Below are 57,671 nucleotides of genomic sequence, written 5' to 3'. Positions count from 1 at the left end.
CTTTCGGGGGGCTCCGCCGCAACCTCGGGGTTCCGAAGGAGGCGGCCATGCGCGTGCTCCAGCTCCAGGTCTTCCGGAGTCTGTGGTCCCGCAGGGCGGTCCGCTGGACCGTCGCGCTGAGCCTGGGCGTGCTGTGGTGGTGGGCCGCGCTGCGGCTCGCCGTACAGCCGGGCCGGACCGGGCCCGTCGAGAGCGTGCTGCTGGCGGGCGGCTGGGGGCTGGGCCTGATACCGCTGCACGCCGCCCCGCGGACCGCCGGGCGGACGAGTCGGTCCCGCCGGGCGGCCGCGCTACCAGGGCATGGCGACCCCGCCGTTGGGCCGGAGGATCTGGCCGGTGGTGAAGGCCGAGGCGTCCGAGGCGAGGAAGAGCACGGATCCCGCGACGTCCTCCGGGGTGCCGACGCGGCCCAGCGGCGCGATCCGCACGAGTGAGGCCTCGGCACGGGCCTGGGCGGGCTCGTCGAAGACTCCGTCGGCTCCCGTGCCGTAGTGCGAGGTCATCGGGGTGCGGATGAAACCGGGGGCGATGGCATTGGCGCGGATGCCGAGCGGGCCGAGTTCGGTCGCCAGGGTTTTGGTGAGTTGCACCACGGCTGCTTTGGAGACGCTGTAGCAGAGCAGGCCGCGGGCGCCGGTGTCGATCGCGCCGGAGGCCATCGTGATGATGCTGCCGGACCGCTGGGCGGTCATGACCCGGGCGGCCTCCTGGGCGCTGTGCAGCACCCCCTTGAAGTTGACGCCGAGGACGCGGTCCAGATCGGCGTCGTCGGTCTCCAGCACGCTGCTGCTGTGCATGATCCCCGCGATGGCCGCCAGGACGTCGAGCCGCCCGTGGTCGCGCACGGTCTCGGCGACCGTCTCGGCGATCTGGGCCCGGTCGGTGACGTCCAGCAGGCGGGCGCGGGCGGTGCCGCCCGCTTTCTCGATCAGTTCCGCGGTCTCCCGCACGCCGGGGCCGTCGATGTCCGCGCAGACAACAGTGGCGCCGGCTTCGGCGAGCAGAACGGCGGACGCGCGGCCGATCCCGCTCGCGGCGCCGGTGACCAGGGCGGTGCGTCCGGTGAGGTCGTACGCCTTCAGGGGCATGACGCGACGGTACGACCAAATCTGACGGTCCGTCAATTGCCGTTCGGCTGCGGGCCTCGCTGGCAGCGCGGGCACCAGTAGGCGACGCGGGCCCGTTCCGGCGGCCCCTGCTCCCCCTTGCGGATGGGGGTGCCGCAGCGCAGGCACGGCCGGTGTTCCCTGCCGTACGCCCAGTGGGTGCGGCCGCGCCGCAGATCGCCGGTGGTGATGTGCCCCGGACGGTTCTTGTTGGCCTCCAGCAGCTTCTTGGCGAGCGCGACCAGCTTCTCCGTGTCGGCGTCGCCGACCGGCGTCCAGGGGGTGATCCCGCGCAGGAAGCAGAGCTCCGACACATAGACGTTGCCGACGCCCGCCAGATTCCGCTGGTCCAGGAGCGCCTCGCCGATGGGCCGGGCGGGTTGGGCGCCCAATCGCACGACGGCTTCGGCCGGATCCCAGTCCGGGCCCAGCAGATCGGGGCCGAGATGGCCGACGACGCCGTCCTCCTCGGACGTGGGCAGCAGCTCCAGCACCGGCAGCCGGTAGCCGACCGCCACCCTGGCGGAGGTCTCCAGCACGGCGCGGACCTGGTGGAGGGGGCCGCCGTGCCAGCGCTCGCCCGGCCCGTACAGATGCCAGGAGCCGTCCATCCGCAGATGGGAGTGGAGCGTCAGGTCCCCTTCGAGGCGCGTCATCAGGTGCTTGCCGCGCGCGACCACCTCGAGGACGCGGCGGTCCGCGAGGTCGGTGGTGGCGAGCTGCGGCACGCGCAGGTCGGCGCGGACGAGGGTCTGGCCGGCCAGGGCCTCGTCGAGTCGGCGTACGGTCAGCCAGACCGTGTCTCCTTCGGGCACCTTTCCATCATGCATGCCGGGTCCGACAGACCCGGCAGATCCGTCCGGTTCCTCCGTCGGCCGCGTGGTGGTGCCCGTCAGGCCCGCAGGCGCAGGCCGCGCGGGGTCGCGTGGAAGCCCGCGGTCTCCAGGGCACGGCCCAACGGCGACGTCAGGGCCGACTCCCCGTTGGTGCGCTCCACGGTGAGCCGGCCGAGAGCGCCCTCCCGGACCGCCAGCGCGAGGGCGTCCGCGGCGGCTCCCAGCCGTTCCTCGTCGTCGGGCCAGGCCAGCAGCGTCTTCCCGCCGCGTTCCACGTACAGGGCCAGTTCGCCGTCGACGAGGACCACCAGGGCGCCCGCCTTGCGGCCGGGTTTGTGCGTGACGCCTTCGGGCTGCGTCGGCCAGGGGAGGGCGGCGCCGTACGCGTTGGCGGGATCGGCGGCGGCGAGGACGACGGCGCGCCCGCCGGCGCGGGTGCCTTCCTCACGGTCGCGGGCGGTGTTGATGGCGCGGAGCCGGTCCACCGCGCCGTCCATCGCGAACTGCGCGGCGCCGAGCCCTTCGACCACGTAGCCCCGTCGGGTCTGGCCGGTCTCCTCGAAGGCCGACAGCACCCGGTAGGCGGCGGAGAAACCGCCCTCGACGCCTTCGGCGGCGACCGCTCCGCGCGTGACGACTCCGTGCCGGTCCAACAGGCTGTGGACGAGGGCGTGCGCCCGCAGCGTCGGGTCGGTCTCCGGGGAGGGGACGAGCGACCAGCGGCCCGCCGTCGTCGGGGGACCGGTGCGGGACGCGGTCCCGCGCGACGCCCGGCCGGGGAGGGAGCCGTACCGCCCCCGGGGGGTCGAACGCGCGGCGCGGTGGGCGGTGGACCCGGCGGTGCGCCCGGAACCGAGCAGGGCGCGCAGCGGGGCCAGGGTGTCGTTGGTGAGCCGCCCGGACCACGCCAGGTCCCAGACGGCGTCCGCCAGTTCCAGGTCGGACGAGGCCGCGCCCGCGGCCCGCACCTGGTCGGAGATCTGCCGGAAGAACAGGCCGTAGCCGCCGGCGAGGGCGTCCAGGACGGCCTGGTGCAGCGGGGAGAGTTCGAGCGGGTGGGGGTCCTTGAGGAGCAGCGGCGCGGTGTCGGCGAGGTGGAGCGAGACCCAGCCGTCCTTGCCGGGCAGCGCCCCCGCGCCGGACCACAGGACCTCCCCGGAGGCGGTCAGCTCGTCCAGCATCGCCGGGGTGTAGCCCGAGACCCGAGACGGCAGCACCAGTTTCTCCAGCGCGGAGGCGGGCACCTCGGCGCCCTGCAACTGCTCGACGGCCCGGATCAGCCCGTCGGCACCGCGCAGGCTGTGGGTGCCGACGTGCTGCCACTGGGGAAGGAAGGTGGCGAGGGTGGCGGGCGGCACCGGTTCGACCTCGTGCCGCAGCGCGGCCAGCGAGCGGCGGCGCAGCCGGCGCAGCACCGCGGCGTCGCACCATTCGTGGCCTGCGCCGCCCGGCCGGAACTCGCCCTGGACGACGCGGCCCGCGGCGGCGAGGCGTTGCAGCACGCCGTCCGCCACGGCCGTGCCGAGTCCGAAGCGCCGTGCGGCCTCGACGGAGGTGAACGGGCCGTGGGTGCGGGCGAACCGGGCGAGCAGATCGCCGAGCGGGTCCTTGACCGGTTCCGTGAAAGCTTCGGGGACGCCGACGGGCAGCGCCGTACCCAGCGCGTCCCGCAGCCGTCCGGCGTCCTCGACCGCCGCCCAGTGCTCGGCGCCGGCGATCCGGACCCGGATGGCGCGGCGCGCCGACTCCAGCCCGGCCGCCCAGCCGGGCTCGGCGCCGCGCGCCGCCAACTCGGCCTCGGTGAGCGGTCCGAGGAGCCGCAGCAGGTCCGCGACGCCTTCGGCGTCCTTGACCCGGCGCTCCTCCGTCAGCCATCGCAGCTCCAGTTCCAGCTCGGCCAGGACATCGGCGTCCAGCAGCTCGCGCAGCTCGGCCTGGCCCAGCAGTTCGGCCAGCAGCCGGGAGTCCAGCGACAGGGCGGCGGCGCGGCGCTCGGCGAGCGGGGAGTCCCCCTCGTAGAGGAACTGGGCGACGTAGCCGAAGAGGAGCGAGCGGGCGAAGGGGGAGGGCTCGGGCGTGGTGACCTCCACCAGGCGCACCCGGCGTGCCTCGATGTCGCCCATCAGCTCGACGAGACCGGGGACGTCGAAGACGTCCTGCAGGCACTCACGGACGGCTTCGAGGACGATCGGGAAGGAGCCGAAGTCCGAGGCGACCTGGAGGAGCTGGGCGGCGCGCTGGCGCTGCTGCCACAGCGGGGTGCGCTTGCCGGGGGAGCGGCGGGGCAGCAGCAGGGCGCGGGCGGCGCACTCGCGGAAGCGGGAGGCGAACAGTGCGGATCCGCCGACCTGGTCGGTGACCAGCTGTTCGACCTCGCCCTTGTCGAAGGCGACGTCCGAGGCGCCGACCGGTGACCGGTCGCTGTCGAACGCGGCGCCCATGTGGTCGTTACCGGTGCTGGTACCGGCGCCGCTGCCCGTGCCCGTGTCCGCGTCGAGCAGGTCGAGGCCCATGAGGTCCGCGTCCGGCAGCCGCAGCACGATGCCGTCGTCGGCGTGCATCACCTGGGCGTCCAGCCCGTACCGCTCCATGAGGCGGGCGCCCAGCGCCAGCGCCCAGGGCGCGTGCACCTGCGCGCCGAAGGGGGAGTGGACCACCACCCGCCAGTCGCCCAGTTCGTCACGGAAGCGCTCCACGACGATGGTCCGGTCGTCGGGGATGTGGCCGCAGGCCTGCCGCTGCTCCGACAGGTACGCCAGCACGTTGTCCGTCGCCCAGGTGTCGAGTCCGGCCGCGGACAGCCGTTCGCGGGCCTCCCCGGGACCCAGCCGCCCGACTTCGCGAACGAAGGCGCCCACCGCCCGGCCGAGCTCCAGCGGGCGGCCCAGCTGGTCGCCCTTCCAGAAGGGGAGCCGCCCGGGGACACCGGGCGCGGGGGTGACGAGCACCCGGTCGCGGGTGATGTCCTCGATCCGCCAGGACGTGGTGCCCAGCGTGAAGACGTCGCCGACCCGCGACTCGTAGACCATCTCCTCGTCCAGCTCGCCGACCCGGCCCCCGCCCTTCTTCGGGTCGGAGCCGACCAGGAAGACACCGAACAGCCCGCGGTCCGGGATGGTGCCGCCGGAGGTCACGGCCAGCCGCTGCGCTCCGGGCCGGCCCGCGACCGTGTTCGCCACCCGGTCCCAGACGATGCGCGGCCGCAGCTCCGCGAAGGCGTCGGAGGGGTAGCGGCCGCCCAGCATGTCGAGGACCGCCGTGTACGCGGAGTGCGGGAGCGCCGCGAAGGGCGCCGCCCGGCGCACCAGGGCGAGCAGCTCGTCCACGTCCCAGGTGTCGAGCGCGGTCATGGCGACGATCTGCTGCGCCAGGACGTCCAGCGGATTCGCCGGCACGCGCAGGGATTCGATGGAGCCGGTCCGCATCCGCTCGGTGACGACCGCCGCCTGCACGAGGTCACCGCGGTACTTGGGGAAGACCACACCCGTCGAGACGGCGCCCACCTGGTGCCCGGCCCGGCCGACGCGCTGCAGCCCGGAGGCGACGGACGGCGGCGACTCCACCTGGATGACGAGATCGACCGCGCCCATGTCGATGCCCAGTTCCAGACTGGAGGTCGCGACCACGGCGGGCAGCCGCCCGGCCTTGAGCTCCTCCTCGACGATCGCGCGCTGCTCCTTGGACACCGACCCGTGGTGCGCGCGGGCCATCAGGGGCGGCGCGCCCTGCGCGGCGCCCGACTGGGCCATGATCTCGGCGGGCGGCGCGGTGTCGGGCAGCGGTTCGCCGGTGGCCCGCTCGTGGGCGATCTCGTTGAGTCGGTTGCACAGCCGCTCGGCCAGCCGCCGGGAGTTGGCGAACACGATCGTCGAGCGGTGCGCCTGCACCAGATCGGCGATCCGCTCCTCCACATGCGGCCAGATCGACGCCCGCTGCTCCGCCCCGGCCGCGGACCCGCTGTGCTCGGCGACGGGGGAGCCGCCCAGCTCGCCCAGGTCCTCGACGGGCACGACCACCGACAGGTCGAACTTCTTCTGCGACGCCGGCTGGACGATCGTCACCTTGCGCTGCGGCGACAGATAGCGGGCGATCTCCTCGACCGGCCGGACCGTCGCGGACAGCCCGATCCGCCGGGCGGGCCGGTCCAGCAGCTCGTCCAGCCGCTCCAGGGACAGGGCCAGATGCGCTCCGCGCTTCGTGCCGGCGACGGCGTGCACCTCGTCCAGAATCACCGTTTCCACCCCGCGCAGCGCCTCGCGGGCTGCCGACGTGAGCATCAGGAACAGCGACTCGGGGGTGGTGATCAGGATGTCCGGCGGGCGGGTGACCAGCGTGCGGCGTTCGGCGGCGGGGGTGTCCCCCGAACGGATGCCGACCCGGACCTCCGGCTCGGGCAGCCCGAGCCGGACGGACTCCTGGCGCAGGCCCGTGAGCGGGCTGCGCAGGTTGCGCTCCACGTCGACCGCGAGGGCCTTGAGCGGGGAGATGTAGAGCACCCGGCAGCGGCGCTGGGTCTCGGCGGGCGGCGGGATGCTCGCCAGCCGGTCCAGCGAGGCCAGGAAGGCGGCCAGCGTCTTGCCGGACCCGGTCGGCGCGACCACCAGGACGTCGGAGCCCTCGCCGATCGCCCGCCAGGCGCCGGCCTGGGCGGCGGTGGGCGCGTCGAAGGCTCCCGTGAACCACGCGCGGGTGGCCGGGGAGAACGCTTCCAGGGCGGCGGCCGGGTCCCCTTCCGGTTCCGGCTCTCCCTGACTGGTCCGTCGCGACATGTCCCCATCCTGCCCCGCCCCACTGACAACGGCCTCGGGACGTCCGTCGCGTCCGCCCGGCGCGGGGCCGCGGGGGCCCGGCGGCAGAATGGGTGCATGGCACGGCGCGAACCGGCACCTGAGCAGGCACGGCACTGGCGGCATCCGCAGCTGCCGGGCGTGGACCTGCTCCGCGCGCGGTACGTCAGCCACACGTTCTCCCGGCACTCCCACGACGGATACGTGATCGCGGCGGTAACCCAGGGTGTCGAGGGCATCGGCATGCCCGGCGGTGACCTGCGAGCGGGTGCGGGCGGAGTCGTCCTCATCAACCCCGAGACCCCGCACTCCGCGTACGCGGGGACCGAGGAGGGCTGGAGTTACCGCGTCCTCTACCCGAGCATCGGTGTGGTCGCGGCCGTCGCCGCCGAGACGGCGGGCCGGAGCGGCACCCCCGTGTTCACCGGCACCGTCCTCGACGACCCGGACTGCGCGCGGCTGATCGCGGACATCCACGCCGCCGCGGAACGCGACAACGCGCTCGCCGCCGATACCCTCCTGCGGGTCGCCGTCGCCCGGCTGCTGCGCCGCTACGGCGCGGATCCGGCCGCTCCGGGCGCGCTGCCCTCCGCCGGTGCGCTGGCTGCCGGGCGGGCCAGGGAAGTGCTCGTGGAGCGGATCGCGTGCCCGCCGACCCTGGACCAGCTGGCCGCGGAAGTGGGCACCAAGCCGTTCGCGCTGCTGCGCGCGTTCAAGAGCGCCTACGGGCTGCCGCCGCACGCCTGGCTGACCGGGGAACGGGTGCGGGCGGCCCGCCGGATGCTCGACGAGGGGACGCTGCCCGCCGAAGCGGCACTCGCGGTGGGGTTTACGGACCAGCCGCATCTGAACCGGCACTTCACACGGATCGTGGGCGTACCCCCGGGCGCCTATCGGCGCGAACGCGCAAGAACGTACAAGACAGGTGAGGACTTCGCTCCATAACGTTCGGTGAGTGACACGAGCAGCACGTATACACGGTGACGGCAGCGGACCGAACGGCACGGAGGACGAGGACCCGGCGGCGTGGGCGGCCGACGCGCCGGAGCCGTCCACGCGGCCGACGTCCGCCGTGGTCCGGGACGCGCTGGCCGTCGGGGTCGCCGTCGGTCTGTCCGGGTTCGCCTTCGGTGTGACCTCGGCCGGGGCCGGCCTGACCGTCGCGCAGACCTGCGCGCTCTCCCTCCTGGTCTTCAGCGGCGCCTCGCAGTTCGCCCTGGTCGGCGCGTTGGGCTCGGGCGGCAGCCCGTTCGCCGCGGCAGCCGGGGCGTTCTTCCTCGGCGCGCGCAACGCGTTCTACGGTCTGCGGCTGTCGCAACTGCTGCGCTTCCCCCGGGCGGTGCGCCCGTTCGCCGCCCAGTGGGTGATCGACGAGACCTCCGCGGTGACCCTCGCGCAGCCCGACCGGCGCAGCGCGCGGCTCGGCTTCACCGTCACCGGCGCCACCATCTACCTGCTATGGAACCTGACCACGCTGCTGGGCGCGCTCGGTGCCTCCGCGCTGGGCGACCCGGCGGCGTGGGGGCTGGACGCGGCAGGGCCCGCCGTCTTCCTCGCGCTGCTCGCGCCCATGCTGAAGGGCCGCCGCGAGCGCCTGGTGGCCGGGCTCGCCGTCGTCCTCGCCCTGGCCTGCCTGCCGCTGCTGCCCGCCGGGGTGCCGGTCCTCGTGGCGGCACTGGCCGCGCCGATCGTCCTGTTCGCCGCACGCCGCACCAGGGCAGGCGAGGACGCCGCGGATCCCGCCGGCACAACCGACACCGCACACCCGACGGAGAAGGACCGATGACCACCTGGATCGCCATCGGCGTGACCGCCTTCGGCTGCTACGCCGTGAAACTGCTCGGCCTCTCCGTGCCCGCCGGGATCCTGGAGCGGCCGCTGGTGAGGCGGCTCGCCGCCCTCGTCCCGCTCGCCCTGCTGGCCGCTCTCACCGCGCTGCAGACGTTCAGCACCAGCGAACTGGAACTCGTCGTCGACGCCCGCGCCGCCGGGCTCGCCGCCGCCGCGGTGGCGCTGCTGCTGCGCGCGCCGTTCCTGGTCGTCATCGGCGCGGCGGTCCTGGTGACCGCCGCCGTCCGGGCGCTGACCGGCTGACCGGTCGGTCGGCCGGGACGCGGCGGGTCAGATGATCGGGCGCCCGTAGGCGCGCAGCGTCCGCAGCGCCTCGATGGTGAGGATCGGCCGCCACTCCAGCCGGGTGCCCGGCGCCCACCCGCGCCAGCGCATCGGCCAGCCGCCGTCGTCGCCCTGCTCCGCCGCCAGGAAGTCCAGTGACCGTTCCAGCTCTTCGTCGCTGAACCACTGCCGGGCCAGCGACTCGGGGCCGCGCGCGTAGTCGTACGCGAAGTGGTACTCGCCCGGCGCGTATCCGGGGGGCAGCGGGCAGCCGTCCGCGCGGTCCGGATCCAGCACCACCAGCTGCTGGTCGCGCACCGCCTTCCCCAGGCGGTGGGCCGCGTCCCGCGCCCGTGCCCGGTCCGGGACGGCGTCCAGGAACGCCATCGCCGCCTGGACCTCGTACGGATGCGTCGCGTCCAGAGCCTCGATCGCGGCCCAGCAGAAGTCCGTGGCCCGGAACAGCCACGCGTGCCACACCTCGTTGGCGTGCAGGACGCCCACCACCGGGCCCGTCGCCAGCAAGGCGCCCTGCGGTGCCTCGGCCACCGGGATCCACGGTGCCGCCGGGTAGCCCCGCAGCGACGGATGCACGGCCGGCAGCGCCCCCTCCACGGTCGAGACCTCCGTCAGGTACCGGCACACCCGCTCCGCGCGCTGCCCCCCGCACCGCCCGATCCCGTCGAGCACGCGCAGCGCGTGCGCCGTGTGCAGCGGCTGGCTCACCGGGCCCCGCAGATCCGGCTCCAGGGCGTGCCCGAAGCCGCCGTCGTCATTGCGGTACGCGTTCAGCGCGGTCTCGACCGCCTCGACCGCCGCGTCCGAGTCGTCGAGGAAGTAGTACGTGAACCTGCGCTGTTCGAGCACGCGCGCGGTCAGCCACACGAAGTGCTCGGCGCGCGCGAGGGGAGTTCCTGGCATGCCCGCACAGTAGGGCGCCTTCCCCGCACTGCATACGCCTGTCACAAGGGAGCACCCGCCCGTGCGACACAGGGCCCCCGTGCGCGGGATTCCCGTGCCCCGAAGTTGACGGCACCACCTGACAAAGACCTACGGGGCCTTCGCGGGGCTGTGCTCCGTTCCGGCGGGCGCGTCCGCCGGGTTGCGGGGCCAGGCGGGCAGCAGTTCGGTGGTGACGAAGGCGACGACGGCCGCCAGGATCACGACGGGCATCATGGCGGAGCTGCCGAGGAGCAGGCTCACGAGGACCACACTGCTGACCGGCAGCCGCAGGGCGCTCGCCGCCGAGGCAGCCATCCCCGCCGCGAGGGCGGGCACGAACCCCAGGCCGGGAAGGGGTGAGAACAGGACGCCTGCGGCGGCACCCAGGAAGAGCGCGGGAAAGATGGGCCCGCCGCGCAGGCTGCCCAGGCACAGCGCGTACGCGGCGCCTTTGAACAGCAGGACGGCGACGAGCGCCCCGATCCCCCAGATGTGCGGATCGGTCGCCATCACGCTCAGCGTTTCCTGCCCCGACGAGGCGACCTCGTCGGGCGCGCGGCCGGTGAGGAGCGCGTACAGGCAGGCGCATCCCGCAGCGGCGAGCGCGCAGAGCACCGTCCGGGGGAGCACCCGTGCGGAGACGAACGCCGCGGTCAGCCGGCCCACGCCCAGCACCAGGTGCACGAAGACGCCGACGAGCACGGCCATGGGCAGCGACCAGAGGACGTCCGATGCGTCCAGCCGTGGGAAGGGGGTGGGCAGTTTCAGCGCCAGGCTGCCGGTCTCCAGCCCGGTCCACCGGCCGAATCCGGTGAACACCAGGGCCCCCACCCCGCTGGACAGCAGGGCGGGCAGCATCACGGCGAAAAGCTGCGGCCCCCCGACCCCCGCCACCTCGATGAGCAGCACGGCCGCGATCAGCGGGTTGCCGAAGATGGCGGCAATGGCCGCGGCCGCCCCGGCCGCCGCGATGAGGGCCGTGCTCTGCGGTGTCGCCGCGCCGCGGACGAGGCTCCGGAAGACCAGCGCCAGGCCGCTGCCGAGCGCGATCAGCGGCGCTTCGGGGCCCAGGACCGCGCCGAACGGCAGGCTCGCCGCGGCGGCGAGCAGCACACCGGGCAGCGCGCTGGGCGCGGCACCTCCGACGTGCAGGCCGGAGGCGGGGACGTGGCCGCCCGCACCGGGCAGATGCCTGGCGATCAGGCCGACGCAGACGCCGGCGATGGCGAGGAGGGGCAGCGGCCACCACCACGGTGGGGTGTCCCAGCCCCAGTGATGCGGGATGTCGGCCCACAGCACATGGCCCAGCTGGTGCATCCCGACGAGGAACCAGAACGCGGCAAGGGAGACCGGGATGCCGATGAGCGCACACAGGATGAGCATCCTGAGGTAGCCCGGCGTCAGGAGCATGGCCCGTAGCAGGTCCGGCTCCTCCAGCTGCGTACCGCCGTCCGCGGATCCGTCCGGCCGGGGTTCCGCTTCCGTCATGGGCCGTCCTCCGGGAGTTCCGTCAGGGGATCCGCTGCCGTGTCCCGCCGTCGCCGCCCGATCCGGACCGCGCCGAAGAGGACCTTCGCGATCACGCCCACCAGGATCAGGTCGGCGATCATCTGCAGCGTGGTCAGCACCCGGCCGAGCCGGCTGACGGGCACGATGTCCCCGAACCCCACGGTCGCGAACACCGTGACGGTGAAGTAGAGCGCGTCGGTCCGGGTCAGTGGTTCCGAGAACGAGGACGGCCGGTCCCTGGCGATCAGGAAGTACGCCGAGGAGAACAGCAGCAGGAACAGCGGCACGGCGGTGGCCAGCACCTCGATGGCGCGCAGCCCCGGATACGCCGCATGGGTGACGGCGGTGACCTGGCGGGCGACCAGGCAGCCGAAGGCGACCAGGGCCAGGACGAGCAGAGCCGCGGTGGTGGCGCCGAGTTCGCGGTCGAGCGGGACCAGGTAGTACAGCCAGGTGAGGAGCGCGGCCGAGGCCGCCGAGCGGAGCAGACACCCCGCCAGGACCCGCCGGCGCTGCCGCGTGCTGGGCATCTCGCCCATCACCTCTCCTCCAACGAGCCTCGGCGCCCCCGCGGCCATTGCAGCACCCCCACAGGCCCCCCGCACCTCGCCCCGACCCACCCGGACCACTTCGCGCCACGCGCGTCGCGGGATACTGGGCGCATGAAGTTGACGGTGTTCTGGGAGCGGATGCGGGCGCAGTTCGGGGAGGGGTACGCGGACTCGTTCGCCCGGGATCATGTGATGGCGGAGCTGGGCGGGCGCACGGTGTGGGAGGCGCTGGACTCGGGGTGGGAGGCCAGGGACGTGTGGCGGGCGGTCTGTACGGCGATGGATGTGCCGGCCGGACGGAGATGAGCCCGCGGAGGGTTGGTCCCGGACTTTTCGGTCCGCGCGTCCAGACTGGGGTTCGTGTCAGGAACCGGCGAAAGCACCGTCCAGGAAGAGGGACCGTCGGCTCCACGTGAGCGGATGCCGGCGTGGCTGCCACGCGCTTTGACGCTCGCGCTGGTGCTGGTGGGCTGCTTCCAGCTGGCAGGCTGGGCGTTCCACCAGGTCACCGGGCTGCTGATCAACATCCTGATCGCGTTCTTCGGCGCGCTGGCCATCGAGCCGGCGGTGGACTGGATGGCGGCGCGCGGGGTGCGGCGCGGGGTGGCCACCGGCCTGGTCCTGCTGGGGGCGTGCGTTGCGGTCGGGGTATTCGTGGTGGCGCTCGGCTCGCTGCTGGTGGACCAGATCACCATGATCGGCCAGAACTTCCCGCAGTACGTGGACGACGTTGTGGTGTGGATCAACCGGACGTTCCACACGAAGCTGGACGTCGGGACGCTGCAGGACAACGTCCTGCACTCCGATTGGGTGCGCAACTACCTGCAGAACAGCGCGGGCAATGTGTGGGGGCTCTCGGCCACGGTCCTCGGGATCGTCTTCCAGCTCTTCACCGTGGTGCTGTTCGCGTTCTACTTCGCGGCCGACGGCCCGCGGCTGCGCCGGGGGCTGTGCTCGGTGCTGCCGCCGGCGCGGCAGGCCGAGGTGCTGCGGGCCTGGGAGATCGCGGTCGCCAAGACGGGCGGGTACATCTACTCGCGGGCGCTGATGGCGCTGGTGTCGGGTGTCGCGCACTACGTCCTGCTGCAGGTACTGGGTGTGCCGTACGCGCCGGCGCTGGCGGTGTGGGTGGGGGTGGTGTCGCAGTTCGTGCCCACGGTCGGGACGTATCTCGCGGGCGCGCTGCCGATGCTCATCGCGTTCACCGAGGATCCGTGGGACGCGGTGTGGGTGCTGGGCTTCGTCGTGGTCTACCAGCAGTTCGAGAACTACGTGCTGCAGCCGCGGATCACGGCGAAGACCGTGGACATCCACCCGGCCGTCGCCTTCGGGTCGGTCATCGCCGGCACCGCGCTGCTGGGGGCGGTGGGCGCGCTGGTCGCCATCCCGGTGACGGCGACGCTGCAGGGGTTCTTCGGGGCGTACGTGAAGCGGTACGCGGTGACGGATCCCCGGGCACACGGCCCGCGGCGGCGGCCCTGGCTGCGGAGACGGCACCGCACGTGACGGAGAAGACAGTGCCCCGCAGGCTCCGCGTGTCGCTTGACACGCAAATCGAACATCCATTCTCATGGGTGGTCCGGGCCGGTTGTCCACGGAGGTTTTCCACAGCTCGGAGCGACGTCCAGGCACATTGTCAGTGGCAGGGACTAGCGTCATGGACGTGAAGCGATCGACTCAAACATCCCGGGTGGAGCCCATGGCAGGTAACGACCGCGAGAAGGCGCTGGACGCCGCGCTCGCACAGATTGAACGGCAGTTCGGCAAGGGCGCGGTCATGCGCCTCGGCGACAAGCCGAACGAACCCATCGATGTCATCCCCACCGGGTCGACCGCCCTGGACGTGGCCCTCGGTGTCGGCGGCATCCCGCGCGGCCGCGTGGTGGAGGTGTACGGGCCGGAGTCCTCCGGCAAGACGACCCTCACGCTGCACGCGGTCGCCAACGCGCAGAAGGCCGGCGGCACGGTGGCGTTCGTCGACGCCGAGCACGCGCTGGACCCCGAGTACGCCAAGGCGCTCGGTGTCGACACGGACAACCTGCTGCTCTCCCAGCCGGACACCGGCGAGCAGGCGCTGGAGATCGTGGACATGCTGATCCGCTCCGGCGCGATCGACCTCATCGTGATCGACTCCGTGGCCGCCCTCGTGCCGCGGGCCGAGATCGAGGGCGAGATGGGCGACTCGCACGTGGGTCTGCAGGCCCGGCTCATGAGCCAGGCGCTGCGCAAGATCACGGGTGCGCTGCACCAGTCCAACACCACGGCGATCTTCATCAACCAGCTCCGCGAGAAGATCGGTGTGATGTTCGGCTCGCCGGAGACCACCACCGGTGGTCGCGCGCTGAAGTTCTACGCATCCGTGCGGCTCGACATCCGCCGTATCGAGACGCTGAAGGACGGTACGGACGCGGTCGGCAACAGGACCCGCGTCAAGGTCGTCAAGAACAAGGTCGCGCCGCCCTTCAAGCAGGCGGAGTTCGACATCCTCTACGGCCACGGCATCAGCAAGGAGGGTGGCCTGATCGACATGGGTGTCGAGCACGGCTTCGTCCGCAAGGCCGGTGCCTGGTACACGTACGAGGGCGACCAGCTCGGCCAGGGCAAGGAGAACGCCCGCAACTTCCTCAAGGACAACCCGGATCTCGCCGACGAGATCGAGAAGAAGATCAAGGACAAGCTCGGCATCGGTGTCCGGGCCGTAGCCCCCGCGGAGCCCGGAGCGGACGCGGCGGGCACGGCGGCCGACGCCGCCACCGCCAAGGCCGAGGTTCCGGCGCCCAAGACGGTGAAGGCGACCAAGGCCACCGCGGCCAAGGCCTGAGGCCATGGCGAGTCGGTACCCCGATCGCGGCGGCTCTTCCGAGTCGAGGGCCTCGAAAGAGCCGCCGCTCAGCCCGGAGGAGCAGGCACGGGCGCTGTGCCTGCGCCTGCTCACCGGGAACCCCCGCACGCGCAAGCAGCTCGCCGACGCGATGCGCAAGCGGGAGATCCCGGACGACGTGGCGGAGCAGTTGCTGGAGCGGTTCCAGGAAGCCGGCCTGATCGACGACCAGGCGTTCGCCAACGCCTGGGTGGAGTCCCGGCACCGCGGGCGGGGCCTCGCCCGGCGGGCGCTGGCGAGGGAGCTCCAGACCCGCGGGGTGGACGCGGAGCTGGTCACCGAGGCGGTGGCCCAGCTCGACTCCGACCAGGAGGAGGAGCGGGCCCGCGAGCTGGTGGACCGCAAACTGCGGACCACCCGCGGGCTGGAACGCGACAAGCGGCTGCGCCGTCTCGCGGGCATGCTCGCCCGCAAGGGCTACCCGGAGGGCCTGGCCATCCGGGTGGTCCGAAGGGCCCTGGAGGAAGAGGGCCAGGAGGAACCGGACGTCCTGGAGTACCACCCGCTGGGGTGACGGCCCTCCCGGAGGACGCCGTGGGTCCCGCAGGGCCCGGCCGCTGCCCTCCGCCCGGGGACGGGCGGCCGCCGCAGCGAAACGTCAGGGCGTCCGGCCGCTGACCGGGTCCTCCTGCGGTGCGGTCCGGTGCGGGGGGCCGCCGCGGGCCAGGTCCGCGTACGAGTACAGCTCGGCGGGGCGGCAGCCGACCATGGCCGTCACCAGATGACCGTCCGGGCGGATCAGCAGCACGCTGTGCGCCGTCGCGCCGGGGTAGCCCTCGGCGACCAGCAGCTCGGCGCGCATCGGAAGTGCGGCGACCGCCGACGCGAGCCGCGGCATCAGACCGGCCGTCAGCCAGTGCCGGCTGTCCCACACACCGGTACCCGGGGCGATCAGTATCACCAGCAGGTTCTGGCCCAGCCGGTCCCGCAGCCGGCCGACCGTGCCGTCCAGCGCCGTCACCGGCACGTCGACGACCCGCCCGCCCGGGGGAGTGGCGCAGGTGGCGACCAGCGGGGATCCGACGGTCTTGCCGCCGCCGCTGCCGCCCCCGCCCGGCCGCGGCGCGGGCAGCGCCAGCGGCGAGCGGCCGTAGACCGGTGGGGACGCGGCGGGTCCCCGGCCGAGGTGGCTGTCGGTCAGCAGCTCGGCGTACCCGCGGGCGGATCCGGAGAGCAGCGAGTGGCGGACCGTGCTCCAGGTACCGCCGGCGCGAACCAGCGGCAGGGCCTGGTCGGTGGCGCGCAGCCGGGCCCCGACCGCTTCGCGCCGCTCGGCCTGATAGCTGTCGAGCAAGGTGTCGGACGCGCCGTCGTGCCAGGCGAGCGCGAGCTTCCAGGAGAGGTTCTCGGCGTCCCGCAGGCCCTCTTCCACACTCTGGGCGCCCAGGGCGCCCATCAGGTGGGCGGCGTCACCGGCGAGGAACGTCCGGCCCACCCGCCAGCGGCGGGCGAGCCGCTGGTGCACCGGGTACTCGGCCGAGCCGACCAGCTCGTACGGCACGACGCTGCCGCACCACGTGGTCAGTATCGCGCGGACCCGGATCACCAGTTCGTCGGAGGTCAGCACCTCACCCCGGCCGGGCAGCAGCCAGTCGAACCGCCACAGGCCGTCGGGCAGCGGGCGGCCCGTCACTTCCTGCCCGGCACCGAGGCCGGGGGGATCGCGGTGCAGCAGGGCCACGCCGGGTTCCGGGAGGTCGACGCGGAGCGCCGCGACGGCGTGCCGGTCGACGGCCGTCTTCCCGGGGAAGCGCACCGCGAGCAGCTTGCGGACGGTGGAGCGCGGCCCGTCGCAGCCCACCAGATAGCTGCCGCGCCACCAGGTGCGGTCGGCGCCCCGGGTGTGGACGGTGACGCCGGTGGCGTCCTCGTCGACCGCGTCGACGCGGGAGCCGGTCACGATCCGGACGAGGCCGTGGCCGTGCAGCGCCTCGCGCAGACCGCGTTCCAGCCGGTGCTGGGCGATGTGCACGGGGGACGGTTCCGGGGGTTCCCCGTCGGTTCCCGGGCCGAAGTCGACGCGCAGCACCTCCTGCCGCCGGCGCAGGGTGCGCCAGCCGGCCCAGGCGGTGCCGTCCGCGTACAACCGCGGGTAGCCGAGCCGTTCCAGCAGTGCCGCGGTGTCGGCGCTCAGGACGGTGGTCCGTGGATGGCGCAGGTCGTCGCGGGCGTCGGCCGGCCCCTCGGCTTCGTCGAGGACGATGGTCGGGACACCGCGTTTGGCCAGAGCGAGCGCGAGGGCGAGGCCCGTGGGGCCCGCCCCCGCGACGATCACCGGGTCCACAGGGCGGTCCCCGGAAGATGTGCAGTCACGATACGTATGCAATCCACTGCGAGTGCGTGCGTCAAGTGACGGCGGAACGTCGGCGCGGTGCGAACCGACGCACCGTCACTCCGCGAGCCGACGTACCGTCACTTCAGTGACCGGTGGTTCTCCCGTGACCCACCGGGAAACCACCGACGCACCGTCAATTCAAGCGCGCGGGAACCCGGATGGCGCGGAGGGGGGCACGCCCGCGCCCCCTCCCGCGCCGCTGTCACTCCGCGGTGGCGACCAGGGCCTCGGCCTCGGGTGTGGGGGGCGGCGCGCCCTTCGGGCTGCGCCGGGCACGCTTCTCGACCCACGTGGCCACGGCGGACAGCGCCATGCACATCGCGATGTAGATCGCGCCGATGACGAGCAGCACCTGGAAGTACGGATAGTTTCCGGGGGTCGGAGTGTTGCCCGCCAGGATGCGGCCGACGTACAGCAGTTCGGTGTAGGCGATGAGGTACCCGAGCGAGGTGTCCTTCAGCGTCACCACGAGCTGGCTGATGATGCTGGGCAGCATGGCCCGTACGGCCTGCGGGACCAGGATGGTCAGCATGACCTGGGTCTTGCGCATGCCCAGCGCGTAGGCGGCCTCGCTCTGACCCTTCGGCACGGAGTTGATGCCGGCGCGGAAGATCTCCGCCTGGACCGAGCCGTTGTAGAGGGTCAGGCCGATGACCAGGGCCCAGAAGGGCTCGAAGACGGTCGCCCACAGCAGGTAGATCATGATGATCAGCGGCAGTGCGCGGAAGAACTCCACGGCCGACGAGGCGACGATCCGGACCGGAGCGTGGTCCGAGAGCCGCCCGGCGGCGAACACGGTGGCCAGCAGGAGCGAGAAGACCGCCGCCAGCGCGAACGCCTTGAGGGTGGCGACCACGCCGTCCGTGATCTGCTGCTGGACCCCGGCGTACTGGAACAGGTCCCACATGTAGGACTTGAACTCGCCCTTGGACTCGAGCCGCAGGGCAATGTAGACCAGCAGTCCGGCCAGCGCGAGGCTGCCGATGACCGTGTAGAGGCGGTTGCGCAGCCGGGTCCGGGGTCCCGGGGCGTCGTACAGGACACTCGCCGTCATCGGGCCACCGCCAGCCGGTTCTCGAGCAGCCGGAACAGGCCGCTGATCGCAAAGGTGATGATCAGGTACGCGAAGGCGATCCAGACGAAGATCACCGTCAGGTTGAGGCCCTGGTCGCTCAGGAGCTTCTGCGTGGAGAACAGCTCGGTGACGCTGAACGCGCCGGCGATCGCCGAGTTCTTGGTCAGCGCGATCATGAGGCTGCCGACCGGCGCGATGACCGTACGGGCCGCCTGCGGAAGGATGATCAGCCGCAGGATCTGGGTGAACGTCATACCGATGCTGCGCGCCGCCTCGGCCTGCCCGAGCGGCACGGTGTTGACTCCGGAGCGGACCGCCTCGCAGACGAACGCCGAGGTGTAGAAGCCGAGCGCGAGCACTGCCAGCTGGTACGAGCTGAGGCCCGTCGCGACGACCTCGGGCACGATGAAGGTGGCCACGAGGAACAGCAGGGTCAGCGGGGTGTTGCGCAGCAGCGTCACCCACAGCGTGCCGAAGGCCCGCAGCGGAGGAACCGGCGAGACCCGGAAGGCGGCGATGAGCACCCCGAGCAGCAGGGCGAGCACCGCGCTGGCGCCGGTGAGCGACAGCGTCCCGAAGAACCCCTGGCGGAACAGGGCGAAATTGTCGAACAGAACGTTCATCGTGGCTCACCTCGCCGGTTCGCCGGCAGCTGGCAGGAAGGCATCGTCGGTCCAGGGCGTGCGGGGGGTACGACGGGTCGCGCCCCGGCGGGAAGCAGCATCGAGGTAGGCCTCACGAGGGCGTTGCGGCCCGCGGGCCGGCCGCGGGGCAACCGTCGTCGTCTCACGGAGACGACGGTGCCCCGGTGGCCGGCCGGCGGGCCGGCGGATCAGTAGCGGTCGAGGGCCGGCGGCGCGGTGTACGGCGAGCCGGACAGGCCCAGCGTCGCGTCGTAGGCCTTCTTGTAGTCGCCGTTGTCCTGGTGCGCCTTCAGGGCGTCGCTGATCGCGTCGCGCAGCACCTTGTCGTCGTGCGCGAGGCCGATGCCGTAGGGCTCCTGCGAGAACGCCTTGCCGACGACCTTGAACTTGCCGGGCGCCTGAGCGGCGTAACCCTTCAGGATCGCGTCGTCCGTGGTGACCGCTTCGACCTGGCCGGTCTGGAGCTGCTGCACGCAGTCCGAGTACTTGCCGAGCGCGATGACGGTGGCACCGTACTTCGCGTCCTTGATCCGCTCGAGCGGCGTGGAGCCGGTGATGCTGCAGACCTTCTTGCCCTTGAGGGTCTCCGGGCCGGTGATGTCGGTGTTGGACTTGGCCACCAGCAGCGACTGGCCGGCGAGGTAGTACGGGCCGGCGAAGGAGATGTCCTTCTTGCGGGCGTCGTTGATCGTGAAGGTGCCGACGTAGTAGTCCGCGTCACCCTTCTTGATCGCCGGCACGCGCAGGCTGGAGTCGAAGGTCTTCCACTCGATCTTGTCGGGACCGAAGCCGAGGTCGGCGGCGACCATCTTGGCGATCTCGATGTCGAAGCCGTTGCGGTCGTTGGTGCCGGGCGGCTGGAAGCCCAGGAACGGCTGGTCGGACTTGACGCCGATGACCAGCTTGCCGCGCTGCTGTGCCTTCTTCAGCACGGCGGAGTCGAGCGTGACGCCCGTCTTCGGCGCGTACGTCGGCAGCTTGGGGGCGTCGGCGCCGGTGGTGGCCTTGGCGCCGGGCGCGTCCGGCGTGCCCTCCTTGCCGCCACAGGCGGTCGCGGATGCGGTCAGCGCCAGGACGACGAGCCCGGCGGCGGCGGATTTACGGATATTCATGGGGACATCCCTTGCGTCGTCAGTCGTCAGTGCATCGTCAAGCGTCGAGCGTCGGTCGTCGAGCGTTGACCGTGAAGCGTCGGTTTCAGCCATCGGGCAACGTCAGTGGTGGAGGATCTTCGAGAGGAAGTCCTTGGCGCGGTCGCTGCGCGGATTGCTGAAGAACTGCTCCGGCGTCGCTTCCTCGACGATCCGTCCGTCGGCCATGAAGACGACCCGGTTGGCGGCGGAGCGGGCGAAGCCCATCTCGTGCGTGACCACGATCATCGTCATGCCGTCCCGGGCGAGCTGCTGCATGACCTCCAGCACCTCGTTGATCATCTCCGGGTCGAGCGCGGAGGTCGGCTCGTCGAAGAGCATGACCTTGGGGTCCATCGCGAGCGCGCGGGCGATCGCCACCCGCTGCTGCTGGCCGCCGGAGAGCTGCGCCGGGTACTTGTCCGCCTGCACCCCTACGCCGACCCGGTCGAGCAGCTGCCGGGCCCGGTCCTCCGCGGCCTTCTTGTCGGTCTTGCGGACCTTGACCTGTCCGAGCATCACGTTCTGCAGAACGGTCTTGTGCGCGAAGAGGTTGAAGGACTGGAAGACCATGCCCACATCGGCACGGAGCCGGGCCAGTTCACGGCCCTCCTGCGGCAGCGGCTTCCCGTCCACCGTGATGGAGCCCGAATCGATCGTCTCCAGCCGGTTGATGGTGCGGCACAGCGTGGACTTGCCGGATCCCGAAGGACCGATGACGACCACGACCTCACCGCGGGTGATCGTCAGGTCGATGTCCTGGAGCACGTGCAGGGCGCCGAAGTGCTTGTTCACACCACCCAGTACGACCAGGTCATCGGTCGCCGGCGCGGCGTCCTTGGTCACTGAGACTTCGGTCATCGGCCTGTGCTCCATCCTCGTCGGTTCGGCAGACCCTAGTGATGCATGATGACGAGCGTCATTACATCTGAGCTGAACTTGAGCATCACGATTCGGATACTCTCCGCCACGGGCGGTGCGCCCTGCGTTGCCGTGCGTACCGGCTGGATAACAGTCCGCGGCAGGTACCGGTACCCCCTTGACGCGCCCCTCGCCGGTCGGCCTGTATTCCGGGTAGGTACCGGACGCCGGCCGACGGCGGGTGTCCGGCCGGTGACGAAACGATCGCTGATGTGGGAAAGGAGGGTGAACCGATGAGATTGCTGCTGGTGGAGGACGACGACCGGGTCGCCGCCGCACTGTCGGCCGTGCTCGCGAAGCACGGTTTCGACGTCACCCATGCCCGCAGCGGCGAGGAGGCCCTGCGCGCGCTGCTGCCCGCCCAGGGCCCGTCGTACGGGTGTGTGCTGCTCGACCTGGGCCTGCCCGACCAGGACGGCTTCGAGGTGTGCAGCCGGATCCGCCGGCGCACCTCGACCCCCGTCATCATGGTCACCGCCCGCGCTGACGTGCGATCCCGTATCCACGGCCTCAACCTCGGCGCCGACGACTACGTCGTCAAGCCCTACGACACCGGCGAGCTGCTCGCCCGGATCCACGCGGTCGGCCGGCGTCCTCCGCTGCGACCCGCGGAGTCCGCCCCCGGACCGGCGGGCGGTGCTGGCGAGGGTGCCGGTGAGCCGGCGCCGTCCGGCAGTCTGCGGCTCGGCCCGGTCGACATCGAACTGCCCACCCGCCGCGTTATGGTGAGCGGCGAGCCGATCGCGCTCACCCGCAAGGAGTTCGACCTGCTGGCCCTGCTCGCGCAGCGGCCCGGGGTGGTCTTCCGCCGCGAGCAGATCATCAGCGAGGTGTGGCGCACCAGCTGGGAGGGGACGGGGCGCACCCTGGAGGTGCACGTCGCCTCCCTGCGCTCCAAGCTGCGGATGCCGTCCATGATCGAGACGGTGCGCGGGGTCGGTTACCGGCTCGTCGTTCCAGCCGTCTGAGACCCAGGACCCCGCCGTTGAGCTCGCGTCTTCTCCCCCTGCTGCTCGCGCTGATGGCGGGCGTCCTGCTGGCCCTGGGCTTTCCGCTGGCCGCCAGCATGGCCGCCGCGCAGCAGCAGCGGGTGGTCGTCGACCGCATCGACGACACCGCTCGTTTCGCGTCCCTCGCGCAGTTCGTCACCGCCCGGACGCCGCAGTCCGCGAGCGCCGTGGGCGACGACGAACGGCTGCAGGCGCTGCGCTCGGAACTCCGCCGGTACGAGGAGCTGTACGGCATCCGCGTCGGGGTGTTCTACCGCGACGGCACCGCGATGGGCGTGGCGCCCGCGGAGTGGAGGCTCCCCGAGGCGGGCGAGGCGAACGCCGCCTACAGCGCGGCGCTGGCCGGCCGCCGCAGTCATGACCCGCGGCAGGTGTGGCCCTGGCAGCGCCGCACTCTGGCCGTCGCCTCACCCATCATCCGCGACGGGGACGTCGTCGCCGTCGTGCTCACCGAATCGCCCACCGGGGCGCTGCGTTCGCGCATCCTGCACGGCTGGCTGCTGCTCGGCGCCGGTGAACTGGCCGCGATGGCCATCGCCGTGCTGTTCGCGTTCCGGCTCACCGGCTGGGTGCTGCGGCCGGTCGCGATCCTCGACCGCGTCACGCACGACATCGCCACCGGCCGGATGAAGTCCCGGGTCGCGGCGGCCGGCGGGCCGCCGGAACTGCGCCGGCTGTCCCGCTCGTTCAACGAGATGGCCGACAACGTCGAGCAGGTGCTCGAACAGCAGCGGGCCTTCGTCGCCGACGCCTCCCACCAGCTGCGGAACCCGCTGGCCGCGCTCATGCTGCGGATCGAGCTGCTCGGCTTCGAACTGCCCGAGGGCAACCAGGAGGTGGCCTCCGTCCAGGACGAGGGCAGGCGGCTCGCCCAGGTGCTGGACGACCTGCTCGGCCTGGCGCTGGCGGAGCACGCGGACGCCGACCTCGCCCTCACCGACATCGCCGCGCTCGTCGGCGAGCGCCTCGGCGCGTGGCGGCCGGTCGGCGCGCGCGAGGGCGTCGCCCTGGAGTACGCGGGCAAGACCGCGGTCACCGGCTGGTCCGACCCGATCGCGCTGTCCAGCGCGCTGGACGCCGTCATCGACAACGCCCTGAAGTTCACGCCGCGCGGCGGACAGGTGCAGGTGTTGGTCGCGGGGGAGGACGACGAGGTGACCGTCACCGTCTCCGACGGAGGCCCCGGGCTGACCGAGGAGGAGCTGGCGCGGATCGGCGACCGCTTCTGGCGCAGCCCCCGCCACCAGAACATCGACGGCTCCGGGCTGGGTCTGTCCATCGCCCGCGTCCTGCTGGCCCGGAGCGGCGGCCGGCTCTCCTTCGCGGCGAACGAGCCCACCGGGCTCGCGGTGACCCTTACGGTGCCGCGCTCGGCGCCTTAGCCGCACGTAGTTGCGCCTCCCGCACCTCCTACCCGCCTTACCCGCACTCCGTCTGGTCGGGGGGCAGCTGGTCCGCCAGCTCCTTCGGGGCGAGCGGCTTGAGGTACGTGGTGTACGAGGACTTCCAGTGGCCCGAGCTGATCTCCTCTCTTATGGCGTCGCACACCGCCCCGCGCAGCGCCGGTTCGCCCCGGCGCAGGCCCACGCCGTACTGCTCGCTGCCGAACGGGGCGCCGAGCAGTCGCAGTTCGGCGGGGTGCTGGGCCCGGTAGCCCGCCAGGATCACGTCGTCGGTGGAGACCGCGTCCACCCGGCCGGCCAGCAGGTCGGTGACGCACAACCCGTACGAGGCACGCGGTTCCAGCAGTATCCGCGGGTACCCGGTGCGCAGCCGCGCCTCCGGTGTGGAGCCCTGCACGGTGCAGACCCGGTGGCCGTCCAGGTCCGCGACGCCGTTCACGCCGGTCGACCGGGCCGGCACCAGGAAGTCCTGTCCCGCCACGTAGTAAGGGCCGGCGAAGTCCACCGACTCCTTGCGCTCCTGGGTGATCGAGTAGCTGGCCACTATCAGGTCGACCTGCCCGGTGCTGAGCCGGTACTCGCGGCTCTGGGTGTTGACCACCTCGAACCGCACCGTGTCGAAGCCCAGGTGCTTGGCCACCGCCCGCGCGATGTCGATGTCGAAGCCGCGGAAGCCGCCGGGGGCTTGCGCCGACCGCTCGCTGAGCCCCGGCTGGTCGCCCTTCACCCCGACCAGCAGGTAGCCGCGTTCCCGGGCCGCCCGCAGGGTCTCGGAGCTTGTGAGGGAGGGGCCGGCGGACGCGGTGAAGCGGTCGACGGTGAACCAGCCGGCCGTCACCAGCACCACCAGCGCGACCGCGGCGGCCGCCCACGCGCGCGGGCCGCGGAGGCGGACGGCGAGGCCGAGGGGCGGGGCGGGCGCGTCGGCGTCGGCCGCACCGGAAGCGTCCGGCGCGGCGGTCGAAGCGGTCGGAGTCGGGGGCTCCGGCGGCGCCAACGGGCCCGTGTCGGCGCCACCCGCGACGCTGTCGCCGTCCGTCCACGGGTACTCCGCGACCGGCGACCGGCCGTCCTCCGGATAGAAGGACGTCGCGTACTGCGGGGTCTCCTGCGCCACGTGCTGCAGCAACTGCTCGGCCCGCTGCGCCGTCAGCCGCGCCAGCGGGTCCTTCACCAACAGGCCGTCGATGAGGGGCCGCAGCGGCCCGCAGTACGTCATCGGCGGCGGCTCGTCCTCGCGCACCGACTCCAGGACCTCGTACGGTGTCGGCCCGCGGAAGGGCGCGCGTCCCTCGACCGTCTCGTACAGGGTCACGCCGAGCGACCACAGGTCGGCCGCGGGCGTCGCCTCGCGCGGCGACCGGCCGTGCGGGGTGCACAGTTCGGGTGCCAGGTACCGCGGGGTGCCGACGAGTTCGTGCAGCCGGGTCACCTGGGCCGCGCCCTCGAAGGTCGCGATGCCGAAGTCCATCAGCACCGCGCGCCCGTCCCGGCGGAACAGGATGTTGTGCGGCTTCACGTCCCGGTGCAGCACCCCCGCCGCGTGCACCGCCCGCAGCCCGCGCAGCACCTCGAGGCCGATCCTGGCCGTCTGCAGCGCGGCCAGCCGGCCGCGTTCCTGCAACTGGTCGGCGAGCGAGCGCGGATTGACCTGCTCCATCACGATCCAGACCTGGCCGTCGGCCTCGATCACGTCGTGCACCGCCACCACGTGCTCGTGCCCGATCCGGGCGATGGCGCGGGCCTCCCGGCGCGCCCGCTCCACCCACTGGGCCTGGGTGTCGGGGTCCACCGCGCCCCGGAACAGCAGCTCCTTCACGGCGACCTGGCGCCCCAGCCGGTTGTCGTACGCCTCCCACACCACACCCATACCGCCACGGCCCAGCGGGCGCTGCAGCTGGTACCGGCCGTCGACGAGAGTGTGGGGCCCGCCGTCTGGTGTACCCCCATTGCGCATGCGTAGAGATTAGGGCCTCAGCATGTGCGCGCCAGGAACTGGCCTACGGTTTCACCGACCGGTAGTAGCGCCGGGCGCCTTCGTGCAGCGGAAGCGGGTCGGTGAAGACGGCGGTGCGCAGGTCCACCAGCTGTGCGGCGTGGACCTTGTTGCCGATCTCGTCGCGGCTGTCGATGACCGCGCGGGTGAGCCGTTCGACGAGTCCGGTGTCCGCCCGGTCGGTGGTCACCAGCAGGTTGGCGACGGCTATGGTCGTGACGGCCGTGCCGTGCTGCATCGTCGGATAGGCGTCGGCGGGCATCACCGCCTGCCGGTAGTAGCCCGTCGGGTCGCCCTTGGAGTGCAGCCTGTCGACCAGGTCGCCCAGCTGGACGAGCTTGACGTTGCTGGTGGCCGCCAGATTGGTCACGGTGTTGGTCGGCAGGCCGCCGGACCAGAAGAACGCGTCCAGTTTGCCCGCCGTGAGCATCCCGGGCGCCGTGTCGATACCGACCGGCACCGCGGTGAGGTCCTTGGCGGGGTCCAGTCCGGCCGCGTCGAGCAGCCGGCGGGTTATGAGGTTCACGCCGGAGGCCGCCTGGCCCACGCCGACGCGCTTGCCGCGCAGATCGCGGGCGGAGCCGATCGCCGAGTCCCTGGGGACGATGAGCTGCATGTAGTCGTCGTACAGCCGCGCGCAGGCGCGCAGCCGGTCCTTGCCGGGGCCCTGGTAGTCGGCGACCGCGTCGGCGGCGGCGATCGTGAAATCGGCCTGCCCCGAGGCGACGCGCCGCACGTTGTCGACCGAGCCCTGGGACTGCAGGAGGTTCACCGGCACCCCGGGCAGCTCGTCCCGCAGGTCGGTCTTGAGCATCTTCCCGTAGGTCTCGTACACCCCGGCGGCCACGCCGGTGGAGAACGAGACCGGATCCTTCGGATACGAGGGACCGCGGGACGGCAGCAGCCACCACAGGAGCAGCGCGAGTGCGGCGGCGGCCGCGAGGACCGACTGCAGCGTGCGGCGTCTGCCGATGTGGGGGACGTTCATGGTCCGGATCCTGCCAGGCGTGCGCCGTCGTGGGTAGGGCCGCCCCCGCCGGCCCGTGCCGCGGGGCGCCTCCCCGGTGTGGCACGGGGGGCGGGCGGGGCCGGAGGGGCGGGGGCCGCCCGCGGCTCCCGGTACCCCTGAGCCCCCCGTACCCTGGTCGGGTGAGCGGTGAGGTGGCTGGTTTGAGGACATACGAGGTCCGCACCTACGGGTGCCAGATGAACGTGCACGATTCGGAACGGCTGTCCGGCCTGCTGGAGGGCGCGGGCTATGTCCGTGCGCCCAAGGGGGCGGACGGGGCGGATGTCGTGGTCTTCAACACCTGCGCGGTGCGGGAGAACGCTGACAACCGGCTCTACGGCAACCTCGGCCAGCTCGCCCCGCAGAAGGCGGCCCGGCCGGGCATGCAGATCGCGGTCGGCGGATGCCTCGCGCAGAAGGACCGCGACACCATCGTGAAGCGGGCCCCCTGGGTCGACGTGGTCTTCGGCACCCACAACATCGGCCGGCTGCCGGTGCTGCTGGAGCGGGCCAGGATCGCCGAAGAGGCGCAGGTCGAGATCGCAGAGTCGCTGGAGGCGTTCCCCTCCACGCTGCCGTCCCGCCGCGAGTCCGCCTACGCCGCGTGGGTCTCGGTCTCGGTGGGCTGCAACAACTCCTGCACGTTCTGCATCGTGCCCGCGCTGCGCGGCAAGGAGGAGGACCGGCGGCCCGGCGACATCCTCGCCGAGGTGGAGGCGCTGGTCGCCGAGGGTGTCGTCGAGATCACCCTCCTCGGGCAGAACGTGAACGCGTACGGCTCGGGCATGGGCGACCGCGAGGCGTTCTCCAAGCTGCTGCGGGCCACCGGACAGATCGAGGGCCTGGAGCGGGTGCGCTTCACCTCCCCGCACCCGCGTGACTTCACCGATGACGTGATCGCCGCCATGGCCGAGACGCCGAACGTGATGCACCAGCTGCACATGCCGCTGCAGTCCGGTTCCGACACCGTCCTCAAGGCGATGCGCCGCTCGTACCGGCAGGACCGCTACCTCGGCATCATCGAGAAGGTGCGCGCGGCCATGCCGGACGCGGCCATCTCCACGGACGTCATCGTGGGCTTCCCGGGCGAGACCGAGGCGGACTTCGAGCAGACGATGCACGTGGTGCGCGAGGCGCGCTTCGCGCAGGCGTTCACCTTCCAGTACTCCAAGCGCCCCGGGACCCCTGCCGCCGACATGGACGGGCAGATCCCCAAGGAGGTCGTCCAGGAGCGCTACATGCGGCTGTCCGCCCTCCAGGAGCAGATCTCCTGGGAGGAGAACAAGAAGCAGATCGGCCGCACGCTGGAAGTCCTGGTCGCCGAGGGTGAGGGCCGCAAGGACAAGGCCACGCACCGGCTGTCCGGCCGTGCGCCCGACAGCCGCCTGGTGCACTTCGAGAAGCCGGCGGGCACCGACCCGCGCCCCGGTGACATGGCCACGGTGGAGATCACCTACGCGGCCCCGCACCACCTGCTCGCCGAGCGCCCCGCGCTCTCGGTGCGGCGCACCCGGGCCGGCGACGCGTGGGAACTGCGCAACGCCGCGCCCCAGGTGCCGGCCGGCGTGATGCTCGGACTGCCGACGATCGGCGCGCCGGCGCCGCTGCCCGTGGTGGAGAGCGGCTGCGGGCTCTGACGGCGGCGGCCTCTGACGCGGCGCGGGGCCGTGCCGGACGCCCGGCCCGGTCCTGCGGAACCATGATCGGCGCGGTTAGGCTGCGGACATGCTCGTAGCCGCCGCAGTCTGCCCGTCCGCCCCGCTCCTCGTACCCGAGGTCGCGGCCGGTGCCGCCTTCGAGCTGGACACGCTGCGCGCCGCGTGCGCCGACGCGATCGGGGTGCTCGCGGCGTCCCGCCCCGACCGGCTGGTGGTGATCGGCCCGGCGGAACATCCCGGCCGCGGGCGGCACCACGAGGGCGCGCGGGGCTCGTTCCGCGAGTTCGGCGTGGACCTGGACGTGCGCCTCGGCTCAGGACCCGCTCCCGCCGCCTCGGCGGAGGACACCGGGGCCGACCGTCCGCTGCCGCCCTCGCTGGCCGTCGCGGCCTGGCTGCTGCGCGGCTGGGCCGCCGCTCCGCTGGAGGGCCTGGGCGTGGGCGAGTCGCTCGAACAGGACCGCTGCGCCGCCACCGGCGCCATGATCGCGACGACGGCGGACCGGGTCGCGCTGCTGGTGATGGGCGACGGCAGCGCCTGCCGCACCCTCAAGGCCCCCGGCTATCTCGACGAGCGCGCGGAACCCTTCGACGCCTCGGTCGGCGCCGCACTGGCCGCCGCCGACACCGGGGCACTGGCCGCGCTGGACACGGAACTGGCGCAGGAGCTCCAGGCGGCCGGACGCGCCACCTGGCAGGTCCTCGCGGGCGCCGCGCAGGGCGCGGGCCTGGCCGGGCAGCTGCTCCACGAGGACGCCCCGTACGGCGTCGGCTACTTCGTCGCCACGTGGACCTAGTCCCCGTCGGCCGGGGACGGTCGCCGGAAGGCCGAGGGGCCGGAGCGCCCGCGGCCTTCCCGCACACTCCCAGCCCCTAGGCGCGGGCGCCCTCTCCGGCCTCGCTGTCGGCGGCGTCCGCCGTGGACTGCTGCTTGGGGATGCCGACGGGCTCCGCCGCGCCGGCGGCCGCCGGCTCCGCGTCCGGTTCCACGACCCCGTCCGCCCGCGCGTCCCGTTCCGCTGCGACGGGCTCAGCTACCGCCTCGGCGTCCTCCGACTCCGCCGTCCGGGTGACGGACTCCACCGGCTCGGTTGACGGATCGGCCGCCTGACGTCGAAACCATCCGAAAACGCCCATTTTTACTCCAGCCCATACTCGTGAGGTCGAAATCCCGCGTTGCCCGGGGCACGTCGTTGCGCCGCACGGGTCCGGCCGGTCCGAGGAACCTGGATCCGGCCTGCGGAATCTCTCCAGAGGCAACGAGTGCGGCGGCGCCGCGTCACGTCCCTCGATCGTGAGGGGGTCCGGAGGTTTGGGAGACTGGACCCGTGCTGCACTCTCCCGGGGAGCGACCCCCCGTACTTCCGAGCAAAGATCTCGTCATCGCCGTCGTCGGCCCCACCGCGGCCGGCAAGTCCGATCTGGGCGTGGCCCTCGCCCAGGCCCTGGACGGCGAGGTCGTCAACGCCGACTCCATGCAGCTCTACCGGGGCATGGACATCGGCACCGCCAAGCTGGCCACCGACGAGCGCCGCGGCGTGCCGCACCACCTGCTGGACATCTGGGACGTCACCGAGGCCGCGAGCGTCGCCGAGTACCAGCGGCTGGCCCGCGCCGAGATCGACCGGCTGCACGCGGCCGGGCGGACTCCGGTGCTGGTCGGCGGCTCCGGGCTGTATGTGCGCGGCGCCATCGATGCGCTGGAGTTCCCGGGCACCGACGCCGCCGTCCGGGCCCGCCTGGAGGCGGAGCTCGCCGAGCGGGGCGCGGCGGCGCTGCACGCCCGGCTGGCCGCGGTCGACCCCGAGGCGGGCCGGGCGATCCTGCCCAGCAACGGCCGGCGGATCGTCCGGGCGCTGGAAGTGGTGGAGATCACGGGCAAGCCGTTCACGGCCAATCTGCCGGGCCCGGACTCCATCTACGGCACCGTCCAGATCGGTGTCGACGTGCCGCGGCCCGAGCTCGACGAGCGCATCGCGCTGCGCGTCGACCGGATGTGGGACGCGGGGCTCGTGGACGAGGTGCGGGAGCTGGAGGAGGTCGGGCTGCGGGAGGGCCGCACCGCCTCACGCGCGCTGGGCTACCAGCAGGTACTCGCCGCGCTCGTGGGGGAGTGCACCGACGAGGAGGCGCGCGCCGAGACCGTCCGGGCCACCAAGCGCTTCGCCCGGCGGCAGGACTCCTGGTTCCGCCGCGACCAGCGGGTGCACTGGCTCTCCGCGCGCGGCCCGGAACTCACCGATCAGGCGCTGACGTTGGTCGAAGCTGCGGTTACAGCCTGATCACGTGATGGCATCGGGACGCCTCAGCGTGATGAGACGGCCACGCGGGCGTGCCATCATCGAGCATCGAGTTACCGGCGTCGGAGATGGGGGAGGGCGCGTGGCGATGGAAGCCGGTCCCCAGAACTCCTCACCCGACCACTCCACCGAGATGGAGTCACGGCTCGGGACGGACGCGCTGATCGAACCCGGGACGCTGATCGACCCGGAGGGCCTGATCGAGCCGGAACTCGTTCCGGTGGAGCTGCGGCCGCAGCGGCGGCTGCGCATCTGGCAGCTCGCCCCGATAGTCGCCCTCGGTGTCGGCGGCTCCCTGATGTTCGCCTTCCCGCTCGCCTTCGAGTTCGGTGACGGCGGCGCGGTCGTGGCCATGCTCGGCCTGCTGCTGAGCTCGTGCTCCGCGGGCTGGGCCATCATGGCCGCCCGCCGGGTCGGCTACACCTGGCCGGGACTGCCGGCCCGCGGCTCCGGCCGCCGCGCCGACTGGCGCTACGTCGTCGCGTACACGCTGATCAGCGCTCTGCTGGTGGTCCTCGCCGTCTGGCGCGTCGCCCGCCTGCGCTGAGCCCCGGCCGGACGGGCGTCCTCCAGCGGTGGCCTTAGGCTTGTCCTTGTGACCACCACGCAGCAGGGCCTGTCCTTCCTCAAGGGCCATGGCACCGAGAACGATTTCGTGATCGTCCCCGACGCGGACGGCAGCGTCGAGCTGTCCGCGTCGGCCGTCGCGCGGCTGTGCGACCGCCGGGCGGGCATCGGCGGCGACGGGCTGCTGCGGGTCGTGCGCTCCGCTGCCCACCCGGAGGCCGCCGCCATGGCCGGCGAGGCCGAGTGGTTCATGGACTACCGCAACAGTGACGGCAGCATCGCCGAGATGTGCGGCAACGGCGTCCGGGTCTTCGCCCGGTACCTGCAGCGCGCCGGGCTGACCGGCGCCGGCGACCTGGCCGTCGCCACCCGGGCGGGCGTCCGCCGGGTGCACATCGCCAAGACGGACCCGGACGGCACCCTGGGCGAGATCACCGTCGGCATGGGCCGCGCCGCCCTGCCCGAGGGGCAGGTGACCGTCGCCGTGGACGGCCGAAGCTGGCCCGCGCGCAACATCAACATGGGCAATCCGCACGCCGTCGCCTTCGTCGACAGCCTGGACGACGCGGGAAACCTGTACGCGGCGCCCGCCGTCACCCCCGCCGCCGCGTACCCGACGGGCGTGAACGCGGAATTCGTCGTCGACCGCGGTGAGCGCCACGTGGCGATGCGCGTCCACGAGCGCGGCTCCGGCGAGACCCGCTCCTGCGGCACCGGCGCCTGCGCCGTCATGGTCGCCGCCGCCCGCCGCGACGGCGCCGACCCGGCCGTCACCGGACGGCCCGTCACCTACACGGTGGACGTCCCCGGCGGCCGTCTGGTGATCACCGAGCGCGCCGACGGCGAGATCGAGATGACCGGACCAGCCGTCATCGTCGCCGAGGGAGTCGTCGACGGGGCGTGGCTTGACGCCCCGTCTGCCTGACGGTCCGCCAGCATCCGAAACCCTGACGGGAATCGGACTCCTGAGCGACCTTTCCGAACTGGCCTCCCGTACTGTTTTCCCGCACTTGTTCCCTCGAACGGGTGATGGCGATCACTCTGGACGAGAGCACGGCTGCCGCACGTGGTGGGCTCGGTAGCATCAAGCACCGGCGCGGCCCCCATTCTCCGTGGAGGCGCCCGCCGCCGGGTGACGCTGCCGGAGGTGCCCGATGAGCGCGGACAACGCAGTGGATGCCGCCCCCGCCCCCGACGACGAGGGCCGCAGGCGCGGACTGCGCCGCATCGACCTGCGCAGGCTCGGGCGGGCGGCGCTGCTCGGCCCGGGCGGCCGGGAATGGGGCCTGCCCGCCGGCGGCCGGGGCCAGCGGGTGCCGGGCGCCATCGAGCACCTCGCCAAGGTGCACCGGCTGCGCCATCCCGGCGTCGGTGCGGCCGGCATCGAGACGCTGCGCCGCGCGTATCTGCTCGCCGAGTCCTCGCACCGCGGCCAGATGCGCAAGAGCGGCGAGCCGTACATCACGCATCCGCTCGCGGTGACGCTGATCCTGGCCGAACTCGGCGCCGAGACAACGACCCTGACGGCCTCTCTGCTGCACGACACCGTCGAGGACACGGAAGTGACACTCGATCAGGTGCGGGAGGAGTTCGGCGAGGAGGTCTGCTACCTCGTCGACGGCGTCACCAAGCTCGAACGCGTCGACTACGGCGCCGCCGCCGAGCCCGAGACCTTCCGCAAGATGCTCGTCGCCACCGGCAGCGACGTACGCGTCATGTCGATCAAACTCGCCGACCGGCTGCACAACATGCGCACCCTCGGGGTGATGCGCCCCGAGAAACAGGCGCGCATCGCCAACGTCACCCGGGACGTGCTCATCCCGCTCGCCGAACGGCTGGGGGTGCAGGCCCTCAAGAGCGAGCTGGAGGACCTGGTCTTCGCCATCCTCCACCCCGAGGAGCACGCCCGCACCCGCGCGATGATCCTCGCCAACGCCGCCCGCCCCGACCCGCTGGCGGCCGTCGCCGACGCCGTGCGGGCCGTGCTGCGCGAGGCCGGGATCGCCGCCGAGGTCGCCATCCGGCCGCGGCACGCCGTCTCCGTGCACCGGGTGCTGCTCAAGCGCGGCGCGGACGAACTGGGCGGCTGCGAGTTCGGACGGCTGCTGGTGCTCGTCGGGGAGGACGCCGACTGCTACGCCGTCCTCGGTGAGCTGCACACCTGCTTCATCCCGGTGATCGCGGAGTTCAAGGATTTCATCGCGGCCCCCAAGTTCAACCTGTACCAGTCGCTGCACACCGCTGTCGCCGACGAGGAGGGCCGGATCGCCGAAGTCCTGGTCCGCACGCGGCGGATGCACCGGGTCGCCGAGGCCGGCGTCATCGCGCTGGGCAATCCGCACACCGTCGACGAGCCCCCGCAGGCCGCCGACGGCGAACGCGTCGACCCCACCCAGCCGGGCTGGCTGTCGCGCCTGCTCGAATGGCAGCGCGACGCCCCCGACCCCGACACCTTCTGGACCGCGCTGCGCGCCGACCTCGCCCAGGACCGCGAGGTCACCGTCTTCTCCGCGCACGGCGGGGACACCACCGGCACCATCCGGCTGCCCGCCGGGGCCAGCTGCGTGGACGCCGCCTACGCGCTGCACGGCGAGGCCGGCCACTCCTGCGTCGGCGCCCGCGTCAACGGCCGCCTCGCGCCGCTGCGCAGCAAGCTGCGGGACGGCGACATCGTGCAGATCCTGCTGGACGAGTCCGGCGCCTCGGGGCCGTCCGCCGACTGGCTGGAGCACGTCCGCACGCCGGCGGCCCGCATCGCCGTCACCCGCTGGCTGGAACTCCATCCGGTGCCGCCCGCCGACGAGGAGCCCGCCGCGCGCGCGGAGCGCCCCGCGCACACCGCGGACACCGCGGCCGACGACGAGCCGGTCGCCGTCACCGACCTGGCGGGCGCCGCCGTCCGCCTGGCGCGCTGTTGTACGCCGGTGCCGCCCGACGAGGTGACCGGCTTCGTCATCCGCGGCGGCACGGTCGCCGTGCACCGCGAGGAGTGTCCGACGGCGTTCCGGATGACCGGTTCCGGACGGGAGCCGGTCCCCGTGCGGTGGCGGGGCGGCCGCCCCGCCGGGGCCGGGTTCCGCGCCACCCTGCTCGCCGAGGCGCTCGGCCGGCCGCGGCTGCTCGCCGATCTCACCGAGGCCATCGCGGGCGAGGGCGTGGGCATCGTCTCCGCGTCCGTCGAACCCCCGCAGGAGCACCGGGTGCGCCACACGTACACCGTCGAACTGCCCGACGCGGAGGCCCTGCCGGCGCTGATGCGCGCCATGCGGTCGGTGGCCGGCGTGTACGACGTCTACCGGGCCCAGCGGGTGATCGCCGCCGCCCGGCGATGACCGGCAGGGGACGACGGTCCGGTCCTTCCCGGTCCGATCCGGGCATTCCCGGTCCGGTACGGTCGGGTTCCGCCCGGCCGGCGCGGCGGACCAGGGCCGATCGGGTGCACTGCTGCGCGTCGCGCGTTCCGGGGCGCCGCCCCCTGATAGCGGTAGCGCATGATCCCCATCACGCCGCGCAGCGGCGCCGTGCTGGCGGCCTTCGCCGCCGTACTGACCCTGACCGCGGCGGACCTGCCCGGCGACCCCGTCGTATCGGTGTCAGGACTCGGTGACCGGCTCTATCCCGATCTCGGCAACCCCGGCTACGACGTGGCCGCCTACGACCTCTCCTTCGACTACCACGGCCGGGACCGGCCGCTGGACGCCGTCACCCGCATCAGGGCCCGCGCGCTGGCGCCGCTGACCGGGTTCCACCTGGACTTCGCCGCGGGAACGGTCTCATCGGTGCAGGTCAACGGGGTTCCGGCGAGCTACCGCCGGGAGCGCGAGGAGCTGATCGTCACCCCCGAGGAGCCGGTGCCGGCAGGCGGCGAGCTGCGGATCACCGTCGCGCACACCAGCGATCCGCGCACGGCGGACTCCGGCTGGGTGCGGACCGCCGACGGGCTGGCGATGGCCAACCAGGCCGACGCCGCGCACCGCGTCTTCCCCTGCAACGACCATCCCTCGGACAAGGCCGCCTTCACCTTCCACGTCACGGCCCCCAAGGACCTCACCGTGGTCACCAACGGCGTCCCCGACGTCGTCCCGGCGCCGGCGCCCGCCTCCGCTCTCACCTGGACGTACCGTCCCGCCGACCCGATGGCCACCGAGCTGGCCCAGGTCTCCGTCGGCCGCTCGGCCGTACTGCACCGCGCCGGCCCGCACGGGCTGGTGCTGCGCGACGTCGTCGGGGCCGCCGACCGCGACCGGCTGGAGGCCCGGCTCGCGATGACCCCCGGGCAGATCGAGTGGATGGAGGGACAGGTCGGCCCCTACCCGTTCGAGACGTACGGGATCCTCAGTGCCGACACCACCACCGGCTTCGAGCTGGAGACGCAGACCCTCTCGCTCTTCGAGCGCCGCGTCCTGCTCGCCCCCGAGGCGGCGGCCGCCCCGCTGATGCTGCACGAGCTCGCCCACCAGTGGTTCGGCGACAGCGTCACCCCCGCGGCCTGGTCGGACCTCTGGCTCAACGAGGGGCACGCCACCTGGTACCAGGCGCTGTACGCCGAGCAGAAGTACGGCGTCGGTCTCGACGAACAGGTCCGTACCGCCTACGAGGGCGACACGCAGATCCGCGCGGCGGACGGCCCGCCCGCCGCCCCGAAGGTGCCCAAGCCGGGCAAGCTGGGGATCTTCCGGACCAACGTCTACGCCGGCGGCGCGCTCGTCCTGTACGCCCTGCGCCAGGAGATCGGCGCCCCCGCGTTCCAGCGCCTGGAGCGTGCCTGGGTGGCCCGCCACCGCAACGGGAACGCCTCGACGGCCGACTTCACCGCCCTCGCCTCCGAGGTCGCGGAACGGGACCTGGGCGGCTTCCTGCACCCCTGGCTGTACGGCGCCGTCACCCCGCCGATGCCCGGCCACCGCGACTGGGTGGCCGGCTCCGCCGGCGCCCGTACGGCGGCGGTCGTGAAACCCGCGTGACCGGCGGCGGCGGGCGTGCGACCATCGTAGGGACGGACAACACGCCCGTCCCCTTCCCAGCCGATCGACCAAAGGATCCAATGACCTCCTCTTCCTCCTCTTCGGACGACCGCCAGCGCCTCCCCGAGAGCCTTCGGGCCGACGCCCTGATGGAAGAGGACGTCGCCTGGAGCCACGAGATCGACGAAGAGCGGGACGGTGCTCAGCTCGAACGTTCCGAGCGCGCCTCGCTGCGCCGTGTCGTGGGCCTCTCCACCGAGCTGGAGGACGTCACCGAGGTCGAGTACCGGCAGCTCCGTCTGGAGCGCGTCGTACTCGTCGGTGTCTGGACCTCCGGGACGGTGCACGACGCGGAGAACTCCCTCGCGGAGCTCGCCGCCCTCGCGGAGACCGCCGGCGCCCTGGTCCTCGACGGCGTGATCCAGCGCCGCGACAAGCCGGACCCGGCCACGTACATCGGCTCGGGCAAGGCCAAGGAGCTGCGGGACATCGTCCACGAGACGGGCGCCGACACGGTCGTCTGCGACGGTGAGCTCAGCCCCGGCCAGCTCATCCAGCTCGAGGACGTCGTCAAGGTCAAGGTGGTCGACCGCACCGCCCTGATCCTCGACATCTTCGCCCAGCACGCCAAGTCCCGTGAGGGCAAGGCCCAGGTCTCGCTCGCGCAGATGCAGTACATGCTGCCGCGCCTGCGCGGCTGGGGTGCCTCGCTCTCCCGCCAGATGGGCGGCGGCGGGTCCAGCGGCGGCGGGGCCGGCGGTGGTGGCGGCATGGCCACCCGCGGTCCCGGTGAGACCAAGATCGAGACCGACCGGCGCCGCATCCGCGAGAAGATGGCGAAGATGCGCCGGGAGATCGCGGAGATGAAAACCGGCCGCGACCTCAAGCGGCAGGAACGCAAGCGCAACAAGGTGCCGTCCGTCGCGATCGCCGGATACACCAACGCGGGCAAGTCCTCGCTGCTCAACCGGCTCACCGGCGCGGGAGTGCTGGTGGAGAACACCCTGTTCGCCACCCTCGACCCGACCGTGCGCCGGGCCGAGACGCCGGGCGGTCGGCTCTACACGCTGACCGACACCGTCGGGTTCGTCCGGCACCTGCCGCACCACCTCGTCGAGGCGTTCCGCTCCACCATGGAGGAGGTCGCGGAAGCCGACCTCATCCTGCACGTGGTGGACGGCTCGCACCCGGTCCCGGAGGAGCAGCTCGCCGCCGTGCGGGACGTCTTCCGCGAGGTCGAGGCGCTCAAGGTGCGCGAGATCGTGGTGATCAACAAGGCGGACCTGGCCGACCCGCTCGTCCTGCAGCGCATGCTGCGGAACGAGAAGCACGCCATCGCGGTGTCCGCCCGCACCGGCCAGGGCTTCGACGAGCTGCTCGCGCTGCTCGACGAGGAACTGCCGCGGCCCGAGGTCGAGATCGACGTCCTCGTGCCGTACAGCCAGGGCGCGCTGATCGCCCGGGCGCACGCCGACGGCGAGGTGCTCTCCGAGGAGCACACCGGCGAGGGCACGCTGCTCAAGGCGCGGGTGCACGAGGACCTGGCCGCCGAGTTCGAGTCCTTCGCGCTCGTCACCAAGCCCTGAGCTCGCCCGAGCACCGACCGGTTCGCCGGAGCGCATGAGGAAGGGCCCGCCCCCCCCAGGGGGCGGGCCCTTCCTTCGGTTGCCCTACTTGAATTGCTTGCTCACCTTGTCGTACACGGCCTTCGCCTCGGCGCCCAGGTGCGGGCCCGCCAGCCAGGTCGCCGTGACCGGGCCGATCGAGGTGTTGCTGATCAGCGCCACCTCACCGTTCGGCTGCTTGGCGTACCAGCCGCCGCCGGACGAACCGCCGGTCATCGTGCAGCCGAGCCGGTACTCGGTCGGCTGGTCGGCGAAGATCGACAGCCGCCCCGCCTTGCCCGTGCAGTTGTACAGCCGCTGGCCGTCGAAGGGCGGCGCGGCCGGGTAGCCCCAGGCGCCGATGTTGCCGATCTTCGTCACGGAGGGGGCGTTGAACCACACCGGAAGGGCGGAACCGACCTTCTCCTCCAGCGACTTGGTGCCGCTCGCCTTGTCCGGGGCCACGTGCAGCACCGCGAAGTCGTACGGGGAACCCTTGCCCCCGGTCTCCGCGCCGTTGGCGATCCACTGGTCGGAGGTGGCGGCGCCGTCCGCCCAGAACACGCCCAGGGGCGCGAGCTGGTCGCGCTTGGCGCCCTTCAGCTGCGCCGCGGTCTTCCCCGCGTCGTTGTAGGACGGGACGAAGATGACGTTGCGGTACCAGCCGCCCGCGCCACCCGCGTGCACGCAGTGGCCCGCGGTCCACACCAGGTTGGACTTGCCCGGGTGGGCGGGGTCCTTCACCACGGTGCCGGAGCAGACCATCGAGCCCTTGGGGCCGTCGAAGAAGATCTTCCCGTCGCCGGGCCCGTTCTCGTGGTACGGCGCCTCGACGGCCTTGGCCTTGTTGACGGCGGGCACCGGGTCGGTCTTGCCCTTGTCGGCCGCGACGTCGTCGGGCACCTTCTTGTCGTTCTGCTCCGCGCCCTTCATCCGGTCGTCGTCCCACAGACCGTCGATGACCGGGTTGATGAACTCGGAGGCCTTGCGCAGCCACTGGTCCTTGTCCCAGTTCTTCCAGGCCCCGTCCCGGTACGCCTTCTTCCACTTCTCGAGGTCCCCGAGGCTGGTGGGCAGGGCGGAAGGGAGCTTCGGGCCGTCCGTACTCGGGACCGAGGCGCTCGGCTGGGGATCCGCCTTGTCGTCGGACGGCCCGCAGGCGGTGGCCGACACCGCGAGCAGGGCCGCGACCGCGGCGGCGGCCAGTGGCCGGCTTATGGATGGCATGGGCTGTGTCCCCCTGGTGGTGGTACGGCAATTCGGCCCCGGCGACGGGGCGGGTCCCCACTATGCCGGGTGCTGTGGGGGACGGTGTGCGGCGGGTCCGCGGTTCCGGCGCGAAAGATCTGCCGGCCGACCGTGATCGGACCAGGGGCGCGTCGTTAGTGCGGACAGGGACGTCAAGCGGAGGAGTGAGCACGTGGCCGCCATCCAGAGCCTGCCGGGCCAACTGACGGCTTCGGCGGACGACTTCGCGCCGGGGGAGGGAATCCTGCGGCGGCAGTCGCAGCGCGAGTCCGCGGCCCGCACCTACGCCCGCTCGCTGCCGGTCGTCCCGGTCAGGGCCCGCGGGATGACGGTCGAGGGCGCCGACGGCCGCCGCTATCTGGACTGCCTGTCCGGCGCGGGGACGCTGGCGCTCGGGCACAACCACCCCGTCGTCCTGGAGGCGATCCGCGCGGTCCTGGACTCCGGCGCCCCGCTGCACGTCCTCGATCTGGCGACGCCGGTGAAGGACGCCTTCACCACCGCCCTGTTCGAGACGCTGCCGCCGGAACTGGCCGCCCACGGGCGGGTGCAGTTCTGCGGACCCGCCGGCACGGACGCGGTCGAGGCGGCCATCAAGCTCGTGCGCAACGCCACCGGCCACGGCGGGCTGCTGGCCTTCACCGGTGCCTACCACGGCATGACCGCCGCCGCGCTGGCCGCGACCGGGGACACGGCGGCGCGCGCCACGGTCGGCGAGGCCGACGCGCGGGTGACCCGGCTCCCGTACCCGTACGACTACCGCTGCCCGTTCGGCACCGGCGGCGACCGCGGGGCGGAGCTGTCCGCCCGGTGGACGGCCAGCCTGCTGGACGACCCCAAGGGCGGCGTCCAGCCGCCCGCCGGAATGCTGCTCGAAGTGGTGCAGGGCGAAGGCGGCGTGATCCCCGCGCCCGAGGCGTGGCTGCGCCGGATGCGGGAGATCACCGCCCGGCGCGGGATCCCGCTGATCGTCGACGAGGTGCAGACGGGCGTCGGCCGCACCGGCACCTTCTGGGCCGTCGAGCAGAGCGGGATCGTGCCCGACGTGATGGTGCTCTCGAAGGCGATCGGCGGCAGCCTCCCGCTCGCCGTCATCGTCTACCGGGAGGAGCTGGACACCTGGCGGCCCGGCGCCCACGCGGGCACCTTCCGGGGCAACCAGCTCGCCATGGCGGCGGGCACCGTCACCCTGCGGTACGTCCGCGACAACGGCCTGGACGTGCGGGCCGGCGCCCTGGGCGACCGGATGACGGCCCGGCTGCGCGGACTGGCCGCGCACCATCCGTGCGTCGGCGACGTGCGGGGCCGGGGGCTGATGATCGGCCTCGAACTCGTCGACACCGAGGCGGAGCCCGACGAGTACGGGTCGCTGCCCGCCGCGCCGCGGCTCGCCGCCGCCGTGCGGCAGGAGGCGCTGCGGCGCGGGCTCATCATCGAACTCGGCGGCCGGCACGGCAGCGTCGTCCGGCTGCTCCCGCCGCTCACCATCACCGACGAGCAGGCCGAGGCGGTGCTCGACCGGCTCGCCGACGCCATCGCGGCGGCCGAGCGGGCGGTGGCCGGAAACGGCGGGGCCCCCGGCGCGCCCGTCACCCCTGGGGTCTCCGGTGTGTCCACCGGCGCCGCAGAGGTGGAGGATCGCACATGACGAGCTCCTCGGGCCACGGCTGATGTACCCCCAGACCTCCGGGCCGACGGGCCCACCGACCCACGGAGTACCGGCATGACCGTATGCCCCGGCACGAACGCCGATCCCGGCGCCGACAGCACAGCGGGTGCGGCAGGCGCCGTCCCCCAGGACGCGCCGACCGTCCCCGTCCTGGTCGGCACGGCCGTCCAGGACGGCCCGTCCCACGTGCCTCCGCAGTCGCGGCGGTCGCTGCCGTCGCCGGCCGGGCCCGATCCCCTCGAAGCGGCCGACGCCCACGCGGCGGCCGACGCGGCGTCGATCGAGAGCCTGCTGCGCTGCTGGGTGCGCGAGACCGCGCTCCGATCCGGCACTGGTCCGCGACCGGGCACCACCGGTTCGGCCACGTACGGCTCGCCCTCGCCGACCAGGCGCCGCTGACCGCCGTCTGCCTGGCGGCCCTGCTGGCGCGCGAGGCCGGCACGGACCCGGCCGAGGGCACGGACCTCGTCGGCAGGGTCGCCGACTCGGCCCGCTGCACGGCCCGGTTCATCACCGACCGGCGGGAGCGTCCCGCGGCGCCCGCCACCACGGACCCGTTCCTCGAAACCGAGCAGTCACTCCTCCTGGGCCACCCCCTGCATCCCACGCCCAAGGGCCGGGAGGGGCTCTCCGAGGCGGAGGCCCGCGCCTACTCTCCCGAACTGCGCGGCTCCTTCCCGCTCCACTGGTTCGCCGTCGACCGCTCCCTCGTTGCCACCGACTCCGCCTGGACCGAACGCGGCCGCACCGTCCCCGCCGAGCAGCTCCTCACCGCCCTCGCGGGGCCCGGCCTCGAACTCCCGGACGGCGCCGCCGCCCTGCCGCTGCACCCCTGGCAGGCCCGCGAGGTGCGGCACCGGCCCGGGGTGCGGGAACTGCTCGCTTCCGGACGGCTGCGCGACCTCGGCCCGCTCGGCGACCCCTGGCACCCGACGTCCTCCGTGCGGACGGTCTACCGGTCCGGCGCCCCGGCCATGCTGAAGCTCTCGCTGGCGCTGCGCATCACCAACTCCCGCCGCGAGAACCTCCGCAAGGAGCTGCGACGGGGCACCGAGGTCCACCGGCTGCTGCGCAGCGGACTCGCCGAGCAGTGGCGCGCCGCGCACCCCGGCTTCGACATCGTCCGCGACCCGGCGTGGCTCGCGGTGAACGCGCCCGACGGGGAGCCGCTGCAGGGCCTGGACGTGGTGCTGCGGCACAACCCGTTCGGCCCCGCCGACCGGGCCCACTGCCTGGCCGGCCTCACGTCGCCGCGCCCCTGGCCGGGGCTGCCCGCGCCCGCTCTGCGCTCGCGGCTGGCCGATCTGATCGGCCGGCTCGCGGCCCGGACCGGGCGTCCGGCCGCCGCCGTGGCCACCGAGTGGTTCCTGCGCTACCTGGACACCGTCGTCCGTCCCGTCCTGTGGCTCGACGGAGAGGCCGGGGTCGCCCTGGAGGCCCACCAGCAGAACACCCTCGTGCTGCTCGACCCGGACGGCTGGCCCTCCGGCGGCCGCTACCGGGACAACCAGGGTTACTACTTCCGCGAGTCGCACCGGGCCGCGCTGGAGCGGCGGCTGCCGGGGATCGGCGCGCAGAGCGACACCTTCGTCGAGGACGCCGTCGCCGACGAGCGCTTCGCCTACTACCTCGGCATCAACAACGTCTTCGGCCTGATCGGCGCCTTCGGCTCCCAGGAGCTGGCCGGCGAGGGGCTGCTCCTCGCCGCCTTCCGCCGGTTCCTCGGCCAGGCGGCGGCCACCGGACGCTCCCGGCTGCCCGGACAACTGCTCGGGGCCGCGACACTGCGCTGCAAAGCGAACCTGCTGACCCGGCTGCACGGTATGGATGAACTCGTCGGCCCGGTCGACACCCAGTCCGTCTACGTGACGATCCGCAATCCGCTGGCCGCCTGAGCGGTCCGACCAGGAGAGGAGGGAGCCGTGCTGCCGCCCGCCGACTCCACCACCGAGGACACCCTGGACCTGAAACTGTCCGACGAAGTCCTCGCCCTCTTCAACGCGCCGGATCCGCGGCGCTCCACCGGGGCCCCGGGCGCGGACGGCGGCCTGCTCGACGGCGTCGCCGGCTGGGGGCCGGTGGCCACCCGGGCGGGCACCTTCCAGCTCGTTCCCGCGACCGTCGAACGCGATCTGCCGATGATCGCCGGCTGGATGAACGACCCGGCGGTCGCCGAGTTCTGGGAACTCGCCGGAGAACCGCGGATCACCGAGCGGCATCTGCGCGGGCAGCTCGACGGGGACGGCCGCAGCGTCCCCTGCCTCGGCGTCCTGGACGGCACCCCCATGAGCTACTGGGAGATCTACCGGGCCGATCTCGACCCCATCGCCCGCTACTACCCCTCCCGCCTCCATGACACCGGGGTGCACCTGCTCATCGGGGTCGTCGACGACCGGGCGCGCGGTCTGGGCGGCACGCTGCTGCGCGCCGTCGCGGACCTCGTCCTCGACCGCCGGCCGGCGTGCGCGCGCGTCATCGCGGAACCCGATCTGCGCAACACCCCCTCCGTCGCCGCGTTCCTCGCCGCGGGGTACCGGTTCTCCGCGGAAGTGGAGCTGCCGGACAAACGGGCGGCTCTGATGATCCGCGACCGCGCCGTGCGGCATCTGCTCTGACCGCCACTTCCCGACCCCCTGGGCCCATCGAGACCTCCGCCGATCCCCGTCCGCAGCCGCGCCGTCCCCGCAGAGGAGCACCGACCATGCCCATCCACTCCCCGCTCCGAGGCACCGGCTGGCAGGTCGCCGGCCGCCGCATGCTGGCCAAGATGCTCGCCGAGTACGCGTACGAGGCCGTCATCACCCCGGAACCGGACCCCGACGCCGGTCCCGTCGCCGACGCGGCCTCCGGGAGCGGGGACGGCGCGTCGCCCTACCGGCTGGCGCTGCGCGACGACGTCGTCTACCGGTTCCGCGCCCGCCGCGGCGCCTACGGCAGCTGGTACGTGGACGCCGGCTCCATCACGCCGACCGGCGACCCGCTGCACTTCCTCGCCCACGCGCACGACACCGTGCTGGACCTGCCGGGCGACACCACGGGGCATCTGATCCGCGAGCTCCTGGCGACCCTCGCGGCCGACGTCCGCCTCGACGCCACGGCGGTCACGGCCGCCGAGCTCGCCGCACTCGACTACGCGGATGTCGAAGGCCATCAGACCGGCCACCCCTGGCTCGTCGCCAACAAGGGCCGGCTCGGCTTCTCCGCCGCCGACGCCGCGCACTGGGCTCCCGAAGCCCGTCGGCACCACCGCCTTCCCTGGATCGCCGTCCACCGCGACCTCGCCCAGTACCGGGGCGTCGCCGCCCTCGACACCCCCGAGCGGCTCTACGCCGAAGAACTCCCCCCGGACGTCCGCGCCGCCTTCGCCCGCACCATTACCGACCAGGGCCGCGACCCCGCCGACCACCTCCTCTTACCCGTCCACCCGTGGCAGTGGGAGGAGACGATCGCGCCCCTGTTCGCCGCCCATCTCGCCGACGGATCCATCCTGCCCCTCGGCACTGACAACGACCTGCGGCTGCCCCAGCAGTCGATCAGGACCTTCCTCAACACCAGCCGCACGGACCGCCGCACGGTCAAGCTGCCGTTGTCCGTCCTCAACACCCTCGTCTGGCGCGGGCTGCCCACCGAGCGCACCCTCGCCGCCCCCGCCGTCACCGCCTGGGTGCACGGGCTGCGGGACGCCGATCCGTTCCTGCGGGACGAGACCCGGGTGATCCTGCTCGGCGAGGTCGCCTCGATCACCGTCGAACACCCGCTGTACGACCGGATCCCCGGCGTGCCCTACCAGTACCGCGAACTCCTCGGCTGCATCTGGCGCGAGCCGCTGACCGGCCGGCTCGGCCCCGGCGAGCGGGCCCGTACGCTCGCGGCGCTGCTGCACACCGACCGGTCAGGACGCTCCTTCACCGCCGAGCTCGTCGAACGCTCCGGTCTGGCGCCGTACGTCTGGCTGCGGCACCTGTTCGCGAGCCTGCTGCCCCCGCTGCTGCACTTCCTGTACCAGTACGGGACGGTCTTCTCCCCGCACGGGGAGAACGCGATCGTCGTCTTCGACGAGCACGACGTCCCCGTCCGGCTCGCCGTCAAGGACTTCGTCGACGACATCAACGTCTCGGCGGAGCCGCTGCCGGAACACGACGCGATGCCCGCGGACGTCGGCGCGGTACTGCTCACCGAACCCCCGTCCTTCCTCACCCAGTTCATCCACTCCGGGCTCTTCATCGGGGTCTTCCGCTACCTCGCGCCGCTGTGCGAGGACCAGTTGGGCGTCCCGGAGAGCGTCTTCTGGTCCCTGGTCCGCGAGACGGTCCTGCGGCACCAGGACCGCTTCCCCGAGCTGAAGGAGCGCTTCGCGACCTTCGACCTGCTCACCCCACGGATCGACCGGCTCTGCCTCAACCGCAACCGGCTGCACCTCGACGGGTACCGCGACCGTCCCGACCGCCCGCACGCGGCCGTCCACGGCACGGTCCGCAACCCCCTGAGCGGCCCCTGAAACCCGCCTCGCGCTCCACGCCCGGAAACGGGTGGGGATACCGTGTCGGGAGACCACGGGAGCGGGAGGCGGGGGCGCGATGCACCACGGTGATGACGACGGCGCCGGCCGGCCCTGCCCGGAGTGCGGCCTGGCCGGCGCGGTCTCCGGCCAACTCGTCTGCCGGGGCTGCTACGTACCGTTCGCCCTGATGGCGGCTCCCGCGCCGGCGGCCGTTCCGTCGGCGGTGACGTTGACGCTGCCGCCACAGGTGCCGGTGCCGGGCATCACCCGCCGTGACGCGCCCGGCCGGGTGCTGCGGCTCGTCTTCCCCGACGGCGCGGCCGTCATCGAACCGGGCGGCCGCATCCGGCTCGGCCGGGATCCGCAGCAGTGCCCGTCCGTGCGCTTCCTCGTCGGCCGCGACAACCTGTCCCGGCTGCACGCCAGCGTCGGCGTCGACCCCGACGGCTCCGCCTGGATCACCGACGAGGGCTCGACCAACGGCACCTTCGTGCGCGGCACCCGGATCACCGCGGGCGAGCGCGTGGCGCTGCGCCCGGGCGACGCGCTGCGGCTGGCCGCCGACGTCACCGCACGGGTGGAGTCCTGACCGCCGCGTAGGACGTCACGCAGCGCGCCAGCGGGTGGTCCGGGCCCAGCGCCGCCGCCGTACGCGCCGACAGATCCGTCAGCCGGCGGACGACCGTGGCCGGGCCGTTGAGCCCCTCCAGGACCCGCGCCCGGCCGAACAGCGCGGCGAACGCGGCGGGCTCGCTCTCCCCGCCCGACCGGCTGAGCTGCTGGTACAGATTCCAGTAGCAGCGGTCGGCGTCGGGGAACCGGCCCGCCGCGAGGAGCCGTTCCGCCTCCTCCAGCCGCGACCAGGCGGTGATGTCCTGCGGCCGGCGGTCCAGCACGGTCGGCGTCCGGGGCAGGTCCTGCCGCGGAGCCTTCGCGGGCTCCGGAAGTCTCCGGGACGGCGCGGGCCGGAGCGCCGCGCGCAGCCGCTCCGCGGTCTCCGCGGCACCGGCCGGCCGGTCCGCCGGGTCCTTGGCGAGCAGCGCGTGCACCACCTCGGCGACCGCGGCGGGAACCCCGGGACGGCGGGTGATCAGCTGCTCCGGCGCCTCGTGCACATGCAGGTACGCATACCCGACGGTGTTCCCCGCGGAGAAGGGCGGAGCCGCCGCCAGCAGCGCGTAGAGGACGCACCCCAGCGCGTACAGGTCGGCCTGGCCGGTCACCTCGTGGCCCAGCGCCTGCTCGGGGGAGAAGTACGGCGGGGAACCCAGCATGGACATCGGCCCGGTGTACCGGGTGACGTTCGCCCCCCGCTCCGCGACCAGCCCGAAGTCACAGATCTTGACGATGCCCCGTGGCAGCAGCATCAGGTTCTCCGGCTTGATGTCCCGGTGCACCAGCCCCTGGCCGTGCGCGTGCTCGAGACCCGCGCAGATCTGGATGCCGTAAGCCACCACCTCGGCGACCGGCAGGGCGCCCCGCTCCGCCAGGACCTGCCGCAGGTCCTGGCCGCGCAGCAGCTCCATCACGATGAACGGTGCGCCGGAGTGCTCGCCCGCGTCATGGACGGCGGCCACGTTCGGGTGGCTGAGCCGGGCCGCGGCCGTCGCCTCCCGGCGGAACCTGCCCTGCCGCGCGGACCGCTCACCGTCCGCCCACTCGGGGCGAAGCGTCAGCACCTTGACCGCCACCTGCCGGCCGAGCGCCTGGTCGCACGCCGAGTACACCTGTCCGAAGCCGCCGCCACCGAGCGCGACCTCCAGCCGGTACCGGCCGTTGAGAACGGTTCCCACGCCGATATCCCCGGCCGACTCGAACGACATGCGCCAGAAGTTAGCACCGGGTGCCGGATCGCGTACGACGAACGATCAGCGCGTCCAGGGGCGGGACCGCGTTGTCAGTCCGCCCCCTTAGTCTGGTTTCCCTATGACGAAGCCCGCCCTCACCGAACTCCTCCACGCAGCCGTCACCGCCGTCGGCGGTGTGGAGCGCCCCGGCCAGGTCACGATGGCCCAGGCCGTCGAGACCGCAGTGGACGACAGCGCCCATCTGCTCCTACAGGCCGGCACCGGTACCGGAAAGTCCCTCGGCTACCTGGTCCCCGCCCTCGCCCACGGCGAGCGGGTGGTGGTCGCGACCGCCACCCTCGCCCTGCAGCGGCAGCTGGTCGAGCGCGACCTGCCGCGCACCGTCCAGGCGCTGAAGCCGCTGCTGCGCCGCGAGCCGCAGTTCGCCATGCTCAAGGGCCGGTCGAACTACCTCTGCCTGCACCGCCTGCACGAAGGGGTGCCGCAGGAAGAGGAGGACGGTCTCTTCGACGTCTTCGAAGCCGCCGCGCCCACCAGCAAGCTCGGCAAGGACCTGCTCCGGCTGCGCGACTGGGCGGACGCGACGGAGACCGGCGACCGCGACGGCCTCACCCCCGGTGTCTCCGACAAGGCCTGGTCGCAGATCTCCGTCACCTCGCGCGAATGCCTCGGCGCCACGAAGTGCGCCTATGGCGCGGAGTGCTTCGCCGAGGCGGCCCGCGAGCGCGCCAAGCTCGCGGACGTGGTTGTCACCAACCACGCCCTGCTGGCCATCGATGCGATCGAGGGCGCGCCGGTGCTGCCCAGCCACGAGGTGCTGATCGTGGACGAGGCGCATGAGCTGGTCTCCCGCGTCACCGGCGTCGCGACCGGCGAGATCAGCCCCGGCAGCGTCAACCGCGCCGTCCGGCGGGCCGCCAAGCTCGTCAACGAGAAGGCTGCCGACGCGCTCCTCAGCGCCTCGGAGGGGTTCGAGCGGCTGATGGAGCTGGCGCTGCCCGGCCGCCTGGAGGAGATCCCGGAGGACCTCGGCTTCGCGCTGGCGGCGCTGCGCGACGCCTGCCGCCAGGTGATCACCGCGATCGGCGAGACCCGCGACAAGTCGGTCCAGGACGAGAACGCGGTGCGCAAGCAGGCGCTCGCCTCGGTCGAGCACGTCCACGAGGTCGCCGAGCGCATTGTGCAGGGCTCCGAGTACGACGTGGTCTGGTGCGAGAGCCACGACCGGTTCGGCGCGTCGCTGCGCGTCGCCCCGCTCAGCGTCTCGGGCCTGCTGCGCGAGAAGCTCTTCACGGACCGTTCCGTGGTGCTCACCTCCGCCACCCTCCGGCTCGGCGGCGACTTCAACGGGGTCGCGGCCTCGCTCGGACTGGCCCCGGAGGGCGTCGAGGGCGAGGACGTGCCGCCGTGGAAGGGCATCGACGTCGGCTCGCCCTTCGACTACCCCAAGCAGGGCATCCTCTACGTCGCCAAGCACCTCGCCCAGCCGGGCCGCGACAGCCGCCGCGAGGACATGCTCGATGAGCTCGCCGAGCTGATCCAGGCGGCGGGCGGCCGCACGCTGGGGCTGTTCTCCTCCATGCGGGGCGCCCAGGCGGCGGCCGAGGAGCTGCGGGGCCGGCTCGACAACCCCATCCTGCTGCAGGGCGAGGAGACGCTCGGGGAGCTGATCCGCACCTTCTCGGAGGACGCGGCCACCTGCCTGTTCGGCACGCTCTCGCTCTGGCAGGGGGTGGACGTGCCGGGGGTGAACTGCCAGCTGGTGGTGATGGACCGGATCCCGTTCCCGCGCCCGGACGACCCGCTGATGAGCGCGCGGCAGAAGGCGGTGGAGGAGCGCGGGGGGAACGGCTTCATGTCGGTGGCCGCCACGCACGCGGCGCTGCTGATGGCGCAGGGCGCCGGCCGGCTGATCCGCGCCTCGGGTGACCGCGGCGTCGTCGCCGTCCTGGACCCCCGGCTGGCGACCGCGCGGTACGGGAGCTTCCTGCGGGCCGGAATGCCGGACCTCTGGTACACCACCGATCGCAACCAGGTGCGCCGCTCGCTGGCGGCCATCGACGCGACGGCGAACGCCATCGCCGAGACCGCGGAAGCGGTGGAGGAGGCAGCGGCGGAGGAGGCGGTGACCGGCGAAGCGGTGACCGGCGAGGCGGCCGTGGCCGCGGAGGACGTGGCCGCCGCAGGGTGACGCGTCCGGACATGGCAGGGCCCCGGAACCGGCGCAGAGGTCCCGGGGCCCGGTCGTGAGGGGTCGTTCAGACCCGGCGCAGTACCGCCACCACCTTGCCGAGGATCGTCGCCTCGTCACCGGGGATGGGCTGGTACGCGGAGTTGTGCGGGAGCAGCCAGACATGGCCGTCCTCGCGCTTGAAGCGCTTGACGGTCGCCTCGCCGTCGAGCATCGCGGCGACGATGTCGCCGTTCTCGGCGACGGGCTGACGGCGGACGGTGACCCAGTCCCCGTCGACGATGGCGGCCTCGATCATCGAGTCGCCGACCACCTTGAGGACGAACAGCTCGCCGTCACCCACCAGCTGGCGGGGGAGCGGGAAGACGTCCTCGACCGATTCCTCGGCGAGGATCGGCCCGCCGGCGGCGATCCGGCCGACGAGCGGCACGTACGACGCGGACGGCTTGCCGGTGGTGTCGGTCGGCTGCGAGTGCGTGGCGTCGGAGCCGCGGACCTCGTAGGCGCGCGGGCGGTGCGGGTCGCGGCGCAGGAATCCCTTGCGCTCCAGCGCCATCAGCTGGTGGGCGACCGAGGAGGTGCTGGACAGGCCGACGGCCTGGCCGATCTCGCGCATGGACGGCGGGTAGCCGCGGCGCTGCACCGAATCGCGGATCACTTCGATGACCCGGCGCTGGCGGTCGGTGAGGCCGGAGCTGTCCGCACGGATCCCGGGCGGGCGGCCCGGGAGGGAGCGGGCGGGCTTGGGCGTTTCGTCGTTCATGGCGTCCATCGGGCCGAGCCGATCCTGGGAGCGGTCCTGGGCGGTCAATGCTGCGGTGTCTGCGGTGGTGGTCACGGCGGCCCCTCTCGAGATGTTCTCCCTGTGACAGACGCTTCGCAGACTGCCCGGCGGCAAGGTCTCCACGTCCTACGACCGCACCACATGGGTGCGGTCGGCCCGCTCAACTGTCGCGGACAGTTAGTACAACGGTAGTGGGTTTCGAAAGGTTGCGCCAAACACACGTTCGAGTGAAATTTTGTAAATCACCTGACGTGATCAAGGTATCGGGTGTATTGATCGAACGGTAATTCGATTACCAGGTGGGGGCCGGGGCCCTCCGCGACCAACGCCCCCAGTGTCGCACCACCGCCCTCCCATCCCGTCCAGGCGCGACGTCACGTATGCTCCGACGCGCCGCGCCGCCGCGACACGCGGAATGACGCGCTTGGGACTTTGGCACCAGATCTAGTGGTTAAGTAAGTGCCAGCCACCACCGGTAGTGGTCCCCGGGGCTCAACACCTCAAGGGATCGCCTATGCTTGGGGCTGTTCCCAGGGGTTGCGACCAGACCCCGGGGGCGTCATCGTCGTGCGCTCAGCCGCCGGTTTGGGCTGAATGAAGGAGGGGATAGGGAACATGCACTGCCCCTTCTGCAGACACTCCGACAGCCGTGTGGTGGACAGCCGCACCACGGACGACGGCACCTCGATCCGCCGTCGTCGCCAGTGTCCCGACTGCGGCCGCCGCTTCACCACGGTGGAGACGGCGTCCCTGATGGTGATCAAGCGCAGCGGCGTCACGGAGCCCTTCAGCAGGGACAAGGTCATCGCCGGCGTCCGCAAGGCATGCCAGGGCCGCCCCGTCACCGAGGACGCGCTCGCCCAGCTCGGGCAGCGGGTCGAGGAGGCGGTCAGGGCGACGGGCAGCGCCGAGCTCTCGACCCACGACGTGGGACTGGCCATACTCGGTCCCCTGCAGGAGCTCGACGTGGTCGCGTACCTGCGCTTCGCCTCGGTCTACCGGGCCTTCGACTCGCTCGAGGACTTCGAGGCCGCCATCGTGGAGCTGCGCGAGCAGCTCCCACCCACGAACCTTCGCGGGCTCGACGAGGACCTCGGGGTCCCCGCGCCCGTCCCCGCCGCTGACTGACCGAGCGGCCGATCAGCGGCGGTACCCACAGATTTGCCGAGGCGCGCTGCGCCGAGGCGTTGGACAAAGAACGGTGCGGCGGGATGATCCGCGCACTTCTAGGCGTTTTGCCTGTATTGGGAGGCGGCACATGACTGAGACGACGAACGGCGCGGCACGGGGATCCCGGACCAAGGGATCCAAGGGCGGCAAGGGCCTGCGGATCGAACGCATCCACACCACCCCGGGCGTGCACCCGTACGACGAGGTGGTCTGGCAGCACCGCGACGTCGTCATGACCAACTGGCGCGACGGCTCGATCAACTTCGAGCAGCGGGGCGTCGAGTTCCCCGACACCTGGTCGGTGAACGCGGTCAACATCGTCACCAGCAAGTACTTCCGCGGCGCGGTCGGCAGCCCGACGCGCGAGTCGAGTCTGAAGCAGCTCATCGACCGCGTGGTGAAGTCCTACCGCAAGGGCGGCGAGGACAACGGCTACTTCGCCTCCCCGGCCGACGCGGAGATCTTTGACCACGAGCTGACCTACGCTCTGCTGCACCAGGTCTTCAGCTTCAACTCGCCGGTCTGGTTCAACGTCGGCACCGCCCAGCCGCAGCAGGTCTCCGCCTGCTTCATCCTCTCCGTCGACGACTCGATGGACTCGATCCTGGACTGGTACAAGGAAGAGGGGATGATCTTCAAGGGCGGCTCGGGCGCCGGCCTGAACCTCTCCCGCATCCGCTCCTCCAAGGAACTGCTCTCCTCCGGCGGCAACGCGTCGGGCCCGGTCTCCTTCATGCGCGGCGCCGACGCGTCCGCCGGCACCATCAAGTCGGGCGGCGCCACCCGCCGCGCCGCCAAGATGGTCGTCCTGGACGTCGACCACCCGGACGTCGAGGCCTTCATCGAGACCAAGGTGAAGGAAGAGGAGAAGATCCGCGCCCTGCGCGACGCGGGCTTCGACATGGACCTGGGCGGCGACGACATCACGTCCGTCCAGTACCAGAACGCCAACAACAGCGTCCGGGTCAACGACGAGTTCATGAACGCCGTCGAGTCCGGCTCGAAGTTCGGGCTGCGCGCCCGGATGACCGGCGAGGTCATCGAAGAGGTCGACGCCAAGTCCCTCTTCACCAAGATGGCCGAGGCAGCCTGGGCCTGCGCCGACCCCGGCATCCAGTACGACGACACCATCAACCACTGGCACACCTCGCCGGAGACGGGCCGCATCACCGCCTCCAACCCGTGCAGCGAGTACATGCACCTGGACAACTCGTCCTGCAACCTCGCCTCGCTGAACCTCATGAAGTTCCTGCGTGACGACGACAAGGGCAACCAGTCGTTCGACGCGGACCGCTTCGCGAAGGTCGTCGAGCTGGTCATCACCGCGATGGACATCTCCATCTGCTTCGCGGACTTCCCCACCGAGAAGATCGGCGAGACCACCCGCGCCTTCCGCCAGCTCGGCATCGGCTACGCCAACCTCGGCGCCCTGCTGATGGCGACCGGCCACGCGTACGACAGCGACGGCGGCCGCGCCCTCGCCGGCGCCATCACCTCGCTGATGACCGGCACCTCGTACAAGCGGTCGGCCGAGCTCGCCGCGGTCGTCGGCCCGTACGACGGCTACGCCCGCAACGCGGACGCCCACCAGCGCGTCATGAAGCAGCACTCCGACGCCAACGCCGTGGCGCTGCGCAGCGACGACCTGGACGTCCCGGTCTGGGCCGCGGCCACCGAGGCCTGGCAGGACGTCCTGCGCCTCGGCGAGAAGAACGGCTTCCGCAACGCGCAGGCCTCCGTGCTCGCGCCGACCGGCACCATCGGCCTGATGATGGACTGCGACACCACCGGCGTCGAGCCCGACCTGGCGCTCGTCAAGTTCAAGAAGCTCGTCGGCGGCGGCTCCATGCAGATCGTCAACGGCACGGTCCCGCAGGCGCTGCGGCGCCTGGGCTACGGGCCAGAGCAGGTCGACGCGATCGTCGCCCACATCGCCGAGCACGGCAACGTGGTCGACGCCCCGGCGCTCAAGACCGAGCACTACTCGGTCTTCGACTGCGCCATGGGCGAGCGGTCGATCTCGGCCATGGGCCACGTGCGCATGATGGCCGCGGCCCAGCCGTTCCTGTCCGGCGCGATCAGCAAGACGGTCAACGTGCCCGAGACGGCCACCGTCGAGCAGATCGAAGAGGTCTACTTCGAGGGCTGGAAGCTCGGTCTGAAGGCGCTCGCGATCTACCGCGACAACTGCAAGGTCGGCCAGCCGCTCTCCGCGAAGAAGAAGGAGCCGGTCGCCGAGGCCGTCGTCCCGGCCGAGGTGCAGAAGGTCGTCGAGTACCGCCCGGTCCGCAAGCGCCTCCCGAAGGGCCGTCCGGGGATCACCACCTCGTTCACCGTCGGCGGCGCCGAGGGCTACATGACCGCCAACTCCTACCCGGACGACGGTCTCGGTGAGGTCTTCCTCAAGATGTCCAAGCAGGGTTCGACCCTCGCGGGCATGATGGACGCCTTCTCCATCGCGGTGTCGGTGGGCATGCAGTACGGCGTGCCGCTGGAGACCTACGTCTCCAAGTTCACCAACATGCGCTTCGAGCCGGCCGGTCTGACCGACGACCCGGACGTGCGGATGGCGCAGTCGATCGTCGACTACATCTTCCGCCGCCTGGCGCTGGACTTCCTGCCCTTCGAGACCCGCTCCGCGCTCGGCATCCACTCGGCCGGCGAGCGTCAGCGCCACCTCGACACCGGTTCCTACGAGCCGGGTGACGACGACGTGGACGTCGAGGGCCTGGCCCAGTCCGCGCCGCGCCAGGTGGAGGCCCCGGCCCCGAAGGCCGCGCCGAAACCGGTCGCCGTCGCCAAGGCGGAGAACCCGGCCGCCGTCCCGGCCCCGAAGCAGGCGCACAACTCCACGGAGCTGCTGGAGATCCAGCTCGGCCTCAGCGCCGACGCCCCGCTCTGCTTCTCCTGCGGCACGAAGATGCGCCGTGCGGGCAGCTGCTACCTGTGCGAGGGCTGCGGCTCGACCAGCGGCTGCAGCTGATCGAACGCGTGCCGCGGCGCTGAACCGCGGTCGAGGGTGTGAGAGGTCCGGTGTCGACGGGAGTCGGCGCCGGACCTTTCGCATGGCCGGGTGACGGATTCGGCGCCCTCGACGGGGCTCGCGGGGGTGGGGAATACCCGTGATCTTGGAGGCCTTGTCACGGGTGAAGTGGCACGGGGGCGTTGGTGCGGGCGGGGTGCCCGTACGGCGTTCCGCTACCGGTCCCGCCGATGACAGGGGGTAGTGATGACAGGGGGTAGTTGCGATGACCGAGCTGGATATCCATTACGTGGGCGGCGACCGCCTGCACCTGCCGAAGCCGGGTGCGCGCTTCGCGTCCGGGACCTCGCGGTGACGGCGACCGCGGAGTGCGTCTGGGGCGGCGACCGGCTCGACCTGGACGCCTATCTGGAGCGGACCGGCTACACGGGCGCCCTGGACCCGACGGTGAAGACCCTGCGGGGACTGCACCGCGCGCACGTCGCCGCGATCACGTTCGAGAACCTGGACGTCGCGCTGGACCGCGAGGTCCGACTCGATCCGGACAGCGTGCAGCGCAAGCTCGTCACGGAACGCCGTGGCGGCTACTGCTACGAGCAGAACTCCCTCTTCGCGGCGGTCCTTGAACGCCTGGGCTTCGCCGTGACGGCCCACGGGGCCCGGGTCCGCACGGCGGGCCCGGCGCTGCGGCCCATCACGCACGTACTGCTGCGGGTCGTCGTGGACGGCGCCGAATGGCTCGCGGACACCGGCTTCGGCGGCCTCGGACCGATGGAGCCGGTCGAGCTGCGGGTGGGCACCCCGACGTGGCAGGGCGGCTGGGCCTTCGAGGTCGCCGAGGAAGCGGGCGGCGTGCGCGTGCTGCGCTCACTCGGCGCGCGGGGCTGGTCGGACCTGTACGCGTTCGCGCCGAATCCGCTGTACCCGGTGGATGTCGTCGTGCTGAACCACTACACGTCGACGCATCCGCTGTCCCGGTTCACCGGCCAGCTCGTGGTGCAGCGGGCGACGCCGCAGGCCCGGTACGTCCTGGTGCGGGACGAGCTGACGGTGACGCGCCCCGGTGCGGCGGACGGCGCCGAGGAGCGGCGGAAGGTGGCGCCGGAGGACCTGGCCCGGGTGCTGGAGAGCACCTTCGGCCTCGTCCTCGACGCGGCCGACGCCGAACGACTGAGCCGCCTGGCCGCGCACGGCGAGGCGCGGGGCGTCGTCGTCCACGCTCTCCACCCGGAGGACGAGCATCGAGGTGTCCTGCCCGGCGGGACGGGCCGGCAGGCTCTCGGTACCGGCCACCGCCGCGATGGCGGCGCGGGAGAACAGGACGAGGACGCCCTCGCCGTCCAGGTCCCAGTTGGCGTATCCGGCCTCGGGGATGACCTTCACGGGCTCGATGCCGAGGAGATCGCGGAGCGCCGCGGCCCAGAACGCGGCGGCGGCGGCGAAGTCCTCCACGAGGAGGCGGGGATGGAGAGCGTCCATGGCTCCATCGTATTCGCCACCCCTGGAAGGGAATTGAGCGGGGCGAGCGGGCGCGAGAGGGGCACCGGTCGGACTTAGGATGGCGCGGTGCTGGTGAAGTGGATTCGCTGTGGGGTCGTGGACCGGGCGGGGTTCGAACGGGGGCAGCGAAAGTGGGCGGGGCTGCGCGGGCAGCCGGGATTCCGGGGGCTGGGCGGCGGCTGGAGCCGCGCGCAGCCGGGTGTGGCGCATCTGTTCGCGTTCTGGGACAGCAGGGCGGCCTACGACGCCTTCATGGCGGGCGGGCACGACCAGCTCGCGGGATCGCAGGCCGATTCGTACGAGAACCTCGGGGTGCTGCTCTTCGAGCACCTGCTGGACGTGCGGGTGGGCTTCGAGGCGCGCTTCGCCGACGCCGATCTGCTGCGCGTGGCGCACTCGAAGGTGCGGCCGGGCCGCGGCGAGCACTTCGTCGAGATGCAGAAGAAGGTGTGGAACCCGGCGATGGCGGGGTCGCCCGGACTGCTGCGGGGGACCTTCGCCGAGGGAGCGGACAGCGATTTCCTGGTGCTGTCGCTGTGGATCTCGGCGAACGAGCGCGGCAAGTACCGGCCCGCCGCGATGGCGAGGCTGGCGGAGCGCACGGAGCTGGAGGGCGACGTGTCCTCGGTGGCCGGCGACGTCGTGGACCTCGTGCAGGCGTGGACGGTGTGACGGCGCCGCGGAAGGCCACGGGGTTCCGGCGCCCGCGAGCCCGGGCCTTCGGGGGCCGCGCCCCGGCCGCCGTACCGGCGCGCCCGGGGTCCGTCGCGGGAATAGGCTGATCACCATGGCCCGACCACGCCACATCGTCCTGATCCGGCACGGGGAGTCCGAGGGCAACACCGACGACTCCATATACGAGCGGGTGCCGGACCACGCCCTCGAACTCACCGCGACCGGCCGCCGGCAGGCCGCCGACGCGGGGGAGAGTCTGCGGGCGCTGTTCGGCGACGAGCCGGTCCGGGCCTTCGTCTCGCCCTACCGCCGCACCTGGCAGACCTTCCGCGGGCTGGACCTCGATCCGTCGCTGACCCACGCGATGGAGGAGCCCCGGCTCCGGGAGCAGGACTGGGGCAACTGGCAGGACGTCGACGACGTACAGCGCCAGCGCAAGGCCCGGGACGCCTACGGGCACTTCTTCTACCGCTTCGCGCAGGGCGAGTCCGGTGCGGACGTGTACGACCGGGTGGGCGCGTTCCTGGAGACCCTCTACCGGGCCTTCGACAAGCCGGACTTCCCGCCGAACGTCCTGCTGGTCACCCATGGGCTGACCATGCGGTTGTTCTGCATGCGGTGGTTCCACTGGACGGTGGAGGAGTTCGAATCGCTGTCCAATCCGGGCAACGCCGAGAGCCGCACCCTGCTCATCGGAGACTCGGGCCGCTACACCCTCGACCGCCCCTTCGCGCGGTGGCGGCTCCCGGACGCCGTGCCCGGCGAGGGATTCCACGGGTGAGTTTGCGCACAGGGTGATTGACCGGGATCAGGCACGATGTCAGAGTTTCCGACGCGATGACCGCTCACCCAGTTGACTCCGAAAGCACCTCCCGCGCCCTGGCAAGTCTGCGCGGGCTGGCCGTCGGCGACGCCCTCGGCTCCCAGTTCTTCGTCCCCTCCAACTACAAGGCCCTCCAGAACGGCGGGCTGCCGCCCGGCGTCTGGCAGTGGACCGACGACACCGAGATGGCCTGCTCCGTGCTGGCCGTGCTGGCCGCCCACGGCCGCATCGACCAGGACGCCCTGGCGATGTCCTTCGCGGAGCACCACGACTTCGACCGCGGCTACGGCCCGGCCGTGAACCGCATGCTGCGCCTCATCCGGCAGGAGGGCGCCGACTGGCGTGAGCTGGCCGCGGGTCTGTTCAACGGCCAGGGCTCGTGGGGCAACGGGGCCGCCATGCGGGTCGCCCCGCTGGGCGCCTGGTACGCGGGCGACGCGGAGCAGGCCACCCACCAGGCCGAGATCTCGGCGTACACCACTCACCAGCACCGTGAGGCCGTCGTCGGCGCGATGGCCGTGGCGGCCATGGCGGCGCTCGTCGCCGACCCGGACGGCCCGAAGGACCCCTCGGCGCTGCTCGGTGCGGTGCTGGACCTGGTGCCGACCAGCGCGGTGAAGGCCGGCATACGGCGGGCGCGCGACATGCTCGACTACGCGGACGTGGCCACGGTGGCGGCGGTGCTCGGCTGTGGCCGCCGCACCAGCGCGCACGACACCGTGCCGTTCGCCCTGTGGGCGGCGGCCCGGAACCTGGACGACTACCGGCAGGCGTTCTGGACCACGGCCAAGGCGGGCGGCGACGTCGACACCACCTGCGCGATCGTCGGCGGGATCGTCGCCTCGCGACCCACCGGGCAGCCGCCGGCGGAGTGGCTGGAGCGGACCGAGCCGCTGCCGCTGTGGGCCGCGGCGCCCGCGGAGGGCTGAGACCCGTCGCGCCGGGCCTGTCCCACGGACCCGCCGCGCACCGGCTGT

45 protein-coding genes and 1 pseudogene are annotated in these 57,671 nt (G+C 72.6%); 29 read left to right on the top strand and 17 right to left on the bottom strand.

Features of this window, described 5'->3' with window-relative positions; all coding sequences use genetic code 11:
* Positions 1-290: 290 nt before the first annotated feature.
* The 3 genes from O3X23_RS08340 to O3X23_RS08330 all read right to left on the bottom strand — a co-directional run bounded on the left by O3X23_RS08340 (position 291) and on the right by O3X23_RS08330 (position 6,711).
* Positions 291-1,088 (bottom strand): SDR family NAD(P)-dependent oxidoreductase, encoded by a 798-nt coding sequence (locus tag O3X23_RS08340; protein WP_269270548.1) that lies wholly within the window; start codon positions 1,086-1,088, stop codon positions 291-293.
* Positions 1,089-1,120: 32 nt separating this feature from the next.
* Complete coding sequence (locus O3X23_RS08335; RefSeq protein ID WP_269270547.1) at positions 1,121-1,921, bottom strand: DNA-formamidopyrimidine glycosylase family protein; 801 nt, start codon at positions 1,919-1,921, stop codon at positions 1,121-1,123.
* A gap of 77 nt (positions 1,922-1,998) precedes the next feature.
* A complete protein-coding gene (locus O3X23_RS08330) occupies positions 1,999-6,711 on the bottom strand; it encodes an Lhr family ATP-dependent helicase (RefSeq protein ID WP_269270546.1) in 4,713 nt (1,570 codons plus the stop codon).
* A 96-nt stretch (positions 6,712-6,807) separates the two neighbouring features.
* Here O3X23_RS08330 and O3X23_RS08325 point away from each other — a divergent pair, with 96 nt between their 5' ends.
* Genes O3X23_RS08325 through O3X23_RS08315 form a run of 3 tightly spaced genes read left to right on the top strand, consistent with a single transcriptional unit; the run spans position 6,808 to position 8,823 of the window.
* Complete coding sequence (locus tag O3X23_RS08325; RefSeq protein ID WP_269270545.1) at positions 6,808-7,674, top strand: helix-turn-helix transcriptional regulator; 867 nt, start codon at positions 6,808-6,810, stop codon at positions 7,672-7,674.
* Positions 7,675-7,684: 10 nt separating this feature from the next.
* Entirely contained in the window at positions 7,685-8,515 is an 831-nt protein-coding gene (locus O3X23_RS08320; protein ID WP_443047795.1) for an AzlC family ABC transporter permease, read from the top strand.
* A complete protein-coding gene (locus O3X23_RS08315; RefSeq protein WP_269270544.1) occupies positions 8,512-8,823 on the top strand; it encodes an AzlD domain-containing protein in 312 nt (103 codons plus the stop codon). Before O3X23_RS08320 ends, O3X23_RS08315 begins: the two co-directional genes overlap by 4 nt.
* Positions 8,824-8,850: 27 nt before the next feature.
* On the opposite strand, the gene O3X23_RS08310 is transcribed toward O3X23_RS08315, so the two are convergent.
* The 3 genes from O3X23_RS08310 to O3X23_RS08300 form a co-directional block, all read right to left on the bottom strand.
* Positions 8,851-9,765: a hypothetical protein gene (locus tag O3X23_RS08310; RefSeq protein ID WP_269270543.1), complete on the bottom strand. Its 915-nt coding sequence runs from the start codon at positions 9,763-9,765 to the stop codon at positions 8,851-8,853.
* Between the two features lie 129 nt (positions 9,766-9,894).
* Positions 9,895-11,274 (bottom strand): chloride channel protein, encoded by a 1,380-nt coding sequence (locus O3X23_RS08305; RefSeq protein WP_269270542.1) that lies wholly within the window; start codon positions 11,272-11,274, stop codon positions 9,895-9,897.
* Entirely contained in the window at positions 11,271-11,834 is a 564-nt protein-coding gene (locus O3X23_RS08300) for a potassium channel family protein (protein WP_269270541.1), read from the bottom strand. The genes O3X23_RS08305 and O3X23_RS08300 overlap by 4 nt, the downstream gene beginning before the upstream one ends.
* A 123-nt stretch (positions 11,835-11,957) precedes the next feature.
* Here O3X23_RS08300 and O3X23_RS08295 point away from each other — a divergent pair, with 123 nt between their 5' ends.
* From O3X23_RS08295 to recX, 4 genes are all read left to right on the top strand, one after another.
* Positions 11,958-12,152: a DUF3046 domain-containing protein gene (locus tag O3X23_RS08295; protein WP_269270540.1), complete on the top strand. Its 195-nt coding sequence runs from the start codon at positions 11,958-11,960 to the stop codon at positions 12,150-12,152.
* Positions 12,153-12,206: 54 nt separating this feature from the next.
* On the top strand, positions 12,207-13,352 hold the full coding sequence (locus O3X23_RS08290) for an AI-2E family transporter (protein WP_443047794.1): 1,146 nt from the start codon (positions 12,207-12,209) through the stop codon (positions 13,350-13,352).
* A 193-nt stretch (positions 13,353-13,545) separates the two neighbouring features.
* Positions 13,546-14,667: a recombinase RecA gene (gene recA / locus O3X23_RS08285; protein WP_331283888.1), complete on the top strand. Its 1,122-nt coding sequence runs from the start codon at positions 13,546-13,548 to the stop codon at positions 14,665-14,667.
* Positions 14,668-14,671: 4 nt separating this feature from the next.
* Positions 14,672-15,241, top strand: coding sequence for a recombination regulator RecX (recX, locus tag O3X23_RS08280; protein WP_269270539.1), 570 nt, complete (start codon positions 14,672-14,674; stop codon positions 15,239-15,241).
* 84 nt (positions 15,242-15,325) lie between these two features.
* Here recX and O3X23_RS08275 read toward each other — a convergent pair whose 3' ends face one another.
* The 5 genes from O3X23_RS08275 to O3X23_RS08255 all read right to left on the bottom strand — a co-directional run bounded on the left by O3X23_RS08275 (position 15,326) and on the right by O3X23_RS08255 (position 20,772).
* On the bottom strand, positions 15,326-17,011 hold the full coding sequence (locus O3X23_RS08275; protein ID WP_269270538.1) for an FAD-dependent monooxygenase: 1,686 nt from the start codon (positions 17,009-17,011) through the stop codon (positions 15,326-15,328).
* A 253-nt stretch (positions 17,012-17,264) separates the two neighbouring features.
* Positions 17,265-18,116 carry an amino acid ABC transporter permease gene (locus O3X23_RS08270; protein WP_269270537.1) on the bottom strand — a complete coding sequence of 284 codons (852 nt, stop codon included), beginning with the start codon at positions 18,114-18,116 and terminating at the stop codon, positions 17,265-17,267.
* The gene (locus O3X23_RS08265) at positions 18,113-18,760 is read right to left on the bottom strand and encodes an amino acid ABC transporter permease (protein ID WP_269270536.1); all 648 of its coding nucleotides are present in this window, start codon (positions 18,758-18,760) and stop codon (positions 18,113-18,115) included. The genes O3X23_RS08270 and O3X23_RS08265 overlap by 4 nt, the downstream gene beginning before the upstream one ends.
* Before the next feature lie 209 nt (positions 18,761-18,969).
* Positions 18,970-19,893: a glutamate ABC transporter substrate-binding protein gene (locus O3X23_RS08260; RefSeq protein WP_269270535.1), complete on the bottom strand. Its 924-nt coding sequence runs from the start codon at positions 19,891-19,893 to the stop codon at positions 18,970-18,972.
* Between the two features lie 102 nt (positions 19,894-19,995).
* Positions 19,996-20,772 carry an amino acid ABC transporter ATP-binding protein gene (locus O3X23_RS08255; protein ID WP_164293574.1) on the bottom strand — a complete coding sequence of 259 codons (777 nt, stop codon included), beginning with the start codon at positions 20,770-20,772 and terminating at the stop codon, positions 19,996-19,998.
* 293 nt (positions 20,773-21,065) lie between these two features.
* Here O3X23_RS08255 and O3X23_RS08250 point away from each other — a divergent pair, with 293 nt between their 5' ends.
* Positions 21,066-21,800 carry a response regulator transcription factor gene (locus O3X23_RS08250; protein ID WP_269270534.1) on the top strand — a complete coding sequence of 245 codons (735 nt, stop codon included), beginning with the start codon at positions 21,066-21,068 and terminating at the stop codon, positions 21,798-21,800.
* 17 nt (positions 21,801-21,817) lie between these two features.
* Positions 21,818-23,224: a sensor histidine kinase gene (locus O3X23_RS08245; RefSeq protein WP_269270533.1), complete on the top strand. Its 1,407-nt coding sequence runs from the start codon at positions 21,818-21,820 to the stop codon at positions 23,222-23,224.
* Between the two features lie 37 nt (positions 23,225-23,261).
* Here O3X23_RS08245 and O3X23_RS08240 read toward each other — a convergent pair whose 3' ends face one another.
* Positions 23,262-25,202: a bifunctional serine/threonine-protein kinase/glutamate ABC transporter substrate-binding protein gene (locus O3X23_RS08240; RefSeq protein WP_269270532.1), complete on the bottom strand. Its 1,941-nt coding sequence runs from the start codon at positions 25,200-25,202 to the stop codon at positions 23,262-23,264.
* 43 nt (positions 25,203-25,245) lie between these two features.
* Entirely contained in the window at positions 25,246-26,229 is a 984-nt protein-coding gene (locus O3X23_RS08235) for a TAXI family TRAP transporter solute-binding subunit (protein WP_269270531.1), read from the bottom strand.
* A gap of 173 nt (positions 26,230-26,402) precedes the next feature.
* On the opposite strand from O3X23_RS08235, the gene miaB reads away from it, so the two are divergent.
* Complete coding sequence (gene miaB, locus O3X23_RS08230; RefSeq protein ID WP_269270530.1) at positions 26,403-27,887, top strand: tRNA (N6-isopentenyl adenosine(37)-C2)-methylthiotransferase MiaB; 1,485 nt, start codon at positions 26,403-26,405, stop codon at positions 27,885-27,887.
* An 88-nt stretch (positions 27,888-27,975) separates the two neighbouring features.
* Positions 27,976-28,704: a class III extradiol dioxygenase subunit B-like domain-containing protein gene (locus tag O3X23_RS08225; RefSeq protein WP_269270529.1), complete on the top strand. Its 729-nt coding sequence runs from the start codon at positions 27,976-27,978 to the stop codon at positions 28,702-28,704.
* A 76-nt stretch (positions 28,705-28,780) separates the two neighbouring features.
* Here the strand turns inward: O3X23_RS08225 and O3X23_RS08220 are convergent, their stop codons facing one another.
* Positions 28,781-29,044 (bottom strand): hypothetical protein, encoded by a 264-nt coding sequence (locus tag O3X23_RS08220; RefSeq protein ID WP_269270528.1) that lies wholly within the window; start codon positions 29,042-29,044, stop codon positions 28,781-28,783.
* A 194-nt stretch (positions 29,045-29,238) separates the two neighbouring features.
* On the opposite strand from O3X23_RS08220, the gene miaA reads away from it, so the two are divergent.
* The 6 genes from miaA to hflX all read left to right on the top strand — a co-directional run bounded on the left by miaA (position 29,239) and on the right by hflX (position 37,324).
* Entirely contained in the window at positions 29,239-30,189 is a 951-nt protein-coding gene (gene miaA, locus O3X23_RS08215) for a tRNA (adenosine(37)-N6)-dimethylallyltransferase MiaA (RefSeq protein WP_269270571.1), read from the top strand.
* Positions 30,190-30,295: 106 nt separating this feature from the next.
* On the top strand, positions 30,296-30,754 hold the full coding sequence (locus O3X23_RS08210) for a hypothetical protein (RefSeq protein ID WP_269270570.1): 459 nt from the start codon (positions 30,296-30,298) through the stop codon (positions 30,752-30,754).
* A 48-nt stretch (positions 30,755-30,802) separates the two neighbouring features.
* Positions 30,803-31,699, top strand: coding sequence for a diaminopimelate epimerase (gene dapF, locus O3X23_RS08205; RefSeq protein WP_269270527.1), 897 nt, complete (start codon positions 30,803-30,805; stop codon positions 31,697-31,699).
* Positions 31,700-31,928: 229 nt separating this feature from the next.
* Positions 31,929-34,106: a RelA/SpoT family protein gene (locus O3X23_RS08200; protein ID WP_269270526.1), complete on the top strand. Its 2,178-nt coding sequence runs from the start codon at positions 31,929-31,931 to the stop codon at positions 34,104-34,106.
* 159 nt (positions 34,107-34,265) lie between these two features.
* On the top strand, positions 34,266-35,738 hold the full coding sequence (locus O3X23_RS08195) for a M1 family metallopeptidase (RefSeq protein WP_269270525.1): 1,473 nt from the start codon (positions 34,266-34,268) through the stop codon (positions 35,736-35,738).
* A gap of 80 nt (positions 35,739-35,818) precedes the next feature.
* Positions 35,819-37,324: a GTPase HflX gene (gene hflX / locus O3X23_RS08190; RefSeq protein ID WP_269270524.1), complete on the top strand. Its 1,506-nt coding sequence runs from the start codon at positions 35,819-35,821 to the stop codon at positions 37,322-37,324.
* Between the two features lie 84 nt (positions 37,325-37,408).
* On the opposite strand, the gene O3X23_RS08185 is transcribed toward hflX, so the two are convergent.
* The gene (locus O3X23_RS08185; protein WP_269270523.1) at positions 37,409-38,569 is read right to left on the bottom strand and encodes a trypsin-like serine peptidase; all 1,161 of its coding nucleotides are present in this window, start codon (positions 38,567-38,569) and stop codon (positions 37,409-37,411) included.
* A 202-nt stretch (positions 38,570-38,771) separates the two neighbouring features.
* Between O3X23_RS08185 and O3X23_RS08180 the strand changes: the two genes are divergently transcribed.
* The 5 genes and pseudogenes from O3X23_RS08180 (at position 38,772) to O3X23_RS08160 (ending at position 45,349) form a co-directional block, all read left to right on the top strand.
* Positions 38,772-40,238 (top strand): diaminobutyrate--2-oxoglutarate transaminase family protein, encoded by a 1,467-nt coding sequence (locus O3X23_RS08180; RefSeq protein ID WP_269270569.1) that lies wholly within the window; start codon positions 38,772-38,774, stop codon positions 40,236-40,238.
* Between the two features lie 75 nt (positions 40,239-40,313).
* A pseudogene (locus O3X23_RS08175) lies at positions 40,314-42,154 on the top strand (IucA/IucC family protein).
* Positions 42,155-42,184: 30 nt separating this feature from the next.
* Positions 42,185-42,874 (top strand): GNAT family N-acetyltransferase, encoded by a 690-nt coding sequence (locus O3X23_RS08170; RefSeq protein WP_443047799.1) that lies wholly within the window; start codon positions 42,185-42,187, stop codon positions 42,872-42,874.
* 86 nt (positions 42,875-42,960) lie between these two features.
* Complete coding sequence (locus O3X23_RS08165; protein WP_269270521.1) at positions 42,961-44,757, top strand: IucA/IucC family protein; 1,797 nt, start codon at positions 42,961-42,963, stop codon at positions 44,755-44,757.
* Positions 44,758-44,836: 79 nt separating this feature from the next.
* Positions 44,837-45,349 (top strand): FHA domain-containing protein, encoded by a 513-nt coding sequence (locus tag O3X23_RS08160; protein WP_269270520.1) that lies wholly within the window; start codon positions 44,837-44,839, stop codon positions 45,347-45,349.
* Here the strand turns inward: O3X23_RS08160 and O3X23_RS08155 are convergent.
* Positions 45,327-46,583, bottom strand: a complete 1,257-nt coding sequence (locus O3X23_RS08155) for a serine/threonine-protein kinase (protein ID WP_269270519.1) — start codon at positions 46,581-46,583, stop codon at positions 45,327-45,329. The two genes, O3X23_RS08160 and O3X23_RS08155, sit on opposite strands and share 23 nt — an antisense overlap.
* Positions 46,584-46,686: 103 nt before the next feature.
* Between O3X23_RS08155 and O3X23_RS08150 the strand changes: the two genes are divergently transcribed.
* Positions 46,687-48,759, top strand: a complete 2,073-nt coding sequence (locus O3X23_RS08150) for an ATP-dependent DNA helicase (RefSeq protein WP_269270518.1) — start codon at positions 46,687-46,689, stop codon at positions 48,757-48,759.
* 67 nt (positions 48,760-48,826) lie between these two features.
* Here the strand turns inward: O3X23_RS08150 and lexA are convergent, their stop codons facing one another.
* Positions 48,827-49,597, bottom strand: a complete 771-nt coding sequence (gene lexA / locus O3X23_RS08145; RefSeq protein ID WP_269270517.1) for a transcriptional repressor LexA — start codon at positions 49,595-49,597, stop codon at positions 48,827-48,829.
* A gap of 561 nt (positions 49,598-50,158) precedes the next feature.
* Here lexA and nrdR point away from each other — a divergent pair.
* The 6 genes from nrdR to O3X23_RS08115 all read left to right on the top strand — a co-directional run bounded on the left by nrdR (position 50,159) and on the right by O3X23_RS08115 (position 57,623).
* On the top strand, positions 50,159-50,671 hold the full coding sequence (gene nrdR / locus O3X23_RS08140) for a transcriptional regulator NrdR (protein ID WP_269270516.1): 513 nt from the start codon (positions 50,159-50,161) through the stop codon (positions 50,669-50,671).
* Positions 50,672-50,801: 130 nt separating this feature from the next.
* The gene (locus O3X23_RS08135) at positions 50,802-53,696 is read left to right on the top strand and encodes a vitamin B12-dependent ribonucleotide reductase (RefSeq protein WP_269270515.1); all 2,895 of its coding nucleotides are present in this window, start codon (positions 50,802-50,804) and stop codon (positions 53,694-53,696) included.
* A 351-nt stretch (positions 53,697-54,047) separates the two neighbouring features.
* Positions 54,048-55,253 (top strand): arylamine N-acetyltransferase family protein, encoded by a 1,206-nt coding sequence (locus tag O3X23_RS08130; RefSeq protein ID WP_269270514.1) that lies wholly within the window; start codon positions 54,048-54,050, stop codon positions 55,251-55,253.
* A gap of 9 nt (positions 55,254-55,262) precedes the next feature.
* On the top strand, positions 55,263-55,868 hold the full coding sequence (locus tag O3X23_RS08125) for a YdbC family protein (RefSeq protein WP_269270513.1): 606 nt from the start codon (positions 55,263-55,265) through the stop codon (positions 55,866-55,868).
* Positions 55,869-55,983: 115 nt separating this feature from the next.
* Positions 55,984-56,652 carry a histidine phosphatase family protein gene (locus tag O3X23_RS08120; protein WP_269270512.1) on the top strand — a complete coding sequence of 223 codons (669 nt, stop codon included), beginning with the start codon at positions 55,984-55,986 and terminating at the stop codon, positions 56,650-56,652.
* Positions 56,653-56,708: 56 nt separating this feature from the next.
* Positions 56,709-57,623 (top strand): ADP-ribosylglycohydrolase family protein, encoded by a 915-nt coding sequence (locus O3X23_RS08115; protein ID WP_269270511.1) that lies wholly within the window; start codon positions 56,709-56,711, stop codon positions 57,621-57,623.
* Positions 57,624-57,671: the final 48 nt, after the last annotated feature.

Origin of the sequence: Streptomyces sp. H39-S7, assembly GCF_027158205.1 — a bacterium.
Taxonomy (GTDB): domain Bacteria; phylum Actinomycetota; class Actinomycetes; order Streptomycetales; family Streptomycetaceae; genus Actinacidiphila.
The sequence above is the reverse complement of the archived record's forward strand: the minus strand, read 5'-3'. Positions and strand labels throughout refer to the sequence as shown.

What these genes read in the sequence shown, in the direction of transcription:
- O3X23_RS08340 (WP_269270548.1), bottom strand. Translation starts at nt 1,088, where the DNA reads ATGCCCCTGAAGGCGTACGACCTCACCGGACGCACCGCCCTGGTCACC.
- O3X23_RS08330 (WP_269270546.1), bottom strand. Translation starts at nt 6,711, where the DNA reads ATGTCGCGACGGACCAGTCAGGGAGAGCCGGAACCGGAAGGGGACCCG.
- O3X23_RS08325 (WP_269270545.1), top strand. Translation starts at nt 6,808, where the DNA reads ATGGCACGGCGCGAACCGGCACCTGAGCAGGCACGGCACTGGCGGCAT.
- O3X23_RS08315 (WP_269270544.1), top strand. Translation starts at nt 8,512, where the DNA reads ATGACCACCTGGATCGCCATCGGCGTGACCGCCTTCGGCTGCTACGCC.
- O3X23_RS08310 (WP_269270543.1), bottom strand. Translation starts at nt 9,765, where the DNA reads ATGCCAGGAACTCCCCTCGCGCGCGCCGAGCACTTCGTGTGGCTGACC.
- O3X23_RS08305 (WP_269270542.1), bottom strand. Translation starts at nt 11,274, where the DNA reads ATGACGGAAGCGGAACCCCGGCCGGACGGATCCGCGGACGGCGGTACG.
- O3X23_RS08300 (WP_269270541.1), bottom strand. Translation starts at nt 11,834, where the DNA reads ATGGGCGAGATGCCCAGCACGCGGCAGCGCCGGCGGGTCCTGGCGGGG.
- O3X23_RS08295 (WP_269270540.1), top strand. Translation starts at nt 11,958, where the DNA reads ATGAAGTTGACGGTGTTCTGGGAGCGGATGCGGGCGCAGTTCGGGGAG.
- recA (WP_331283888.1), top strand. Translation starts at nt 13,546, where the DNA reads ATGGCAGGTAACGACCGCGAGAAGGCGCTGGACGCCGCGCTCGCACAG.
- recX (WP_269270539.1), top strand. Translation starts at nt 14,672, where the DNA reads ATGGCGAGTCGGTACCCCGATCGCGGCGGCTCTTCCGAGTCGAGGGCC.
- O3X23_RS08270 (WP_269270537.1), bottom strand. Translation starts at nt 18,116, where the DNA reads ATGACGGCGAGTGTCCTGTACGACGCCCCGGGACCCCGGACCCGGCTG.
- O3X23_RS08265 (WP_269270536.1), bottom strand. Translation starts at nt 18,760, where the DNA reads ATGAACGTTCTGTTCGACAATTTCGCCCTGTTCCGCCAGGGGTTCTTC.
- O3X23_RS08260 (WP_269270535.1), bottom strand. Translation starts at nt 19,893, where the DNA reads ATGAATATCCGTAAATCCGCCGCCGCCGGGCTCGTCGTCCTGGCGCTG.
- O3X23_RS08255 (WP_164293574.1), bottom strand. Translation starts at nt 20,772, where the DNA reads ATGACCGAAGTCTCAGTGACCAAGGACGCCGCGCCGGCGACCGATGAC.
- O3X23_RS08250 (WP_269270534.1), top strand. Translation starts at nt 21,066, where the DNA reads ATGAGATTGCTGCTGGTGGAGGACGACGACCGGGTCGCCGCCGCACTG.
- O3X23_RS08240 (WP_269270532.1), bottom strand. Translation starts at nt 25,202, where the DNA reads ATGCGCAATGGGGGTACACCAGACGGCGGGCCCCACACTCTCGTCGAC.
- O3X23_RS08235 (WP_269270531.1), bottom strand. Translation starts at nt 26,229, where the DNA reads ATGAACGTCCCCCACATCGGCAGACGCCGCACGCTGCAGTCGGTCCTC.
- O3X23_RS08225 (WP_269270529.1), top strand. Translation starts at nt 27,976, where the DNA reads ATGCTCGTAGCCGCCGCAGTCTGCCCGTCCGCCCCGCTCCTCGTACCC.
- O3X23_RS08220 (WP_269270528.1), bottom strand. Translation starts at nt 29,044, where the DNA reads ATGGGCGTTTTCGGATGGTTTCGACGTCAGGCGGCCGATCCGTCAACC.
- O3X23_RS08210 (WP_269270570.1), top strand. Translation starts at nt 30,296, where the DNA reads ATGGAAGCCGGTCCCCAGAACTCCTCACCCGACCACTCCACCGAGATG.
- O3X23_RS08200 (WP_269270526.1), top strand. Translation starts at nt 31,929, where the DNA reads ATGAGCGCGGACAACGCAGTGGATGCCGCCCCCGCCCCCGACGACGAG.
- O3X23_RS08195 (WP_269270525.1), top strand. Translation starts at nt 34,266, where the DNA reads ATGATCCCCATCACGCCGCGCAGCGGCGCCGTGCTGGCGGCCTTCGCC.
- hflX (WP_269270524.1), top strand. Translation starts at nt 35,819, where the DNA reads ATGACCTCCTCTTCCTCCTCTTCGGACGACCGCCAGCGCCTCCCCGAG.
- O3X23_RS08185 (WP_269270523.1), bottom strand. Translation starts at nt 38,569, where the DNA reads ATGCCATCCATAAGCCGGCCACTGGCCGCCGCCGCGGTCGCGGCCCTG.
- O3X23_RS08165 (WP_269270521.1), top strand. Translation starts at nt 42,961, where the DNA reads ATGCCCATCCACTCCCCGCTCCGAGGCACCGGCTGGCAGGTCGCCGGC.
- O3X23_RS08160 (WP_269270520.1), top strand. Translation starts at nt 44,837, where the DNA reads ATGCACCACGGTGATGACGACGGCGCCGGCCGGCCCTGCCCGGAGTGC.
- O3X23_RS08155 (WP_269270519.1), bottom strand. Translation starts at nt 46,583, where the DNA reads ATGTCGTTCGAGTCGGCCGGGGATATCGGCGTGGGAACCGTTCTCAAC.
- O3X23_RS08150 (WP_269270518.1), top strand. Translation starts at nt 46,687, where the DNA reads ATGACGAAGCCCGCCCTCACCGAACTCCTCCACGCAGCCGTCACCGCC.
- nrdR (WP_269270516.1), top strand. Translation starts at nt 50,159, where the DNA reads ATGCACTGCCCCTTCTGCAGACACTCCGACAGCCGTGTGGTGGACAGC.
- O3X23_RS08135 (WP_269270515.1), top strand. Translation starts at nt 50,802, where the DNA reads ATGACTGAGACGACGAACGGCGCGGCACGGGGATCCCGGACCAAGGGA.
- O3X23_RS08120 (WP_269270512.1), top strand. Translation starts at nt 55,984, where the DNA reads ATGGCCCGACCACGCCACATCGTCCTGATCCGGCACGGGGAGTCCGAG.
- O3X23_RS08115 (WP_269270511.1), top strand. Translation starts at nt 56,709, where the DNA reads ATGACCGCTCACCCAGTTGACTCCGAAAGCACCTCCCGCGCCCTGGCA.